General features: G+C 59.0%; 62 protein-coding genes, 1 pseudogene and 1 other annotated feature (1 of these 64 running past the window's edge). Of the genes and pseudogenes, 34 read left to right on the top strand and 29 right to left on the bottom strand.

Annotation, left to right across the window (positions count from 1 at the left end; all coding sequences use genetic code 11):
* Positions 1–152: 152 nt before the first annotated feature.
* Together ACQZ6J_RS24750 and ACQZ6J_RS24745 are read right to left on the bottom strand one after the other, a co-directional pair.
* A complete protein-coding gene (locus ACQZ6J_RS24750) occupies positions 153–647 on the bottom strand; it encodes a hypothetical protein (RefSeq protein WP_449086039.1) in 495 nt (164 codons plus the stop codon).
* A gap of 137 nt (positions 648–784) precedes the next feature.
* On the bottom strand, positions 785–1594 hold the full coding sequence (locus ACQZ6J_RS24745; protein ID WP_449086038.1) for an SDR family NAD(P)-dependent oxidoreductase: 810 nt from the start codon (positions 1592–1594) through the stop codon (positions 785–787).
* 53 nt (positions 1595–1647) lie between these two features.
* On the opposite strand from ACQZ6J_RS24745, the gene ACQZ6J_RS24740 reads away from it, so the two are divergent.
* The 6 genes from ACQZ6J_RS24740 to ACQZ6J_RS24715 all read left to right on the top strand — a co-directional run bounded on the left by ACQZ6J_RS24740 (position 1648) and on the right by ACQZ6J_RS24715 (position 4990).
* On the top strand, positions 1648–2046 hold the full coding sequence (locus ACQZ6J_RS24740) for a LysR family transcriptional regulator (RefSeq protein WP_449086037.1): 399 nt from the start codon (positions 1648–1650) through the stop codon (positions 2044–2046).
* Positions 1982–2620: a LysR substrate-binding domain-containing protein gene (locus ACQZ6J_RS24735; protein ID WP_449086036.1), complete on the top strand. Its 639-nt coding sequence runs from the start codon at positions 1982–1984 to the stop codon at positions 2618–2620. Before ACQZ6J_RS24740 ends, ACQZ6J_RS24735 begins: the two co-directional genes overlap by 65 nt.
* 466 nt (positions 2621–3086) lie before the next feature.
* Entirely contained in the window at positions 3087–3743 is a 657-nt protein-coding gene (locus ACQZ6J_RS24730) for a hypothetical protein (protein WP_449086035.1), read from the top strand.
* Between the two features lie 119 nt (positions 3744–3862).
* A complete protein-coding gene (locus ACQZ6J_RS24725; RefSeq protein WP_449086034.1) occupies positions 3863–4141 on the top strand; it encodes a type II toxin-antitoxin system TacA family antitoxin in 279 nt (92 codons plus the stop codon).
* The gene (locus ACQZ6J_RS24720) at positions 4138–4674 is read left to right on the top strand and encodes a GNAT family N-acetyltransferase (protein ID WP_449086033.1); all 537 of its coding nucleotides are present in this window, start codon (positions 4138–4140) and stop codon (positions 4672–4674) included. Before ACQZ6J_RS24725 ends, ACQZ6J_RS24720 begins: the two co-directional genes overlap by 4 nt.
* 154 nt (positions 4675–4828) lie before the next feature.
* Entirely contained in the window at positions 4829–4990 is a 162-nt protein-coding gene (locus ACQZ6J_RS24715; protein ID WP_449086032.1) for a hypothetical protein, read from the top strand.
* Between the two features lie 307 nt (positions 4991–5297).
* On the opposite strand, the gene ACQZ6J_RS24710 is transcribed toward ACQZ6J_RS24715, so the two are convergent.
* The 9 genes from ACQZ6J_RS24710 to ACQZ6J_RS24670 form a co-directional block, all read right to left on the bottom strand.
* Positions 5298–5816 (bottom strand): DoxX family protein, encoded by a 519-nt coding sequence (locus tag ACQZ6J_RS24710; protein WP_449086031.1) that lies wholly within the window; start codon positions 5814–5816, stop codon positions 5298–5300.
* Positions 5816–6613 carry an HvfC/BufC N-terminal domain-containing protein gene (locus tag ACQZ6J_RS24705; protein ID WP_449086030.1) on the bottom strand — a complete coding sequence of 266 codons (798 nt, stop codon included), beginning with the start codon at positions 6611–6613 and terminating at the stop codon, positions 5816–5818. Before ACQZ6J_RS24705 ends, ACQZ6J_RS24710 begins: the two co-directional genes overlap by 1 nt.
* Positions 6603–7526 carry an MNIO family bufferin maturase gene (gene bufB, locus ACQZ6J_RS24700; protein ID WP_449086029.1) on the bottom strand — a complete coding sequence of 308 codons (924 nt, stop codon included), beginning with the start codon at positions 7524–7526 and terminating at the stop codon, positions 6603–6605. Before bufB ends, ACQZ6J_RS24705 begins: the two co-directional genes overlap by 11 nt.
* A 44-nt stretch (positions 7527–7570) precedes the next feature.
* Entirely contained in the window at positions 7571–7876 is a 306-nt protein-coding gene (locus tag ACQZ6J_RS24695; RefSeq protein ID WP_449086028.1) for a BufA1 family periplasmic bufferin-type metallophore, read from the bottom strand.
* Positions 7877–8405: 529 nt separating this feature from the next.
* Positions 8406–9041: an NrsF family protein gene (locus ACQZ6J_RS24690; RefSeq protein ID WP_449086027.1), complete on the bottom strand. Its 636-nt coding sequence runs from the start codon at positions 9039–9041 to the stop codon at positions 8406–8408.
* A 168-nt stretch (positions 9042–9209) separates the two neighbouring features.
* Positions 9210–9845, bottom strand: coding sequence for an NrsF family protein (locus ACQZ6J_RS24685; RefSeq protein ID WP_449086026.1), 636 nt, complete (start codon positions 9843–9845; stop codon positions 9210–9212).
* Positions 9842–10399, bottom strand: a complete 558-nt coding sequence (locus ACQZ6J_RS24680) for a sigma-70 family RNA polymerase sigma factor (protein ID WP_449086025.1) — start codon at positions 10397–10399, stop codon at positions 9842–9844. The genes ACQZ6J_RS24685 and ACQZ6J_RS24680 overlap by 4 nt, the downstream gene beginning before the upstream one ends.
* A gap of 110 nt (positions 10400–10509) precedes the next feature.
* Complete coding sequence (locus tag ACQZ6J_RS24675; protein WP_449086024.1) at positions 10510–11124, bottom strand: TetR/AcrR family transcriptional regulator; 615 nt, start codon at positions 11122–11124, stop codon at positions 10510–10512.
* Between the two features lie 11 nt (positions 11125–11135).
* Positions 11136–11279, bottom strand: a complete 144-nt coding sequence (locus ACQZ6J_RS24670) for a hypothetical protein (protein WP_449086023.1) — start codon at positions 11277–11279, stop codon at positions 11136–11138.
* Between the two features lie 29 nt (positions 11280–11308).
* Between ACQZ6J_RS24670 and ACQZ6J_RS24665 the strand changes: the two genes are divergently transcribed.
* Positions 11309–11611: a putative quinol monooxygenase gene (locus ACQZ6J_RS24665; RefSeq protein WP_449086022.1), complete on the top strand. Its 303-nt coding sequence runs from the start codon at positions 11309–11311 to the stop codon at positions 11609–11611.
* A gap of 182 nt (positions 11612–11793) precedes the next feature.
* Here the strand turns inward: ACQZ6J_RS24665 and ACQZ6J_RS24660 are convergent, their stop codons facing one another.
* Positions 11794–12498, bottom strand: coding sequence for a glutathione S-transferase family protein (locus ACQZ6J_RS24660; protein WP_449086021.1), 705 nt, complete (start codon positions 12496–12498; stop codon positions 11794–11796).
* A 245-nt stretch (positions 12499–12743) separates the two neighbouring features.
* Between ACQZ6J_RS24660 and ACQZ6J_RS24655 the strand changes: the two genes are divergently transcribed.
* On the top strand, positions 12744–13211 hold the full coding sequence (locus ACQZ6J_RS24655) for a MarR family winged helix-turn-helix transcriptional regulator (protein ID WP_449086020.1): 468 nt from the start codon (positions 12744–12746) through the stop codon (positions 13209–13211).
* A 161-nt stretch (positions 13212–13372) separates the two neighbouring features.
* On the opposite strand, the gene ACQZ6J_RS24650 is transcribed toward ACQZ6J_RS24655, so the two are convergent.
* Positions 13373–13786 (bottom strand): response regulator, encoded by a 414-nt coding sequence (locus ACQZ6J_RS24650; RefSeq protein WP_449086019.1) that lies wholly within the window; start codon positions 13784–13786, stop codon positions 13373–13375.
* Positions 13787–14052: 266 nt separating this feature from the next.
* Here ACQZ6J_RS24650 and ACQZ6J_RS24645 point away from each other — a divergent pair, with 266 nt between their 5' ends.
* From ACQZ6J_RS24645 to ACQZ6J_RS24635, 3 genes are all read left to right on the top strand, one after another.
* The gene (locus ACQZ6J_RS24645) at positions 14053–15405 is read left to right on the top strand and encodes a chloride channel protein (protein WP_449086018.1); all 1353 of its coding nucleotides are present in this window, start codon (positions 14053–14055) and stop codon (positions 15403–15405) included.
* Positions 15406–15551: 146 nt separating this feature from the next.
* Positions 15552–15607 (top strand) — a sequence feature (sul1 is cis-regulatory element that is thought to sense ions involved in sulfur or methionine metabolism; They are found in Alphaproteobacteria).
* 71 nt (positions 15608–15678) lie between these two features.
* Positions 15679–17151: a SulP family inorganic anion transporter gene (locus ACQZ6J_RS24640; RefSeq protein WP_449086017.1), complete on the top strand. Its 1473-nt coding sequence runs from the start codon at positions 15679–15681 to the stop codon at positions 17149–17151.
* Between the two features lie 616 nt (positions 17152–17767).
* Positions 17768–19033, top strand: coding sequence for a Na+/H+ antiporter NhaA (locus tag ACQZ6J_RS24635; protein ID WP_449086016.1), 1266 nt, complete (start codon positions 17768–17770; stop codon positions 19031–19033).
* Between the two features lie 115 nt (positions 19034–19148).
* On the opposite strand, the gene ACQZ6J_RS24630 is transcribed toward ACQZ6J_RS24635, so the two are convergent.
* The gene (locus tag ACQZ6J_RS24630) at positions 19149–20027 is read right to left on the bottom strand and encodes a LysR family transcriptional regulator (protein ID WP_449086015.1); all 879 of its coding nucleotides are present in this window, start codon (positions 20025–20027) and stop codon (positions 19149–19151) included.
* Positions 20028–20134: 107 nt separating this feature from the next.
* Here ACQZ6J_RS24630 and ACQZ6J_RS24625 point away from each other — a divergent pair, with 107 nt between their 5' ends.
* From ACQZ6J_RS24625 to ACQZ6J_RS24610, 4 genes are read left to right on the top strand one after another with little or no spacing between them, the layout of a single operon-like run.
* Positions 20135–20767: a glutathione S-transferase family protein gene (locus tag ACQZ6J_RS24625; protein WP_449086014.1), complete on the top strand. Its 633-nt coding sequence runs from the start codon at positions 20135–20137 to the stop codon at positions 20765–20767.
* A 41-nt stretch (positions 20768–20808) separates the two neighbouring features.
* Positions 20809–21579: an enoyl-CoA hydratase/isomerase family protein gene (locus ACQZ6J_RS24620; protein ID WP_449086013.1), complete on the top strand. Its 771-nt coding sequence runs from the start codon at positions 20809–20811 to the stop codon at positions 21577–21579.
* Between the two features lie 38 nt (positions 21580–21617).
* Positions 21618–22292 (top strand): peroxiredoxin-like family protein, encoded by a 675-nt coding sequence (locus tag ACQZ6J_RS24615; protein WP_449086012.1) that lies wholly within the window; start codon positions 21618–21620, stop codon positions 22290–22292.
* Positions 22293–22343: 51 nt separating this feature from the next.
* Positions 22344–23057 (top strand): SDR family oxidoreductase, encoded by a 714-nt coding sequence (locus tag ACQZ6J_RS24610; protein ID WP_449086011.1) that lies wholly within the window; start codon positions 22344–22346, stop codon positions 23055–23057.
* Between the two features lie 285 nt (positions 23058–23342).
* On the opposite strand, the gene ACQZ6J_RS24605 is transcribed toward ACQZ6J_RS24610, so the two are convergent.
* Both ACQZ6J_RS24605 and ACQZ6J_RS24600 read right to left on the bottom strand, forming a co-directional pair.
* A complete protein-coding gene (locus tag ACQZ6J_RS24605; RefSeq protein ID WP_449086010.1) occupies positions 23343–23942 on the bottom strand; it encodes an NADPH-dependent F420 reductase in 600 nt (199 codons plus the stop codon).
* 73 nt (positions 23943–24015) lie between these two features.
* Complete coding sequence (locus ACQZ6J_RS24600) at positions 24016–24750, bottom strand: SDR family NAD(P)-dependent oxidoreductase (RefSeq protein WP_449086009.1); 735 nt, start codon at positions 24748–24750, stop codon at positions 24016–24018.
* A gap of 88 nt (positions 24751–24838) precedes the next feature.
* Between ACQZ6J_RS24600 and ACQZ6J_RS24595 the strand changes: the two genes are divergently transcribed.
* A complete protein-coding gene (locus ACQZ6J_RS24595) occupies positions 24839–25264 on the top strand; it encodes a winged helix-turn-helix transcriptional regulator (protein ID WP_449086008.1) in 426 nt (141 codons plus the stop codon).
* Between the two features lie 18 nt (positions 25265–25282).
* Here the strand turns inward: ACQZ6J_RS24595 and ACQZ6J_RS24590 are convergent, their stop codons facing one another.
* The 3 genes from ACQZ6J_RS24590 to ACQZ6J_RS24580 are packed head-to-tail and all read right to left on the bottom strand — an operon-like array spanning position 25283 to position 27597.
* A complete protein-coding gene (locus ACQZ6J_RS24590; RefSeq protein ID WP_449086141.1) occupies positions 25283–25909 on the bottom strand; it encodes an NADPH-dependent F420 reductase in 627 nt (208 codons plus the stop codon).
* A 60-nt stretch (positions 25910–25969) separates the two neighbouring features.
* Positions 25970–26911: an SDR family oxidoreductase gene (locus ACQZ6J_RS24585; protein ID WP_449086007.1), complete on the bottom strand. Its 942-nt coding sequence runs from the start codon at positions 26909–26911 to the stop codon at positions 25970–25972.
* A gap of 50 nt (positions 26912–26961) precedes the next feature.
* Positions 26962–27597, bottom strand: coding sequence for an NADPH-dependent F420 reductase (locus tag ACQZ6J_RS24580; RefSeq protein WP_449086006.1), 636 nt, complete (start codon positions 27595–27597; stop codon positions 26962–26964).
* A gap of 141 nt (positions 27598–27738) precedes the next feature.
* Between ACQZ6J_RS24580 and ACQZ6J_RS24575 the strand changes: the two genes are divergently transcribed.
* Positions 27739–28317, top strand: coding sequence for a TetR/AcrR family transcriptional regulator (locus ACQZ6J_RS24575; protein ID WP_449086005.1), 579 nt, complete (start codon positions 27739–27741; stop codon positions 28315–28317).
* Positions 28318–28459: 142 nt separating this feature from the next.
* On the opposite strand, the gene ACQZ6J_RS24570 is transcribed toward ACQZ6J_RS24575, so the two are convergent.
* Positions 28460–29353, bottom strand: a complete 894-nt coding sequence (locus ACQZ6J_RS24570; protein ID WP_449086004.1) for a LysR substrate-binding domain-containing protein — start codon at positions 29351–29353, stop codon at positions 28460–28462.
* Positions 29354–29483: 130 nt separating this feature from the next.
* Here ACQZ6J_RS24570 and ACQZ6J_RS24565 point away from each other — a divergent pair, with 130 nt between their 5' ends.
* The 6 genes and pseudogenes from ACQZ6J_RS24565 to ACQZ6J_RS24540 form a co-directional block, all read left to right on the top strand.
* Positions 29484–30464 (top strand): aldo/keto reductase, encoded by a 981-nt coding sequence (locus tag ACQZ6J_RS24565; protein WP_449086003.1) that lies wholly within the window; start codon positions 29484–29486, stop codon positions 30462–30464.
* A gap of 13 nt (positions 30465–30477) precedes the next feature.
* Complete coding sequence (locus ACQZ6J_RS24560; protein WP_449086002.1) at positions 30478–30663, top strand: hypothetical protein; 186 nt, start codon at positions 30478–30480, stop codon at positions 30661–30663.
* A gap of 18 nt (positions 30664–30681) precedes the next feature.
* Positions 30682–31269, top strand: a complete 588-nt coding sequence (locus ACQZ6J_RS24555; RefSeq protein WP_449086001.1) for a flavodoxin — start codon at positions 30682–30684, stop codon at positions 31267–31269.
* 10 nt (positions 31270–31279) lie between these two features.
* Positions 31280–32269, top strand: coding sequence for an aldo/keto reductase (locus ACQZ6J_RS24550; protein WP_449086000.1), 990 nt, complete (start codon positions 31280–31282; stop codon positions 32267–32269).
* Positions 32270–32912: 643 nt separating this feature from the next.
* Positions 32913–33650 carry a DUF6088 family protein gene (locus ACQZ6J_RS24545; RefSeq protein ID WP_449085999.1) on the top strand — a complete coding sequence of 246 codons (738 nt, stop codon included), beginning with the start codon at positions 32913–32915 and terminating at the stop codon, positions 33648–33650.
* Positions 33631–34359: pseudogene (locus ACQZ6J_RS24540) on the top strand (nucleotidyl transferase AbiEii/AbiGii toxin family protein); the annotation flags it as partial. The gene ACQZ6J_RS24545 and the pseudogene ACQZ6J_RS24540, both read left to right, overlap by 20 nt.
* Before the next feature lie 588 nt (positions 34360–34947).
* Here the strand turns inward: ACQZ6J_RS24540 and ACQZ6J_RS24535 are convergent.
* The gene (locus ACQZ6J_RS24535) at positions 34948–35094 is read right to left on the bottom strand and encodes a DUF1127 domain-containing protein (protein ID WP_449085998.1); all 147 of its coding nucleotides are present in this window, start codon (positions 35092–35094) and stop codon (positions 34948–34950) included.
* Positions 35095–35263: 169 nt separating this feature from the next.
* Positions 35264–36238, bottom strand: coding sequence for a 3'-5' exonuclease (locus ACQZ6J_RS24530; protein WP_449085997.1), 975 nt, complete (start codon positions 36236–36238; stop codon positions 35264–35266).
* A 133-nt stretch (positions 36239–36371) separates the two neighbouring features.
* Between ACQZ6J_RS24530 and ACQZ6J_RS24525 the strand changes: the two genes are divergently transcribed.
* The 7 genes from ACQZ6J_RS24525 to ACQZ6J_RS24495 all read left to right on the top strand — a co-directional run bounded on the left by ACQZ6J_RS24525 (position 36372) and on the right by ACQZ6J_RS24495 (position 41455).
* Complete coding sequence (locus ACQZ6J_RS24525; RefSeq protein ID WP_449085996.1) at positions 36372–36848, top strand: hypothetical protein; 477 nt, start codon at positions 36372–36374, stop codon at positions 36846–36848.
* A gap of 3 nt (positions 36849–36851) precedes the next feature.
* Positions 36852–37310 (top strand): gamma-glutamylcyclotransferase family protein, encoded by a 459-nt coding sequence (locus ACQZ6J_RS24520; RefSeq protein WP_449085995.1) that lies wholly within the window; start codon positions 36852–36854, stop codon positions 37308–37310.
* Between the two features lie 217 nt (positions 37311–37527).
* Entirely contained in the window at positions 37528–38283 is a 756-nt protein-coding gene (locus ACQZ6J_RS24515; RefSeq protein ID WP_449085994.1) for a hypothetical protein, read from the top strand.
* 91 nt (positions 38284–38374) lie between these two features.
* Positions 38375–39004, top strand: coding sequence for a hypothetical protein (locus ACQZ6J_RS24510; protein ID WP_449085993.1), 630 nt, complete (start codon positions 38375–38377; stop codon positions 39002–39004).
* Positions 39005–39221: 217 nt separating this feature from the next.
* Complete coding sequence (locus tag ACQZ6J_RS24505) at positions 39222–39635, top strand: hypothetical protein (protein WP_449085992.1); 414 nt, start codon at positions 39222–39224, stop codon at positions 39633–39635.
* On the top strand, positions 39632–41053 hold the full coding sequence (locus tag ACQZ6J_RS24500; RefSeq protein ID WP_449085991.1) for an ImmA/IrrE family metallo-endopeptidase: 1422 nt from the start codon (positions 39632–39634) through the stop codon (positions 41051–41053). The genes ACQZ6J_RS24505 and ACQZ6J_RS24500 overlap by 4 nt, the downstream gene beginning before the upstream one ends.
* 96 nt (positions 41054–41149) lie before the next feature.
* Positions 41150–41455 carry a hypothetical protein gene (locus ACQZ6J_RS24495; protein WP_449085990.1) on the top strand — a complete coding sequence of 102 codons (306 nt, stop codon included), beginning with the start codon at positions 41150–41152 and terminating at the stop codon, positions 41453–41455.
* 132 nt (positions 41456–41587) lie between these two features.
* Here the strand turns inward: ACQZ6J_RS24495 and ACQZ6J_RS24490 are convergent, their stop codons facing one another.
* Positions 41588–41728 carry a hypothetical protein gene (locus ACQZ6J_RS24490; protein WP_449085989.1) on the bottom strand — a complete coding sequence of 47 codons (141 nt, stop codon included), beginning with the start codon at positions 41726–41728 and terminating at the stop codon, positions 41588–41590.
* Between the two features lie 44 nt (positions 41729–41772).
* On the opposite strand from ACQZ6J_RS24490, the gene ACQZ6J_RS24485 reads away from it, so the two are divergent.
* Entirely contained in the window at positions 41773–45564 is a 3792-nt protein-coding gene (locus ACQZ6J_RS24485) for an SIR2 family protein (RefSeq protein ID WP_449085988.1), read from the top strand.
* Between the two features lie 107 nt (positions 45565–45671).
* Here ACQZ6J_RS24485 and ACQZ6J_RS24480 read toward each other — a convergent pair whose 3' ends face one another.
* The 6 genes from ACQZ6J_RS24480 to ACQZ6J_RS24455 form a co-directional block, all read right to left on the bottom strand.
* Positions 45672–46205, bottom strand: a complete 534-nt coding sequence (locus tag ACQZ6J_RS24480) for an NUDIX hydrolase (protein WP_449085987.1) — start codon at positions 46203–46205, stop codon at positions 45672–45674.
* 319 nt (positions 46206–46524) lie between these two features.
* A complete protein-coding gene (locus ACQZ6J_RS24475) occupies positions 46525–47103 on the bottom strand; it encodes a hypothetical protein (protein ID WP_449085986.1) in 579 nt (192 codons plus the stop codon).
* Between the two features lie 68 nt (positions 47104–47171).
* Positions 47172–48134: a RimK-like protein gene (locus tag ACQZ6J_RS24470; protein ID WP_449085985.1), complete on the bottom strand. Its 963-nt coding sequence runs from the start codon at positions 48132–48134 to the stop codon at positions 47172–47174.
* The gene (locus ACQZ6J_RS24465; RefSeq protein ID WP_449085984.1) at positions 48131–48319 is read right to left on the bottom strand and encodes a hypothetical protein; all 189 of its coding nucleotides are present in this window, start codon (positions 48317–48319) and stop codon (positions 48131–48133) included. Before ACQZ6J_RS24465 ends, ACQZ6J_RS24470 begins: the two co-directional genes overlap by 4 nt.
* Positions 48320–48579: 260 nt before the next feature.
* Entirely contained in the window at positions 48580–49356 is a 777-nt protein-coding gene (locus ACQZ6J_RS24460; protein WP_449085983.1) for a hypothetical protein, read from the bottom strand.
* A gap of 181 nt (positions 49357–49537) precedes the next feature.
* Entirely contained in the window at positions 49538–50617 is a 1080-nt protein-coding gene (locus ACQZ6J_RS24455; RefSeq protein WP_449085982.1) for an AlbA family DNA-binding domain-containing protein, read from the bottom strand.
* A gap of 137 nt (positions 50618–50754) precedes the next feature.
* On the opposite strand from ACQZ6J_RS24455, the gene ACQZ6J_RS24450 reads away from it, so the two are divergent.
* The 3 genes from ACQZ6J_RS24450 to ACQZ6J_RS24440 all read left to right on the top strand — a co-directional run.
* Positions 50755–51561 carry a hypothetical protein gene (locus tag ACQZ6J_RS24450; protein WP_449085981.1) on the top strand — a complete coding sequence of 269 codons (807 nt, stop codon included), beginning with the start codon at positions 50755–50757 and terminating at the stop codon, positions 51559–51561.
* Positions 51558–53222 (top strand): hypothetical protein, encoded by a 1665-nt coding sequence (locus tag ACQZ6J_RS24445; protein ID WP_449085980.1) that lies wholly within the window; start codon positions 51558–51560, stop codon positions 53220–53222. The genes ACQZ6J_RS24450 and ACQZ6J_RS24445 overlap by 4 nt, the downstream gene beginning before the upstream one ends.
* Positions 53223–53344: 122 nt before the next feature.
* Positions 53345–53353 carry the start of a hypothetical protein gene (locus tag ACQZ6J_RS24440; protein ID WP_449085979.1) on the top strand. It continues 1206 nt past the right edge of the window, so only the first 9 of its 1215 coding nucleotides appear in the window; the start codon lies at positions 53345–53347; the stop codon falls past the right edge of the window.

The raw sequence follows: 53353 nt of genomic DNA, 5'->3' as shown, positions 1-53353 counted from the left end.
ATGATCTCCGGACGGCCGGCTTTCCTGATCAGCGGCTCCGAAACAGGAGGATCGACGACGACTGCGAACTCCACCGCATCCCTAGGTGCAGGCAGCGCCAGCTTGCCCTGCCGCGCCAGAGTTCGCCAGGTGGACAGGCGGTTGGCCCGTAGTCATTCTGCGAGGGACATCAGCTGTTTATGATAGGACGTCGAGCGCTGCTCAAGGGCAGTGTCGATTATCAGCGCACAGGCGGAAGCCAGCATAAAGCCGGCGGCGAAAGTTCGCCACGTGGCGCCGCTGAGAAGCCACAACCCTATTGAACTGCCGATCAGGATTGCAATCCAGATCACCTTGTTTCGGTCAAGCGACTTGCTCAGAGCAGCGGCACGGGATTTCTCGGTGGTTATGAAAGCTGAGGGATCGGCTCGGAAGTCCCGCTGGAATTGAGCGATCTGCGCGGCACGGCTTGGAATCATGCTCCCACCGTATGCGCAAAGCGATAGGGCGATGAGAACAGCCGGGACCAAGAAGCCGCGTGTCAAATCGCTGTAAAACCAAAGCGTTGCCACAGTCGATACAATAAATATGGCACCCAGCCCTACCATAACCTTGCCCTGCAAAATCTCTGCATTGGCCCAAGCAACCGCCATATCCAGATTTGTCATTGAGTACCTCCAATTTCACATCAAACGCAAAGCCGCTGGTTGTACGCAATCGCGCAGACAGGCGACGCAAGATACAAACCATCTAATAGAGCCATATGCTTCGGATGACCCCCGAAGCATATGGCGAAAGGATCAGTCTAGAGCCCGCCCTTCGTCTCCCACCGTTCCCAAGTCTGAAGTCTCGCGGCATATACGTCCTGGACCATCGGTAGCAGCGGGCCGAGGATCACATGCAGAGGAGGCTGGTCGGCATCAATGACGCGGAGGACCGTGTCGACCGTCGTGTTCGGGTCGCCGAACGCGTCTGGTGACAGCATCTTCGAGAGATCGTCGCGTACCTGATCATAAGCTGCGATAGGTACCGCGTTCTTGATGGAACTCTCTGTCATGAAATCGGTGGCGAATGGCCCCGGTTCAATCAATGTAACCTTGATGCCTGCGGTGGCCACTTCCTGAGCCAAGGTTTGCAGCATACCTTCGACAGCAAATTTGGTGGCCTGGTAGATGCCCCCGAGAGGGAATGTGACAAGACCGCCTACGCTTGATACCGCCAGGATATGCCCGCTCCCCTGAGCCCGCATGATGGGAAGGGCTGCTTGCACGACCGACAAAGTGCCGATCACGTTGGTTTCGAAGATGGCTCGCGTTTCTTGAACGCTGGTTTCCTCGATTGCGCCCACCAGGCCATAACCCGCGTTGCTCAACACAACGTCCAGGCGCCCGAAATAATCGTGGGCTGACTTCACAGCAGCGCTCACAGCATCACGATCCGTGACATCCAGTGAAATCGGCAGAAAGTCAGCACCGTATTTCTGCTTGAGTTCCGCCAGGGTCTCGACGTTGCGAGCGGTCGCTGCAACCTTATCGCCGCGAGACAGCGCCGCTTCCGCCCAAATCCTGCCAAAGCCTCGTGAAGCGCCGGTAATGAACCAAGTTCTATTTGTCATAGGTCACCCTTTCATAGTGGTCAGTGATCTTTGTCCTGACACTCGTTGTTGACATGCACAAAGATCTAAACGAGAACCGATGCTGCGATAAGCCGTCCAATGCCGGACGGCATGATGATGAAAACTGTACAATGGAAGAGCTTGGATTTCGGACGCTGATGGTTACCAGCGCGGTCGCGGCCCATCGCAGCTTTCGGGGGGCAGCAACCGAGCTCAATATGTCTCCGTCTTCCGTCAGCCATATAGTAGCGAACCTCGAACGCCGGGTCGGCATTCGGCTGTTTCTAAGAAATACGCGCAGTGTCTCGCTGACGGAGGCAGGTGAAGCGTTCCTTGCCAGGATCAGGCCCGCACTGGCTGAGATCAATGGGGCATTAGACGGGATTCATGAGCTGCGAGACCGTCCTGCCGGGCTCGTGCGCGTCAATGTATCGAGTTGGGGGGGCGGGTAGGCTCTTGCCGATCATTGTCGATTTCATGCACGCCTATCCGGAAGTCAGGGTGGACCTAACCTGCGAGGGAAGGATCGTCGATATCATTGCAGAAGGGTTCGACGCGGGACTGCGGATGGAATCGATCGTCCCTCAGGACATGGTTGCTATCCCCCTCGGTATTCTGGAAACGCTCATCCTTGTGGCGGCCCCCTCGTATCTTGACGCACGAGGAACCCCGAAGACGCCTGGCGATCTTTTGGCACATGAGTGCATCAGGGCTCGACTGCCGAGCGGCGTGATCATGGACTGGGAGATGGGCCATCGCGGGGAATATGCCGAACCAAAGGTGACCGGAAGGCTCATCGTTGGGTCTACGGAATTGGCGGCACGCGCGGCGGCGAGCGGCCTCGGGATCTCCTATGTCGACGCTCGCGAGGCGGCGCCCTTTCTAGAAAATGGTCAGCTTCGCCAGATCATGGAAGACTGGACGCCTGCCCTCGGAAGTGAGACCCTCTACTATCCCTCCAGCCGGCTTCCCTCAGCTGCATTCAAGGCGTTCATTTCGTTCGTTCGCGCTTACCGGGCAAAATGACAAGACTTAGGAGACCAATCAGCCTGTTCAACTTTGGAAATGTGATCAAGACCGGCCTCTTCCTTGTGAAGAGTACAAGCTTCCGACCGAAGATGGGCGATCGTGGCGCGGCTGCTCCCTGTGAGAAGCGAGCGCGCCGGCGCGCTCCCGATCTCTCGTCCGGGCCTGACCGGGCGAGCTGCGCAATGTGATCGTCACCGGAGGGCCGAAACCCGATCTTCGGGGTTCGGTGGAGCCGTGCCTGGTCGGAGCAAAGCGGCGACAGGGTGCGGTGGAATAGAGCACGCTCCCATCGGGATGCGCTCAATTTCTATATTGCGTGGACGCTATCGGCGGTTTCATATGGCGTCTCGCCCCGCGCCGCGGATTTCGTCCATCAATGTTGATGGAAACATTGGTCCGGACATTTCTTGTAACCGGAATGATTTGCGATAGATTTCCCGCACAAGTATGGAGGCAACGACAGATGCCCGTGATGATTTCCGTCCCTGAACCGAAACCGTCTCAAATGCGATTTGCGGAACTGCTGCTGCTTCCTTTCCGAACAGCACTGGTCATCGCGCCGTTGTGGCTCGTCTACTGGATGTATGCCCGGTTTTCCCTGAGCGACGTTTCCATTCTCTATGATGCCGCGATCTGGTTCAGTGTCGCGCTTGCGGTTCTCAGTATCGCCAAGACCGCCCTGTCGATGCGGGTTGCGCCGACCAGCCTCCTGCTGCGCGACGCAGGGCGCACGGTGAGGTTCTTTGCGATCCTGCGCAGGCCGGAGTTCTGGACCAATCTCGTCGAAGCTATCCGCGTTACTCGGGCAGCTGACGCTCCCGGCGCCCTGTCCCGATCCGAGCTGCGCGTTCTTCGGCGGATCGAACTGTTCCTGCTCACGCCGCTTCGAGTGGCCGGCCTGCTGATCGTCTATCCGGTCGTTCGGGATGTTCTGCCGGTGATCACGCCTATCGGGTTCTCCTGGCTTGGCACCATAAACGGCTGGATGTGGTTCGGCGTCATGCTCAGCTACCTGTTCTACGTGTCCGGACGCGCGGTCGCAGCGATTGTATCGATGGACGACGGTCCTTTCGACGACGCGCGACGGCTGCGTGACTGGGTCAGACGGCTGCGGCGCTGAGAGCGCTGATCGGACGGCACACGTTCAACACCATTCGTTATCGATAGGTGCTTTCATTGAACATACATTGAAATCGGGCAGCGAAAGACCTATAGTCTGCGCATGAAGAGGATATGACCATGCCCAGAGCCGCCGCAGAGAATACGAGCCGATTCCCCATGCAGATACCGCCGGCCGAAAAGGCCAGGCTGATGCGTGCGGCAGCACTTGAGCGGACCAGCCTCAAGGATTTCGTGCTGCGCAATGCGCTGCTGGCGGCCGAGGCCGTGATCGAAAAAGCCGAGCGGGTCACTCTCGATGAGGAACAGACACGCTTCATGCTGGATCTGCTGGAGAACCCGCCGAAGCCGAACGCAAGGCTGCAGGCGGCGGCCCGTTCGCTCGCGACCCGCAAATGACGCTTCCGGACTGGCACGAGGAGCCGATTTCCAGGAAGCATAATCGTAAAGGCTTCGACTGCGGTCAGACGGATCTCAATGACTTCCTGATGAAATACGCCCGTCAGGCGCATGAGAGCGGTGCATCCAAGACGTTCGTGGCGGTCGACGACGCCGACAGCACGACGATATTCGGCTTTTATACGCTCAGCCCCGCGCAGGTCGATTTCGATCTTGCGCCAGAAGTCGCGCGGCCAGCCGGTGGTGGACGACATCCGATCGGCGGATTCCGGCTTGGCCGGCTGGCAGTGAGTACGTCGCAGCAAGGTCGGGGCCTCGGCGGCGAATTGCTGATCGCGGCCGCGCGGCGCTGCATTCAGGCATCGGCACAGGTTGGAGGATCCCTGCTGCTGATCGACGCCAAGGATGAACGGGCGGCCGAATGGTACAAATCCTATGGCGCTCTCGAAATTCCAAAGGCGCCGCTCGCGCTGGTCCTACCTTACTCCGTGATTATCAATGTCATGGAGCAGGTGGGCAAGCCGATCCTCTAATCGCGAGAAACCGCAGCTTTGCCCTTTCAATCGTCACTCCCCAGCGACCCTCGCCGACAATGCATACGCGTCCTTATCGCCGATGATCGTGTCGTTGTTCGCGAGGGGCTGTCGTACCCCCGTCCTCGTTGTCGAAGATGAGACATTCGTCCGCATGGCCATGGGCAGCGAACTGGAGGACGCGGGCTTCGAAGTGTTCGAAGCGGCGAACGCAATGGAAGCGATCGGGTTGCTGATTGCCAACAAACGGATTGGGGTGATGTTCACGGATGCCTGGTGGCATCGACGAACTCAAGCTCGCCGCAGCTGTGCGTGACAGGTGGCCGCCTATCAAGATTATCGTGACGTCCGGTCATTGCAAAATCGACGTCGACGCCCTGCCCGTTGAAGCACGCTTCATTGCAGAGCTCTATGATGCATAGCATTGTCATCCGGTCCATTCTGGAAATGGCGTCAACTTGATGCGCAATGGTCTTCAGGCCGGCAGATTTCGTTGATCAGTCACCTCGCCTTGACCAAACATCGACGCATCAGCGAAGTTGTGGAGTAGGAGGGCGCCTAGCGATACGGCCGGCGCAGCCGGGCGCCGGTACCTTGATAACGGGCGCACCGCCGGGGCGACATCAAGCAGCGCGACCGCCGAGCCAACGCGCCAGCCAATGATCGATGGAGAGCTTACCCGACCCCCATGCCATAAGCGACAGCGCCATCGCAGCCCAGGTGATATGGATCGGCCATCCGTCGGGCACGGTCAATTCGACGATTAAAGTCATGAACAGCAAGCCGGTCGCGGCAAACCGGGTGGCGAGGCCTAGAACGAGTAGAATCGGAAAGGTGATCTCGGCCGAACCGGAGAGAAAGGCCATGGTCACCGGCGCCGGATAGGGGTAGGGACCGCCCGGCAGGTGCAACATGAACTCGTCGGTGAACAGGGTGATCGCCGTATCGTTCAGTTGCAGGAAGCCGTCCCATTTCAGGATGCCGGATCTCCAGAAGGGTACGGCCAGGGCGACACGCATGACGGCTTGGACGAATGTCGGCTGTGCGATGGCCCGAACGAGCTTCTGCGCCATCTCCACGAGTGTCACGATCGGCTGCAGTCTGTCTTTGATCGAAGGCTGCTGTGTGGTGGTCGATATCATCATGCGTCTCCAGGAGTGATGGCCGAAAACACGCCGGCTTCGATCATGCCAGCGACACTGGCTGCGATGTCGAAGGATGGGCAGGTGTCGACGGCCTTGGCTGCGGCGACGCCCAACGGCTCGCCGGAAATCAGGGAAATCAGGAATTCTGCGCCGCCCGGAGGAAAGTGGCGCACAACCACCTCCATATCGGGCCGCGTAATCAGTGCATCCTCCGGGTCGATCACCTCGATCGGACCAACAGGACCGTCACCGCGGTTGGCGGCAAAGATCGTCAAGGCCGGATAGTCTGAACGAACGATCCTTGATGCCGGATGCGCCGTGAACACCAGTTCGGCGAGACGCTCGGGCGGCACGGATACAAGAGCGTCGGCGGTAAGCGGTTCGACATCCGCCGCATGGTAAGCGTCCAGCCAGGCACGCTCGATCCTCGCGACGTCGGCGAGCCAAGGTACAGACTGGGCATATTCGTATTGTTCGATGAAAGCCGGAAAATCCCGGCCATATTCGAACAGAAGCGGCGAGGTCGGCGGAGTGGCACGCAAGTGAAAGCGCGCCATGGCTCGGAAGAACTCCGAACCGGTGAGGCGTTGCACGGCCGGATAAATTCCGGCGAGCGCGTCGATCAGGCTGACGGTGACGTTGTTGCGATAGACGTTGTAGCGTTTGATCGCCCCCTTGCCGTTCGGGCCGATGACGCCCGCGGGCGTCTCAGCGTCCGGATTGGTCAGGGCCGGCGCAAAATCCGCCGCATAAGCGAGAGGTCTTGTACGCTCGGATGTGGGATCAAGCTGCATGGCTGTGATCCGGTAACGCGATGGAAGCATAGTGATCCAGGATCGCCTGGGCGGCGCTCGCCTCGGCACGCAATATCGGCCAATCGGGTATGCTGCTGTCCCATTCGATAAGAGTAGGGATAGGACCACGGCGACTGATGACGATCTGGTAGAGCTTCCAAACGGCGTCGGCGACAGGCCCGTCATGGCTGTCGATCAGCAGCAGGTCGCCCTCATCGTCAGCCTGCTCGGCGTGGCCGGCAAGATGAATCTCGCCGACGGCGGCAAGCGGGAAATCGGAAAGATAGTCCAGCGCCGAAAAGCCGTGATTGGTCGCGGAGACGAAGACATTGTTGACGTCGAGCAGAAGACCGCATCCGGTGCGCCGGGCGATCGAGCGGATGAAGTCGGTCTCGCTCATCGTCGATTGACGGAACGTCACATAGGTCGAGGGATTTTCCAGAAGGATCGGGCGTCCGATGGTCTCCTGCACTTCCTCGATGTGCTCGCAAACCCGCGCCAAGCTCTCCTGCGTATATGGCAGGGGAAGGAGGTCGTTGAGAAAGGTCGTCTGATGTGTCGACCAGGCGAGATGCTCCGACACGAGAGCCGGTTCGTAACGCTCGACGAGGGAACGAAAGCGCTCAAGATGCGCCTTGTCGAGGGGCTGAGGGCCTCCGATCGACATGCAGACGCCATGGAGCGACACCGGATTATCGCGGCGTATCCGTTCGAGCATCCGATGCGGCGGGCCGCCGGCGCCCATATAGTTTTCCGCATGGACTTCGAAGAAACCGCGCTGCGGGCCTTCGACCGTAATGGCCGGCAGATGTTCATGCTTGAAGCTTGTTCCCGCAAGCCCCGCAATCGAATGGACCGGAAAGCGGAGAGTGTTTACCGCAGACGCGGTCGTTGGAATCAGATCTGTGGTCATGGCGTCTCTCCGCCTCCCGATTGTCGTTGCTGTCGCGCGTGGAGTTAGATTGCCTTCAGCGAGCCATGATGGCCGTTCGGTAGAACAATGGAGGTGCAGGTCCCGCCCTGCACGAACTTCCAGGAATTGCCCTGGAAATCGACCGTCGAGGTGCCCTGGCAGGTCGTGCCCGGGCCAGCGGCGCAATCATTCTGGCCCTTCAGTGCGACGCCGAAGCACTTTTCCTTGTGAGCGGCAACGGCAGCATCGCCTTCGGCCTTCGTCAGCGGGGCAGCGCTGACCATCGAAGCAAGGGCGGTGGTGACGGCGCCGGCAAGGACGACGGAGTTGATGGTGGATCTGATAGACATTGCGTTCTCCATATTCGGATGACGCTCTTGTTGAGCGCATACCGGGTTCGCAATCTCATCGGCGTTCGTTACCGCCAGCGCGATCACTAGTTTGTGATAGGCTCGGCAATGCCATCGGAGATTCAGAACTGTTGAACAAGTGTGCTGAGGTTCATGCTCGCGATCGCTGCCAGATCCGATTATCGCCGGGGGTGTCGCCGCGCAGCAAGATAAGTTGGCCGCGTTGGATCCGTGCAATGCTGCTACGGCTGGCCGTGCTGGTCTTCGGCCGCACCGACCCCGATGGAAAGACCTGCGCATCTTGTCCTGATCGACCGGTCGGATAGCCGGATTATCGAGATCCGAGATTTCCTGTTCGCTCCCTATGTACTCGAAGCCATGGATTGGGTGCGGTCAGGCTTAAAGGCCATGGTCAAGTTCTCGCCCAACCCATCAGGTCACAAGCGTTTCGTCAGCAAGAACGGGCTTCGATCAGTCCGTATCGCAGCTGCAGGTCGTGAAGCAGACCGGCACTTTCAGAAGAGCGGTCTCACCAACGCAGGAAGCGCTTGCCCGCGAAATACCCAGCCGTCGCGACGATGCCGGCGGCGATGGGATACCATGTCGCCACAAACAGCGGGCTATCGTCGAAACAGTTGGACGCGTAAAGCGTGGCCGCTATGCCGGCAGACGCCAGTGCGGCAATCGCACCGGTGACGCCGGGGTTTTCGGGAGCACCGTTTCTTATGGCAAGGAACAGGAAAAACGCCGGGAAGAGCGACAGGGCGGGAATGATCGTCAAACAATGCAGTGCGTTGTGTCCGATCAACTTTCCGAGCCATTGATCTGGCGGCGTAACGGCCATTTCCACGGCCGCGGCCGCCGCAAGAAGGATCGGCGCGATCAGCAGAAGCCGGCGCCGGATCACCAACTTGCTTCCCGGACGGATCGTGGCTGCCACAAGCGATGTCGCCGTCGCGAACAAAGCCAGCGTCACCAGGAATTTGAAATCGAATCGAATTGTTTCTGCCGCCTGAGCGATGTCATGACGGAAACCGAGCATCGAGAAGAAGATCAGCGCAGCGACCAAAGCTCCGGCTATAATCGCGACCGACAGCGCCATCGAAAGGTTGACGGGTCGCCGATTGTCTTGCGCCAGCAGCGTAATCAAATCGTCTGTCTTCAAGCTGCCAGTCCCTTACTACAAAACGCCCGGATTAGTGCGATAGCGTGCCACAACAAGATATGGCGCGCCACGGGAGAGCAATCAATCGGTTGGACTTTCGAAAATTGCTCAAGAAATATTCCCAAGAATATCGCGCAAAGGCGGTCTTTGCCATCCGCAAGCGTGCCCTCACCATCGCAGGACCTTGCGGCCGACCAGCGCACCGACCGCCGCGACGGCAGCGATGGCGATCGGATACCAGAGCATGACGAAGAGCGGACTGTCGTCGTCGCAGTTTGCTGCATAGAACGTTGCGGCAATGCCAGCAGCAACCAACCCGGCAACTGCTCCCGCGAGAGCCGGACGCTGGGGTGCACCCTGGCGCATTGCATAGAGAAAGCACGCCAAGGGAGCAGCCGACAACGCCGGGATAATGGTCAGACAGAGCCTTGCATTATGTCCGATCATGCGCGCTTCCCATGTTGAACTGGGCATCGCTGTCAGCTCAAAAACAACGGCACCTGCGATCAGTGCAACCGGCAGGAAAAGCCCAAAGGCTGACGCCCGTACCGATCCTCCGGGTTTGCCAATACGGAAGAGGACTGCCCCGGCGCTTGCAGCGAGCGCGATGGTGATGACGAATTTGAACAGAAAGCGCCCGCTTTCCACGGCGGTGTCGATATCACTGCGAAACCCGATAAAGCCGAAGAACGCAATGCCTGCGATTGATGTGGCAGCGATGGCCGCATGAACGAGCGCCTGATCCAGGCTCACTCGAACCGGAGCATCCTGGGCAAGGAGCGAGATGAGATCATTGGTTTTCATGGCGCGCGCTCCGTATAAATCGCAGCCAGCGCCTTTAGCGCTCGATGCAGAGACACCCTGACTGCAACTTCCGTCATCTTCAGGCGGTCGGCGGTTTCGCGCACGCTCGTCCCCTCGATCGAAATCGACTGAACGATCGTCCGTTGCGGGTCCTTGAGCTTTGCAAGAAGCTGCTCCACGTCCATCCGATCGGAGGCACTCAGACGCTCGTCACTCTCCAACGTCGCCTCGACATCCTCCAACGGGATATCAATCCGGCGTCCCCGTCGACGCAGGCTGTCGATCAGCTTGTTTCGCACGAGCGCCGACATCCATGGACCCAGCGGCCGGGCGGGATCCCATGTTCCCCGCTTCAGATGGATAGCCAGCAGCACTTCCTGCACCACGTCCTCGGCCTCGCTCGATGGCGCGCCGAATTGGTCACAACGTCTCTGGGCCATGACCCGCAGGTGCGGGGTGATCGCAGTGAGCAGCTTGTGGTAGGTTCGACTGTCGCCCGCGATCGCGGACCGCATCCAGGAAGCCCATTCCTCTTCACGCGCCGGGTTTTTCATCCGATATCTCCCCCTTCGGATGGCTGACGCCGATTGTTACACAGAAAGATCGCTTTTTTGCCATTACGAGTGGTGGCGAGCCACCGCGCCTGGAGCTGCAAACAGATCGCTTAAACAAATGCACGGTCCCGCTGCTGTGTTGTTTCCGGCTCCAAAAGCGACAGGACAGGCTTTATCAGCCCCTCGAGAAGATCCCTTTCAGGCCTTGTCCGCGCCAGCACTCGAATCCCAAGCAGTGTACTCAAAAACGTGCGCGCCATATCTTCGGCGGGCTGGCGGACGCTGATCGTTCCGTCATTCTGGCCGGCTTGAATACAGCGGCGGAAGAACCCCTCCACCTGCAGAAGTACCTCGCCCACAACGCGTTGGAACTCGGGATCATGAGGAGCGACCTCAAGCGCTGAGTTGACCAGCATGCAGCCCTTACGCTTGGTGTCGCTCAGCGATCGCTCGATGATCTCGTCGAAGAACGCGCCGATCGCCTCGCGCGGCGGCTTCTTCTCAAATCGCCCAACCCGATCTCCGAAGCTGAGCTCAATGTAAAAGTCCAGTGCCCGGCGATACACAGCCTTCTTGTCGCCGAAGGCATTGTAGATGCTCGCCGTCATGAGGCCCATTGCCTGGGCAAGGTCACGGATTGATGTGGCCTCATAGCCGTGCTCCCAGAAATGCTCGACGGCACGCAGAAGCACCTGTTGTTCGTCGAATTCTCTTGGCCGGGGCATTGCTGTGTCTCTCAAAGATTTGATCGCGACAGCACATCGCCGCCAATTTGACGAGTGCATTTTAAAACAAATGATTTAAAACTCAACCGGCCACCGCTTGAGTTGTACGGAACGCCAGACATTTTGATCGGCTCGAAGAAGCCGTCAGCAGCCATTCCGCGCTCTAACATCGAGGAAAAGAGATATGACCAAGGTCGCAATCTACGTTCAGCTGAAAGCCAAGGCAGGTAAAGAAGAGGAAGTCGCCGCGTTCCTCAAGGGCGCACAAGGCCTGCTGCAGCAGGAACCTCTGACTGTCGCCTGGTTCGCGATCCGCTTCGACCAATCGACATTCGGCATATTCGATGCATTCGAAGGGGAAGACGGCCGACAAGCCCATCTCAACGGTTCGATTGCCGCCGCCCTTATGGCAAAATACGACGAACTGTTCGACGGGCCGCTGGAAATCAAACAGCCCGAGGTCCTGGCTGACCGTATTTTGGGCTGAGGCTCTGTTGCGGAGCGGACGGGGATTGCACCGCCCGCTCCCCGTACTGCTTTGGACCGGCGATCGGCCGGTTGATACTGACGAATGCGCCGCCGCTCGGCTTGTTCCAGGCCCGGACTTCCGGCGGCGCGTACATTGCGGGATGCCGGTGATCGTCGTCTCTCGGAAATTGTCAGGCAGTCTCAAGCGACCGGCGGATAGTTTGATGGAAAGAGCGCGCGCTTGGTCTCTTCGTCATTTATGCGCTTGAACGCATGATCTTTGCCGACGTCACGCGCCCGCGCAACAGCAGGTCGGGCATCGATGGTTTCGAACAGCCGCTTGAGATTGGGATAGGAACCAAACGGATCGTCAGCGCCCTTGAGGACACGCGACGCCCGATCCAACCAGCCCCAGGCTGACATGTCGGCGATCGTATAAGTGTTTCCAACGATGAAGGTACGCCCTTCGAGATGATCGTTCAAAACCTGGTAGTGACGTTCTGCCTCGCGCCGATAGCGGTTGACGGCATAGTCGGACCCCTCCGGCGCCGCATGCTGGAAATGCACAGCCTGGCCCGAGAAAGGGCCAAGGCCAGAGGCTAAAAACAAGAGCCATGACAGCAGCTCCGGCCGATCTTCGGCCGAACCTAGAAACTTGCCGGTCTTTTCGGCCAAGTAGATGAGGATCGCCGTCGAATCGAAGACACGTATCTCTTTTCCGTCGGGGCCATCGGTGTCGATGATCGCTGGAACCTTGCCGTTGGGATTGATCGCCCGGAATGCCGCCGCATGCTGCTCTCCCTTGCTGGTATCGACAGGTACGGTCTCGTAAAGGAGCTCTGCCTCTTCAAGAAAAAGCGCCACCTTGGCCGGGTTCGGCGTTGGGTGAAAGTAAAAGCGGATCATCGGAGGTCTCCATTAAGGTGAACATTGGCGTCTTGCCGTGTCCCGGTCGGATTCAACGCCTGCGGAGCGCGTGTCAGGTCAGTGAGGTGGATCATCCCAGACGCCGAGGACGATATCTATCCAGGAAATGTTTTAGTTCGATGTTCTAAAACGCAAGGCGCCAATCGGTCCAGAACACGCCAGTCCCTCCCATTGTCGATCTCTTCCGGATATATCGGGACATTGATGCAACAGGAATACAAGGGATGACCAGGAGACCCGTAAGAACGGATAAGAGACGTGAAGCCGCAACCGGGCTGCCCCTGGATCCCGGCATCTATGAAGGTCTGGCCGGCGTAAGGCTCGCCATGCGCCGTTTCCTTTCCTTCAGCGAGGTAGCACTGTCGGAAGCAGGGATCACCTCGCAACAATATCAGGCGCTGCTGGTCGTCAAGGCGGCCTCCGGAGGCCGCGTCATGGTGCGTGAACTTGCGGACCTCATGCTCCTTCAGCACAATGGCGCGGTTCAACTGGTCGACAGGCTGGCGGCTGCGGGACTGGCGCAGCGGATCCCATCCGCCGAGGACAAACGCAGCGTCCTCGTTGGCTTGACCCAGGACGGCGAGCAACTCATCGAGGATCTGGCCAGGATCCATCTGGAGGGAATGCTTGCGAATGAACCGTTGCTCGTCGAATCGCTCACCAGGCTGCGTCATTTGGCAAAATTCGACTGATCCATCCCATGCACTCCCTCACCTGGTGGTTTGGGCGCTTCGGCAAGAACACGGCAGACCTCCTCGGTCATCAGTCTTGCCGCATCCAGGACCGCCGGCGACAAGCGCTCGCCCCGGCGCACCGAACGCCCGACTTCGATCAGCCCCCTAAGCTCGGCGTCCTATATTTTGCCCTGCTGAGGAAACAAATGCAGCCCAGCGGGCGGAATGCCGGGCTTTGGGCCTTTCAAGCTATGCAGATAGTCGATCACGGTCTGGATGATCACCGGAGTCACCGGCTTCGAAATGACTCCGACGACCTTCGACAAGCCCTGCTCCACGGCCTCGGGATTCCCTGTCACCATCACGACAGAAATGCCGAACCCATCCGCGAGGTACTCGGCTATGCGCGGCCCCGTCGCGCCGTCGACAAGGTTCACGTCGACCAATGCGATATCTGAAAAGGGCGCCAGGCGTTGCGCACTCGCAAAATCGTTGGCGACACCGGACGTGACATATCCCAGCCGGTGAATCGTATCCTCAAGGTCATGGGCAATCAGGGGATTGTCCTCGACGATCAAAACGCGTTCGGTCATACCCTACCCCGCCTTTTTGCAGGTCCCAATAAATTCCATCTGCCCCGGTGAAGCCGAAATGGATTCCCAATCTACGTCTCTCTGCAACCCATATTGGCTTTGTTCACCGCAGGTTCAGAATGAAACCGGAAACACAAGATATGTCATAACATGATATAATTGAAATCAGGAATGGGATATTTTCCGTTGTTCAGGTTCAGGGAAACGTCGAGAGCGCAGACACGCGAGTGGTCGCGACAAATCCAAGCAGTCGCGGTAGGAATTTGATGCCCAAGATTTATCGCAAGTCCAAGCTTGTTCGCCGTTCCCGAGTTTTATGGGGCTCCTTCTCGCTTTGGCGACCACGATTGGTGTTCTGGTGCGGGGCACTGGCGATCGGCGTGATCAGTGTCGGCTTCGCCAAGCTCGCCGATCTGGCGCAAAAAGAGTTCATGGGCGTGACGAGTTCCGGCGAATGGGGATTTCTGCTGCCGCTCGTTCTTACCCCGCTCGGCTTCACGCTCTCCGCCTACCTCGCCATCACGCTCTTTCCGAATTCCCAGGGCAGCGGCATTCCGCAGGCGATCGCCGCCCGGCACCTGAGGGAGGACGAGGACCGCACGCGGCTGCTCTCGCTGAAGATCGCCCTCGGAAAGATCGTGCTGACGGTACTCGGGCTCTTCTGCGGTGCCTCGATCGGCCGCGAGGGACCGACGGTCCAGGTCGGCGCTTCGATCATGCTCGCCGTTGCCCGCTTCAGTGGTATGGCGCAGGCGCGCGGACTGATCCTCGCCGGATCGGCAGCCGGCATCGCGGCGGCCTTCAATACCCCTCTTGCCGGCATCGTCTTTGCCATCGAGGAGATGAGCCGGACATACGAATCGCGCGCGAACGGGCTGGTGCTGACGGCCGTTATCCTTTCCGGCCTTGCAGCACTGGGACTTTCGGGCAGCTACAACTATTTCGGTTCGGCTTCGGCGAACCCGACATTGCTTGCCGATTGGGCGCTGGTGCCAATCTGCGGCATTGGCGGCGGTATGCTGGGCGCCGCCTTCAGCGGCTTCGCGCTGCATTTCGGCCAACGCATCCGCCGCTGGGCACAACCGCAGCCTTTGGTGCGGATGCTGATGCTGGCCGGTCTTTGCGGTTTCGTCATCTCGCTGATCGGCGTTGCATCCCATGGAGCAATCTTTGGCACCGGTTACGAACAGGCGAAGGGTGCCGTCGAAGGCCAGCCGTTGCCTCTCCTCTTCTTCGCCGAAAAACTCGTCGCAACTTTCCTGTCGATGCTCTCAGGCATTCCCGGCGGTATCTTCGCACCGTCGCTTGCCGTCGGCGCCGGCTTCGGTAGCACTGTTGGTTCGCTTCTCGGTACCAGCATAGCGCTTGCGGCCATCCTCGGGATGGCCGGCTATTTCTCCGGTGTCGTCCAGGCGCCGATGACCGCCTTCGTCATCATCCTCGAAATGACCGGCGACCATCAGGCTGTCATCCCGATCATGGCAGTATCGATGATCGGCTATGTCACCTCGCGGATCCTGTCGCGCGAACCGCTCTATCACGGACTTTCACGCGTCTTCATCGCTGCGGCGATCCGCACGCGGCGGGCGATGGAAAAGGAAAGCACCAAAGCGGCTTGACTCAAAGGACATCGATCTTTCCTGATGCCTGTGGATCGGCCCCGATGCGGATCGGCACAATAACGAAACAACCGAAAGAAGCCGCCTCAAAAATACGGGCCCAATATTGCACCGCATCAATAACCGCGGTTATAAAGCCGAACCCGACAGGACCCGGTGAAACTCCGGGTGGCTATTCCGGCCGCCGATCCGCCGGACCACGCAAACATACCCTGCATGCCAACAAGCAGCCCTTCTCCTCAGGGTTCGACATGCTTTGCGAGAATTCATCCGATGTCTTCATCTTCAACCTCCATCCGCCAGGAGTGGTTCGCCAACCCGACACGCGAAATGCTCGCCGGAGCAGTCGCGACCTTTGCTCTCATTCCTGAGGTTATCGCGTTTTCATTCGCAGCCGGCGTCGACCCACAGGTCGGGCTGTTTGCGTCTTTCGTGATCGGCATCGTCATTGCCTTTACCGGTGGCCGTCCCGCCATGATCTCGGCTGCCGCCGGATCCGTCGCGCTGGTCGCGGCACCTTTGGTTCACAGCCACGGCCTGCCCTATCTGCTTGCCGCCGGCCTTCTGGCGGGCATCATACAGATTGCCTTCGGCCTGTTGCGTCTCGGCGTGCTGATGCGTTTCGTGTCGAAATCGGTCCGCACCGGCTTCGTCAATGCGCTGGCGATCCTCATCTTCGGGGCGCAGATGCCGCATATCATCGGCGGTGGCCTCGTCGGCTACGCCGTGCTGGCCGCCGGATTGGTGCTGATCTATCTGGTGCCTCGCTTCACGACCGCGATTCCGTCGCCTCTGATCTGCATTCTCGTTCTCACCATTGCGTCGGTAACACTGAAGCTTCCTGTCGAGACCGTCGCCGATCTCGGTCGGCTTCCGGATTCACTTCCGATCTTTGCCTGGCCTGCTGTTCCGCTAACCGTGGAGACATTGCGCATCATCGCTGCACCGGCCCTGGCAATCGCCATGGTCGGTCTGCTTGAATCCATGATGACGGCGAGCGTCGTTGACGACCTGACCGACACCCCAAGCTCCAAGAACCGGGAATGCACCGGACTTGGCCTCGCCAATGCCGCATCGAGCCTGTTCGGCGGCATCGCCGGATGCGGCATGATTGGCCAGACCATCAGCAACGTGAAATACGGCGGTCGCGGCCGCCTCTCGACGTTGTTTGCAGGCGCCTTGCTGCTGGTCCTGATGGTTCTTCTCAAACCCTGGGTCTCCCAGGTTCCGGTTGCAGCGCTGGTGGCGATCATGATCATGGTTTCGATCGATACGTTCGATTGGTCGTCGGTGCGCAAGCTGGTCGTCCATCCGAAGATATCGAGTGCCGTCATGCTCGCAACCGTCATTGTCACCGTCGCGACTTCCAATCTCGCACTCGGCGTCACTGTCGGCGTGCTGCTCAGCGGCGTCTTCTTCACGTTCAAGGTTGCCCGTCTTCTTCGTGTCGAGATCGAGCCGGACATTGCGGCGGAACGATTGGTCTATCGGGTGTCGGGACAGGTGTTTTTCGCGTCGGCGGATATATTCATCGAGGCCTTCGACATTCGAAAAGCGGCGGGCATGAACGTCGTTATCGACGTCTCCCGCGCGCACTTTTGGGATATCACCGCGGTCGCGGCTCTCGAGAAGGTTATCCAGCGCTTCAAGGCGCATGGGGCGATGGTCGATGTCGTCGGAGCGAACGAAGCCAGTTCGACATTGATCGATCGCCTTGATGCCTCACTAGCGAGCAGCGGTGTGTAAGGGATCGTTGCTCAAGACTCCCCTCGGCATAATTACTGCTCGTCGCTGGCGCTACCGACGTCACGAAGTGGTTTCACATCATCTTGCTGATCAGGCTCGATCCCTGAACGATCCAGTTCGGTGCCCGCCCAGATCGAGAGCCTCTCTTTTTTTGTGCCGCGGCGGCTGGATTTGATTTCGACGACGAAGGATTTCTTCTGAGTGAGCGTAGCTGTTTCCCCAATGAAAATTGATATGTCTGGAGATGATCGGGTAAAGGTCAGCGGCGATGCCGGATCCCGTAATTATACTCGGCTGAAACTCTCGGCCCATAGTTGCGCATCAGCACAACTGTGATCATGGCCAACGCGATCGTCACGCAGAGGATCATCATGATCCAGCGAATCCCCCGGACGAAAAGTACGCTTTGCGGCTTCATGCCAACTATATGGCCCGCCCGTTAACGTCTCGTCAACCACAGCTGCGTCCCATGCTATGTGAGGATTCGTGTCAGCTTCTCAATGAAGGGTTAGTCGGATCTGCGTCGCTTTGTTCGCTCTGGAAGTCGATCCTGGCCGAACTGGCAGATCGACCTGCGCCGCCGAATTGCGAAACGCCGAGGAATAGAGGAACAAGAATGTATCTGTATCGAACCTGGAAACTGCTCGAAGAATATTCGCTTCTCCTCATTTTGGGTTCGGTTATTGCATTGGTCTGGGCAAACACATCGCCCGAAACCTACCACGGCCTCATCGAGTTTGCGCTGCGAAGCGATGGTCTTGTCGGCGAACTGCATGTTGCAGCCGATGGGTACGCACGACGAACGCTGACCGTCCACTATCTGATCAACGACGTGCTGATGGCGCTCTTTTTCGCCATCGCCGGCAAAGAGGTGTGGGAAGCGGTCGCCCTGCGGAACGGCGCCCTTCGCGGCAAGAAGGCGCTGACACCGCTGATCGCCACCGCCGGCGGCATGTTGGGTCCGGTCACGGTTTATCTGCTGGGTGCTATGCTTCTTGGGGATTTTGCCACTCTGGCAAACGGCTGGGCCGTGCCGACAGCAACCGACATTGCCTTCTCCTATCTTGTGGGGCGTCTGGTCTTCGGCGCTTCGCATCCCGCGGTCACGTTTCTGCTGCTGCTGGCCATCGCCGATGACGCCGCGGGGCTCCTCATCCTTGCCGTTTTCTATCCTCAGGGCGATTTGTCACCGCAGTGGCTGCTGCTTTCATTGGCAGCCGCCCTTGGCGTCTATTTCCTTGCCAACCGCCTGCCACGTATTCTTGACGGCACGCGTGCCGACCGACCCGTTTCGACCATGGTGCGGACGAAGCTCTCGTTCTGGCCCTATTTGATCGCGGCCGGCTTCAGCTGGTATGGCTTCCAGGAAGCAGGCATTCACCCGGCTCTTGGGCTTCTGCCGATCATACCGGCCATTCCGCATTCCGATATCGAGTTCGGCCTGTTTGCCGAGCGCGAGGGACATCAGACCGACCTGCTCAATCGCATCGAGCATGCGCTGAAGGCGCCGGTGGAATTGATCCTGTTCCTGTTCGGCTTTGCCAATGCCGGCGTCGAATTGTCCGCTGTTGGAGAGGTTACATGGCTGGTCCTTGGCGGTTTGGTGGTCGGCAAGCCTCTGGGCATCACATTGTTTGGCTGGCTGGCGGCGCGACCGCTCGGCTTCGGCCTGCCGGCGGGCATGCGCATGAGTGATCTCTGCGTCCTCGGCTGCGTTGCGGCAATCGGCTTTACCGTCTCGCTCTTTGTTGCAAGCGTTGCTTTTGCACCCGGCCCGCTGCAGGACGCCGCCAAGATGGGAGCCCTCTTGTCGTTTGCCGCGGCAATACTTGCGATTATCGCCGGGAAGATTGCACGGGTCCAACGGCAAGATGCGTCCTGAAACGGAGCCGGACTGGCTGACCATCCGTTCCGTCAGTCGCGTTGAGCCGCCCCGGTAACGGCTACGCACGACCGCGAACCGCAAGCGGCGCATTCGCAGTATTCACTATCCTGATTCACATGCTGAGCAGCACTTCGACGAAGTCTGCGAACGCTCTCGCCTTGGCGCTCGCCAGCCTGCCGGTCGGGAATACCGCCCACAGGTCGAGCGGCGGAAGCTCCCAGTCGTCCAGAAGGCGGACGACGGCGCCGGTTTCCAGCTCGGGGGCGAACATCCAGTCAGAGGCAACGGCAAGCCCCATGTCGGCAAGGACTGCGGCCCGGATTCCCTCCGCGGCGCTGAAGCGGACCTTGCCCGACACGACCACCGAGGCTTCTGTCCCCTGCTTGCGGAAGGTCCAGCTATTTCCGAGCTGGCTGTAGACGACAGCCGGGTGGGTGGCGAGATCTGCCGGAACGAGCGGAATGCCGTGCTGCCGGAGATAGCTCGGCGTCGCGATGACCGAACGACGACCGGACGCGATGCGCCGGGCGACGGCCGAGGAATCGGCAAGCTCACCCATTCGCAGTGCGACGTCGATACCCTCTGTGACGAGGTCGATGATGCGGTCGTCGAGGATGACATCCACCTCCAGTTCCGGATGGGCGGCCATAAACGCGGCAAGCTTGGGGACGATCATCAGCCTGGCGAAGGTCGTCGCGGCACAGATCCGCAAGCGGCCGGACAGTCCCGCCCCCGCTCCCCGCGCTTCCAGTTCCGCCTCATCCGCCTCCTGGATCGCCGTCCTGGCGCGCTCGAAAAAGCGCATCCCGGCATCGGTCGGCGTCAAGCCGTGCGTCGACCGGACAAGCAGGCGGACCTGCAGCCTGTCCTCCAGTTGCGCAATCGTCTTCGAGACCGCCGGCTGTCCGACACCGAGCTGGCGGGCCGCGCCCGAGAAGGAGCCGGTTTCCACAACCCGCACGAAGGCGGTCATCGCCTGCAGCCTGTCCATCGCCTATTCTCCTTGGGAATAAGCATTATCGCCTCAAGCCGCCTGCCGCAACGTCTTCGGAATGATCATAACTGCTCCAGCGACAAAGACCGTCGATGGAGATGACAATGATTGAAGTTTATGCCTTCGCCACGCCAAACAGCGTGAAGGTGCCGATCGCCCTTGAAGAGATGGGGCTTGCCTACGAACTGAAGCCCGTCAACGTCCGCAAGGGCGAGCAGAAAGATGCGGCGTTCCTCGCCCTCAATCCGAACGGCAAGGTGCCGGTGCTGGTGGACGACATTGATGGCCACAGGCTGGTCGTGACGGAAAGTGCAGCCGTTCTCGTCTATCTCGCCGAGAAGACGGACAAGCTCCTGCCGCAAGGCGCCGCTGCTCGCGCCCGCGTCTTCGAACAGCTCTTCTTCCACGCCTCGGGCTTGAGCCCCGCCTTCGGCAATGCCGGTTTCTTCAAGCGCTCGTCGCCCGAACCGCAGCCGGTCGCAGAGGCACGCTTCTCCGGAGAGGCTGAGCGGATCCTCGGCCTGCTCGATGCGAAACTCGCCAGCCAGGCCTTCGTCGCGGGCGACAGCTTCACGATCGCCGACATCGCCCATTTCGGCTGGCTGTGGAGACGCCAGTTCCCCGGCGTGACGCTCGACGGTTGGCCCAACCTCTCCCGCTGGTACGAGGAGATCGCATCCCGCCCGGCCGTCCAGCGCGCGATTGCCCGCGTCGAGGCCCTTGTGCCCGCCGCCTGACCTTCTCTCCGCCTTCCAATTCAAGCAACAGGAGAACCACCATGTCCCGCTTCGACACCTACAGGAATTCGTTTGCGAACGCCCACCTCACCCGCTCCGGGAGCGGCGTCCTTGAAGTCGCACTGCACACAAACGGCGGCAAGCTCGTCTTCAATGGCCATACCCACGAGCAGTTCGTCGACCTCTTCCACGCGATCGGTTCCGACCCGGACAACCGCGTCGTCATCCTGACCGGTTCCGGCGACGCCTTCATGGATTCCATCAGCCCCGAAGGTTTCGATTTCTTCTCGCCGCGCGGCTACGACAAGATTTTTCGGGAGGGTAAGAAGGTCCTGATGAACATCCTCGACATCGAGGTGCCGCTGATCGCCGCGCTGAATGGCCCGGTCCTCCTGCATTCGGAATATGCGCTGCTGGCCGATATCGTTCTTGCGACGCCGGAAACGGTCTTCCAGGACAAGCCGCATTTCGACTTCGGCATCGTGCCCGGCGACGGCGTCAACCTGCTCTGGCCGGAGGTGATCGGCAGCGTGCGCGGCCGCTACTTCATCCTGACCCGCCAGGTGCTCGACGCGGCGACCGCCAGGGAATGGGGCGCGGTGAACGAAGTCGTGCCGGCGGAAAGCCTGCTATCGCGCGCCCATGAGATCGCCGAGGGACTGGCCGCCCTACCGCCTCTCACCAGCCGCTACACCCGCATCGCGCTCACCCAGAAACTGCGTCGCATCGTCGACGAAGGCGCCGGCTATGGCCTCGCGCTCGAAGGCATCAGCGCCGCCGAGGTCGCCCGCTCGATGGCCGCCAACGGCTGATCGCACGGATTTTCTACGTTAAATCAAGGAGAAACAATATGACTCTGCAATCCAAACTCGATGTCTTCAAGGCCGATTTCGAAGCCGGCAAGCCGCCCTACAACGTCCCCTATTCGGTGATCGAGACGATGCACCGCGCCACCGCCGAACTGATCGCCTCCGGAGCCGCCCAGCGTGCCCTGAAGGCCGGGGACAGCCTGCCGGTCTTCACGCTCTTCGATCCTGATGGTAACATAGTATCGTCCGCCGACCTGCTCGCCCGCGGGCCGCTGGTCATCAGCTTCTACCGCGGCGTCTGGTGCCCCTATTGCAACATGGAGCTTCAAGCCCTGCAGGAAGCGCTTCCGCAGTTCGAGGAACTTGGCGCCAAGCTCGTGGCGATCTCGCCGCAGAATTCGGTCAACAGCCGTAAATCGCTGCGCCAGAACAATCTCACCTTCCCGATTCTGTCGGACCCGCACAATGACATCGCAGCAGCTTTCGGCTTGCGCTTCGAGATGCCGAACTATCTCGTCGAACTCTACAAATCGCTAAAGAATGATCTACCGTCCTTCAATGGCGATGCGAGCTGGACCCTGCCGATGCCGGCCCGCTACGTGGTCGGCCAGGATGGTGTCATCCTCTATGCCGAGGTGAACCCGGATTATACGCGCCGCCCTGAGCCGGAGGACATGCTGCCGGCGCTACGCAGTGCCACCTCGCAGGCCGCCTGATCACCCATTCGAACCGGCCCCGTTCCATCGGACGGGGCCATGGAGTTTTGCATGCAACGCACCTTTCTCATCACCGGCGCCAGCAAGGGTATCGGACTGGCACTCGCCCATCGATTGACCAATGACGGACATCGCGTCGTCGGCGTCGCACGGAACAAAGCCGATGGCTTTCCCGGCTCGCTCCACGCGCTTGACCTCGGCAATCCCAGGGCGGGCGACAGCCTCTCCCGGATCGTTCGGGACAATACGGTCGACGGTATCATCAACAATGTCGGGCTGGTCCGAGCCGCGCCGCTCGGCGCGATCGACGTCACCACATTGGAAGACGTCATGCGGGTCAATCTTCATCCGGCGCTCGTCGCGACGCAGGCGGCCCTGCCCGGCATGAAGGCTCGCAACTGGGGGCGGGTCGTCAATGTTTCCAGCCTGACCGTTCTCGGCAGCGTCGAACGCACGGCCTATGCCGCAGCCAAGGCCGCCCTTGTCAGCTTCACACGAAGCTGGGCGCTGGAACTGGCCGCAACCGGCATCACCGTGAATGCAGTCTCTCCCGGCCCGACCGAAACGGAACTGTTCCGCGAGAACAACCCGATCGGCAGTCAGGGCGAAGCGCGCTATCTCTCGGGCGTGCCGATGCGCCGTTTCGGGAAACCCGAAGAGATCGCTGCCGCCATCGCTTTCCTGCTTTCGGATGAGGCCGCCTTCATTACCGGACAGACGCTTCATGTCGATGGCGGCGCATCCATTGGCAAAGCGGCGTTTTGAGCACTGAACTGCAGGGCCGTCATCAACGCAAGTCTGTTCGCGCAGCCGTGTGGCTCACACAGACTGATCTCGGCATCCGATTTGCGACCCGATATGACGGGCTCCGCGATTTCGCGGCGCTGCTTCTCACCAGCTTGCGCCGGCAACCGTCGATCCGTGTCCCTCGGCATGCGCCTGGGCGAGCCCGGCACTGGCTGCTGCCAGCGTCGCCCGCGCTTCAATCAGACTGTGGCTGCCCCCTGTCCACAAGGCAGGATCGCATCGAAATCTGCGATCACGATTTCATCAGTCGAACTTGACCAGGTCCTTGAAGATCAGTTGGCCCCAGCTATTTCCGCGCGCCTGGACTAGCAGTCCGCCCTCCGACAGCCCGCCAAGCTTGATCGGCGCGAAGCCGAGATTTTCCGCAAGCGCACCAACCTCCACTGCGGCAGCATCATCGTCGCTCGCCAGAAACACGACTCTCCTGCCACCATGCACGGCCGGGTTCTGGGCAAGGGTGGCAGCGATCAAATGGTTGAAGCCCTTGACCAGTCTTGCGCCGGTGAATGCCTGCGCGATGAACCTGGAAGAAGGCTGGCCCCCCAGTTCCTCAGGCGGCACACCGTAGGCATTGGTCACATCGACGATGATCTTCCCCTGCCAGATGGGGAGCGCCTTCGCGACCTCCGGGTGCACCTCGAAACGGACAGCCAAAAAGATGACCTCCGCCTTGACGGCGTCCGCCAGCGTCTTGGGAATGACCGTGGGGCCGATCGCGGCCGCATCGGCTGCAAAGCTTTCCGGGTCGCGCCTGGTCGCAACCGATACTTCGATGCCGTTACGGGCGAACGCCTTGGCCAGAGCCTGGCCGATATTGCCGAAGCCGATGATTGCGTAGCTCATGTGTTTTCCTTCGGTTTATCCTTGCCCCACGGCGCTCCGAACAATCGAATGAAGCGCCGCAAGGGCCATGGCATCAGAGTTGCGCAAGACCGCCGTCAACGGCGACTTCGCTGGCGGTCATGAAGCTGCTATCCGGCGAGGCGAGAAAGGCAGCCACCGCCCCAATCTCCGCCGGATCGGCCATGCGCTGGAGCGGAGTCATCGCGCCGTAGGCCTTCTGGCCCTCCTCGCCCAGAGCCTCCTTCGCGAGTTCGGTTGCCGTGGCTCCTGGCGACAGCACGTTCACCCGGATGCCGGTGCCCTTCAAATCCTCCGCCCATGTCCGCGCGAGGTTGCGCACGGCCGCCTTGCTCGCGCTGTAGGCGCTGAATGCCGGCGCGCCCGTGGTGCCGGCGCTCGATCCGGTCAGGATGATCGAACCGCCCGGACCCATCAGCGGCAGCGCCTTCTGGACCGTGAAAATCGTGCCTTTCACGTTGGTGTCGAAGGTTTCGTCGATGTGCGCGGCGGTGATCTTGCCGAGCGGAAGCGGGCTTCCCGCCCCGGCATTGGCGAGGACGATGTCGAGGGTTCCGCGTTCGGCCTTCACCGCCGCGTAGAGGCGGTCGAGGTCGCCCTCATCGGAGACCGAACCCTTCACCGCGCGGGCATTGGGGCCGAGGTCCGCCACGGCGGCATCAAGCGCTTCCTGTCGCCGACCGAAGATGAAGACGAAGGCTCCCTCCTTGATGAAACGCTTCGCCGCGGCGCGGCCGATGCCGGTCGCGCCGCCGGTGATCACTGCGGTTTTTCCATTCAGTCTGGTCATGTTGTGCATCCTCTGTTGGGGTTGCACTGACCTAAGAGGGTGATTACTTAGTCACAAGTATGCACCATCTGGTAAGTATGGAAGAAAAATGTCAAGCCATTCCAATGATTGCGAAATTTCTCCCAACTGCGGCATAGGTTACTCCCATGGACTTGCCGTTACGCTCCGCATCATCGCGGGCAAGTGGAAGCCGCTGATCCTGTATTTCCTGCTCGACGGCCCGAAGCGGTACGGCGAGCTGAAGCGCGCGATCGAGGGCGTCAGCGACAAGGTGCTGATCCAGCAATTGAAGGAATTGGAGGTCGATCGCGTGCTGGTGCGGACCGATTACAAGGAGGTGCCGCCGCGTGTGGACTACGCATTGACACCACTTGGCCGCAGTCTGGCCGTCGCGATCGTCCCGCTCTGCACCTGGGGGACCCAGAACATGGCGGAAATGAAAAGCATCTTTGCCGAGCGGGACGCTTTGCCCCAAGTGCCTGCTGGTGACCGCAGGGTCGCCGTGCGCGGATAGGGTCAGAAGACGCCACATTCAGCCGATATCGACTTTCAGGGCGAAGTCCCAGGTGCCGGCGCCGTTTTTGGCCAGGCCGATCATCATCAAGCCAACCGCCTCAAGCGTTTGGGCCATGTGCAGGCCACCGACGTCGAACGGACGAAGCCCCAGGCTCTCGAGGAAGGCCGAGACGCGCTTCTTCGCCTCCGCGTCGTCTGCAGCGATGAACGCGTCGAGGCGTCCACCCTTGGCAAGCACGTGGCCGAAGATGGTGTTGAAGGCCTTCACGACATGCGCGTTAGCGGGGAGGCCCTTCGCTATCTCCTGCGCGCCGGAACTGCCGTGGGGCGTGACGAGGCCCGAGAGGTCGGGCGCCACCGGATTGGTGATATCGATGATCACCTTGCCGTCGAGCGCTTTGCCGAAGTCGGCCACCACCGCCGCCGCATTGGTGTACGGCACGGCGAGGATGACGATGTCGCCCGCCGGCATGGCGCCGTAGGTTCCTGCGGTTGTTCCGGCTGCGAGCTGGTCGGCCAGCGCCCGCGCCTTGGCGGGGTCGCGGTTGACCACCTCGACAGTGTGGCCAGCCTTGGCGACCCGGCCGGCGATCGCCTTGGCCATGGTTCCTGCGCCGATGATGCTGATGGTGCTCATGTTCAGTCTCCTGGTGAGGTTTGAATATTGCTCGTTGTCTTTAAAGGGGGCATCCCCGGGCTAAGCTCAGCGGGCAGGAAAGTAGTGACCGTTGTCCAAATCGGCGAAGAGGCGGGGCTGAGTGGGATCCCAGCCGAGGGCCTGGCGGGTGATGGCGCTGGACGCCGGGGTGTCCAGCGTAACCAGATTTGCCAGGAACCCGAAATAACCCGGCAACATGAGCGCGTCTGCAGGAATGGGTACGGCCGGCAGGTTTAGGCGGCTGCCAAGGGCCTCAGCGAGCTCGCGAAACCGAAAACCTTCATCCGCGACCGCGTGCCAGTTTCTGCCGGCGGGGCCCTTCTCTAGCGCCAGGCGGAACACTGAGGCGAGATCGAGGGCGTGCACCGCGGTCCACCGGTTCTCGCCGTCTCCGGGATAACCGACGACGCCCTTCTCCTTGGCGAGCCCAATCAGCAGCGGCAGGAAGCCGGCATTATCGGTCGCGCTATGCATGATTTCAGGAATCCGGACGATCGAAGACCGAACGCCCTGCTCGGCGAGACCGATGACCGTGGTCTCCACAATATTGCGAACCCGTAGGGTGCCTTTGTACGGATCGCCCCCGGGAAGGGACGGATCCTCCTCCGTGGCCGGCCGGCCCAGACCTTCCCATCCGGGGCCGCCAATGCTCGCCGACACGACCAGCGGCTTTCCGGTCCCCGCCAGCGCCTCGCCGTACGCCAGCATGATCTCGCGCTCCGCGGCAGCTACGGCGTTGATCCCGCCCGCAGGAAGCAGGTCCTGCCTGTGCGCGAGATGGATTACGCCGTCGGAGTCTGCAGCTGCGGCCTTGAGCCCGTCAAGATCTTCGAGACTACCGCGACGCACCTTGGCGCCGAGCCTGGAAACCGCCTCCTCGGCTTTGTCCGACCGGGCAAGGGCAGTGACTTCATGGCCGCCGGCGATGAGCTCGGAGATGATGTACGGACCGGAATGGCCGGTCCCGCCAGTGACGAAGACGTGCATGTGACTTTTCCTTCTTGGTGATGTGATGGGAGATGGCTGGATCGGTAGACTCAGCCGAGAATGTCGACGCCGATGGCGAAGTTTGGGTGCTTGACGGAATGGGTGAGGAGGCCCAGCACCAGCATGCAGGCGTGCTCAAGCGTCCGAGCCATGGTCAGCGGCCCGGTATCCATCGGGCGCAATCCGAGGCTCTCGATGAACGCCGAGACCCGTGCCTTCGCCCGCGCGTCGTCGCCGGCGAGGAATATGTCCAATCGGCGGCCCTCGACTGGGCCGGCCGCCAGGACGTCGGAGTTTTGGGTGTTGAACGCCTTGACGATATCCGCATTGGCAGGGGCAACCCTCGCGATCTCCTGCGCGCCGGAACTGTCCTCAGGAGTCAGGAAGCCGGTGAAGTCGGATTTGATGGGGTTGGTGATGTCGACAAGAATCTTGCCTGCCAGCTTTTCGCCATATTGCTTCACGACGTCGAGCACGGCCGTGTAGGGAACCGCCAGGATGACAAGGTCCCCGACCGGAGCGGCGGCGAACGGTCCTGTCGTCGCACCAGACCCGATCTGCCCGGCCAGCGCTTGCCCCTTCGCAGGGTCGCGGGCCATCACCTCGATGGTATGTCCGGCCCTGGCGGCGAGGCCTCCGATGGCTGCGGCCATACCGCCTGTTCCGATAATGCTGATGGTGCTCATCTCTACATTCCTTGAAGTCGGGTGATTGGCGACTCTATTGCTATTTTCCCGAATGCCGCCTATCTATTGGATCAGTGATCCATATTAACTGGATCGGTGAAACACATATATGGGTCACTGATCCGTTTATCAAGGCAGGTCATGCGAGCCGACGCGAAAAAAAATTACAGCCATATCCTCACGGTCGCGCGTGAGGCCGTGACCGAACAGGGAGCCGATGTGTCGATGCGGGATATCGCCCGTCGTGCCGACGTTGGGCTGGCCACGCTGCTTCGTCACTTCCCGACGCGGGAAGCTCTGTATGAAGCGCTGCTGTGTGATAACCTGGATGCGCTGACGCATAAGGCTGAAGAGCTCGAACGGTCGAATTCGCCTGACGAAGCAATCGTGTCCTGGATTCGCGATTGGGTGGCGTTCGCGCAAAGTTACGACGGCGTCGTCAATCTTATGGCCTCAGCCCATAACAATCCGCAGTCCGCTCTTTATGCGTCATGCGCAGCGATACACGCGGCGAGTGCACGACTTCTGCGCCGTGCTCAGGCCGAAGGTATAGCGCGCGCAGACATGAACGGGGATGACCTGTTCGCCCTGATGACGGCTCTCGGCTGGGCGGTCGACCAACCCTCCTTCGCGCCGCGGGCCGATCATCTCGTTCACCTGATTACGAGCGCCATCCTGACAAATCGGCCTGGCAACGATATCAAGAAGGCAACGTCTTGAATCAGACCGGCATCGGATGATCGATGGTCGCCCTTGTGCGACACAGTTTGGTACCAAACCGTCTGTCAACGGGCGACTTGCTTTTCACCCGCAACACGGCGGCCGAGATTGCTCGCAAGCGCTATGACAAGGACCTGGCCAACTACCCCCGATAGCGCAAGACATCCACCAATAGAGCAAATGCCGGAGAGGGATGCCGCCGGCTGGTGTAGTAAAGATGATAACCCGGGAAGGGCTCGCACCAGTCCTCCAGGACACGGATCAGTCGACCATCGGCGAGAAAGGGAAGAACCTGGTCTTCGGGAATATAGGCAAGGCCAAGGCCGCCGAGCGCCGCATCCAGGCGCATCGTCATATTGTTGAAGACCAGCTGGCCATCCACACGAACCTTGAGCTCCCGACCGGCCTTCTCGAATTCCCAGGGAAAGAGCCCTCCGTATGTGGGAAGCCGGAAATTGATGCAGTTGTGATGCGTCAGATCCTGCGGTGTTTGCGGAATCGGGTACCGCGCGAAATAGGCCGGCGAACCGACGACCGCTACCCGCATTTCCGGGCCGATCCGGACGGCGACCATATCCCGGGCAACCTGCTCGCCAAGCCGCACGCCGGCGTCGTAACCCTCCGCGACGATGTCGGTCAGACCGTAGTCGACGATGATTTCCACATGCACGTCGGGATATTCCGGCAGAAGCCTGCGCAACGCCGGCCGCAGGATCGTGACTGCGGGATGCTCGCCGGCCGTGATACGGAGTGTTCCGGCCGGTTTCTCTCGCATCGCGCTGAGGTCGGCAATTTCCTGCTCCATCTCCTCGAAACGCGGCGCCAGGGTGCGCAACAGCCTTTCGCCCGCTTCCGTCGGCATCACGCTGCGCGTGTTGCGGGTCAGCAACGGAAGCCCGAGATGGGCCTCTAATAGCTTGATCGTCTGGCTCAACGCCGATTGGGATACGCCCAGTTTCGCGGCTGCCTTGGTGAAGCTGAGCTCCTTGGCGACGACCACAAACGCAGCCAGATTGTTGAAGTTCTCGTTCGGCATTCATTAGACCAGCTTATAGGGCATTCCCGATTATAGCGTCTAATCACGAGATCAAGCCAGCGCTATGTTGTTGGCAGGCACGCTCGGGCCTTTCGGCCTCGTCGATTGTAATCACTCAAAGGATCATCACATGGAAAAGCGCACACTCGGGCAGGGCCTGGAAGTTTCAGCGATCGGCTATGGTTGCATGGGCCTGAGCTTCGGCTACGGGACGACCACCGAACGCGGCGATGCAATAGCTCTGCTGCGGGCGGCTCATGAACGGGGAGTCACCTTCTTCGATACCGCTGAAGCCTATGGCCCCGGCGTCAACGAGGACGTCGTCGGCGAGGCGTTGCAGCCGGTTCGCAACCGGGTCGTGATCGCCACCAAGTTCGGCTTCAAGGATGGCGTTCCGGCGAACGGCCTCGACAGCCGACCGGAAAGGATCCGCCAGGTTGCCGAGGAGTCGCTGAAGCGGCTGCGCACCGACGTTATCGATCTTTTCTATCAGCATCGCGTCGACCCGACAGTGCCGATGGAAGACGTCGCAGGGACGGTCCGGGATCTCATCGCCGAGGGCAAGGTGCGGCACTTCGGACTGTCCGAAGCTGGTGCGGATTCCATCCGCCGCGCCCATGCGGTCCAGCCGGTCGCGGCACTGCAGAGTGAATACTCGATGTGGTGGCGTGATCCGGAACAGGAAATCCTGCCGCTTTTGGAAGAGTTGGGAATCGGCTTTGTGCCGTTTGCGCCGCTCGGCAAGGGCTTCCTTACCGGCAAGATGGACGCGTCGACGACCTTCGGCGAGAAGGACTTCCGCGCCACTGTGCCGAGGTTCGCACCCGAAGCCCTCAAGGCCAACCAGGCCTTTGTCGACCTGGTCAAGGCTATCGCGGCAGACAAGCAGGTGACACCGGCCCAAGTCGCCCTGGCATGGCTTCTGGCACAAAAGCCATGGATCGTCCCGATTCCGGGCACCACCAAGCTGCATCGACTTGAGGAGAATCTCGGCGGCGCCGATGTGCAGCTCACGACCAATGATCTGTCCCGCATCCGCGATGGCCTCTCGGTCCTCACGGCGCACGGCGATCGCTACGCCGCGTCGCATCAGCGTTTCGTCAATCGCTAAGGAGGAACCCGCCATGGCAAAGACATCAGACGACGGAAAGATGAGCACTGGCCGCCGGGCCTTTCCAGGAACCGCCGGCGGTATCGCTGTCACCCCACTGGTCGCAGGTCCGGTTTCACCGGGCTCCGCAAGCCAGGCAGCAGCCGCCTTCGATGCCGCCGAAGCTTCCCGAGCAGATGTTGATCTCTTCGGGCGTTAAGGCGCCGGCTCGAATCTGATGGGCAAGAATATGTCCCGGCGCACTCTTTTGGCCGCACCTGCCATGTTGTCCCTGCTCAACATCGCGGCAGCGCGGGCGCAGTCGACCGGTGTCCTGCAGGCAGGCGGATCAACGACGCTGGTCGCCTATTTCACCCGTTCGGGCAACACTCGCGTTATCGCCGGGACGGTCCAGCGGGCGCTGCACGCAGACCTTTTCGAAATCCGGCCGGCCCAACCCTATCCGGAAGACTATGAAGAAACCGTCGAACAGGCCCGACAGGAACGCGATCGGGGTTATGAGCCGCCGCTGGCGGCAACTGTCCCCGTATTCGCCCGCTATGAGACGGTTTTTCTGGGCTTCCCGATCTGGGGCGAAACTGCCCCACCGATCATCCGCTCGTTTTTAAGAGCGCATGATCTGGAGGGAAAGACCTTGAGACCGTTCATCACTCACGGCGGCTACGGCCTCGGTAGCAGTCTCGCTGTGCTTACCGACCATGCCCCGGGCGCGCAGATTGAGACCCCCTTCTCAATGGAAGCGGACCAGGAACGCCGGACGCTCAATGAAACACGAGGTTGGCTGAGCCAGCTTTCATCCAAATAGGAGAACGACCATGAAAACACGCAGGCTGGGTGCCCTTGAGGTATCCGAAATCGGCTTCGGGACAATGAGCTTTGCCTCGACCTACGGCGCGTCCCCGGACGAGCAGGAGGCGATACGCGTGATACGCGGCGCGCACGAGCACGGCGTGACCTTTTTCGACACGGCAGAGGCCTACGGCCCGTTTACCAATGAGGTCCTGGTCGGCAAGGCTCTTGGTCCCGTCCGCGACCAGGTCGTGATCGCCACCAAGTTCGGCTTCAACATTGATCCCGTGACTGGCGAACGCAGCGCCGGCCTCAATAGTCTCCCCGACCACATCAAGCAGGCCACCGACGGCATGCTCAAACGCCTCGACATCGAGACGATCGATCTGCTGTACCAGCACCGCGTCGACCCGTCCGTGCCGATCGAGGACGTCGCCGGCGCCGTCAAGGATCTCATCGACGCCGGTAAGGTGCGCTATTTCGGGCTGTCCGAAGCGGCGGTCGGGACGATCCGGAAGGCGCATGCGGTCCTGCCGGTGACGGCTGTCCAAAGCGAATACTCGCTGTGGACCCGCGAACCGGAACCGGAGATCCTGCCGCTGTGCGAGGAGCTGGGCATCGGATTCGTGCCGTGGAGCCCGCTGGGAGCCGGTTTCCTGACCGGCAAGATCGACACGTCGACGACGCTGGAGAGCGGTGACTTCCGCAACAACTCGCCGCGTTTCACCAAAGAGGCTGTCGAGGCCAACCAGGCCCTTGTCGATCTGCTCAAGGAAGTCGCTGCGGATAAGGGCGCCACGCCAGCCCAGGTGGCCATCGCCTGGCTTTTGGCGCAGAAGCCGTGGATTGTGCCCATCCCCGGCACGCGCCGGTTGGAGCGGGTTGAGGAAAACCTCGGAGCCGCAAATATCAAGCTGTCGCCTGACGATCTCGCCGCGATCGAAGAACGGGCGGCTGCGATCGAGGTCAAGGGGGAGCGCCTGCCGGCGGCAGTCCTGCAGTATTCCTACAAATAGGGATATCGGGGTGGCGTAGGGAACTCGGTAAGTGTTCCCTGCCGCTCCTCGCGTCAAGGCTCCACCTCTTCCGGGCGTGCCAAAGGTATGGCCTTTGGTCTTGAAAAGAATCGAACGACTACCGGTCGCACTGGCATGGAAGCAGTCCTCATCTGTACAAAGCCCACCTGACCATTGAAAAACCGGCATACCCGGGCTTTGGCTGAAGAGGCCGGCTCTAACGTACGGGCTGGCCCTGGTTAGAACAAAGAAAACTCCCCTCCACGGAAAATTCGTTGCCTGGGATGACGACAATCTCATTGTTACCAGCCTGAATTGGGCTTCTGCCTCCGCTGATCCTGATTTTCCCTGGCGCGACATCGGCGTTCACATCTGCGCTCCCGGCATAGCCTCGAGCGCAATCGCAAAGCTCCGAGGAATTTATCCGGAGATGGTGTGGTCACAAAAAATGAAGGGCCGGCGATAGCGCTGGCTGACTAATTCTTACGGCACTCACAAATTTTCGTTCAACGCGGCCGCCGAGTAAAGCCGGCCAGCGATACTGACCAGAGTTTAGATATAAATTCTGGTCAGCATGGGCATCTCCTCATTTGATTACTGACCAAACTTTCTATATATTTTTTGGTCAGAAAGCGAAACCAACATGCCCGATCCAACGTCAGATACCCTCAATCGAATCCACGCCCGGATCGCAAAAACTGCGCCGTCCGGGGTCTGGTCGCGCGCGGATTTCCTGGACATCAGCACGCCGAACGCGGTCGAGAAAGCACTTCAGCGGCTCGCGCAGCGCGGCGACATTCGGCGTCCCTACCGTGGTCTCTATGACAAGCCGGGAACAAGCACGCTGACCGGCAAGATGGTGTTTCCACCGCGCTCCTCCTTCATCGACGCAATCGCGCGGCGCGACAAATTGCGCGTGCTGGTCGATGGGATGACTGCCGCCAATGACCTTGGCTTAACGACGGCCGTTCCCGCGCGGTCGACGATCTATGCGGATACCTATCCACGAACGATCGAGATCGAGGCCAATGCCGGCGACCCGAACGCTGCGAAGCCCGTGATCTACACGCTCGACTTCAAGCGCATCGCCGCCAAGACGGCGTACTGGGCCGGCCGGCCGGCCATGCGGGTTGTGCAGGCCCTCAACTGGTTTCGCGACGACCGATCAAGTCTTGAAACCGCAGTCAGCGGCATCGTCCGCCATCTGTCACAGAGTTCACATCGACAGGCGATCCTTCACGACCTGCAGGAAAACATCCACGCTCTTCCAGCTTGGATGTATCCAGTTGTAAACACCATTATCGCGGAGCTGCCGTCTGCAGATGAAAATGGAAAAGAGGGGCAGGAATTGGACGCTCAGCATGTATCCAACGTTTCTTGAGATCCTTCGCTCCAGCGCCGATGAGCAAAGAGCGCTCTTTTCCGCTGCGGCCGCCGAACTGGAGACGCGCGCCGAAAATATCGAAAAAGACCTCTATGTCTGCTGGGTGCTCGACTTCCTTTTCAATCGGCGCCCGGCCGACGCGGCGCGTCTCTATTTTAAGGGAGGCACCAGCCTAAGCAAGGCATATGGGCTGATCCGACGTTTTTCCGAGGACATAGATATCGGCATTTACAAAACCGATCTGCATGTTCCGCTCGAAGCCGAAATTGCCGCGCTTAAATCCGTGACGCAACAGCAGAAGGTCATTGCTGAACAGGTTGATGAGGCCGCGCGGAAGTATATTTCGGGTCCGCTCAGGGAGATGTTCACGAAAGAAATCTAGGAGGTGGAAGCAGCGATCGAGCAGAAGGGACACTTTTCCCTGTCGTTTGGCTACGACGCCTACCGGAAGAAGGAGGCGTTAGACGTTCTCGTCATCAGCTACAAGAGCGTGTTCGACACCAGCGGCGGATATGTAGAGGCAGCTGTGCGGATCGAGGGCGGGGCGCGCCCCGACCCGGTTCCGGCTGAGCCGCGCGAGATCCTCCCATATGTCGCGTCGGAATTCGGAAAAGGGAAGGAGCTCGTCGTTGCGAACGTGACGACGGTGAGGGCCGAACGAACCTTCTGGGAAAAAGTGCTGATTCTGCACGCGATGACGGAGATGCCCTTCGTTGCATTGAACCACTTTACAGTACCAGTCGCCATCGCGGCCTTCTCCAGTTTCATTCTCCGGCAGCCCATGCTGGCGGAACGGTGTCGTAATATAGGAGCCGAGGTAAGAACAGCCACCACAGAGAAGAACCCGCCGCAAGTCTCCATCTCCGGGTGGCAAAAAAGCCCCCGCATAGAAAGCGTGCAGGGATATCCCACAACGGTTCATCGGATATTTCTCTCGAAGCCCCTGCCCACGGTTCACCAAGGTGATCACGTCATCCCGAAAACGAAAAAGCCTGCCGCGGGAGGAGGTGCGGCAGGCTTTCGAAAAGAACCGAACAACAGCTGGGAGGAGGATAAGAGCGCCTGCACATCGAAGGGATGCGGGAGGAGGTGCATCGCTTCGATAGGTTTGAGTATAAACCCGTGTTGCCCATGCGATAGGCATTTCTTTGCAGAGCAGTCATACGCCATGCGAAAAGCGGAAGGCTCATGAGCGAGCGACTGTCACGGCGAAATGGCAGGATTGCAAAACAAAAGCGCCCGCTTGGGAACAAGCAGGCGCCGACTGAGTGATGGAATTGATGCCTTCGCGCCGTTACCGGGCGACCGCTGCGCGGGCAACGCTGCGGATTTCACCGCGATCGATCCCGAGATCGTGCAGTTCACGGGTCGACATGCGGCCCAGCTCAACGACCGTCTGACAGTACTTGCGCCAGTTGTTAAAAGAGCGTGCGACATTCATGATGATCCCCTTTCCTTGGGCATTCGAAGCTGAGCTGCCGTCCATGGCGTCCATTCGCTTCGATGGGAAATATATAATATGAAGCTCTCGACTTTCGCAGCGCCAAGGCATCACCGCACCCATGCGATAGGCGCATAGATCAACAAAGTCGGCCAGTGCAATCTGTCCGTCAGGCTCTGAACCGATCGACGGCTGTCAGGTGCAGAACCGGCGGGTCTGCTTCATCCCACTGGTAGATGTCGGAGCGCAGATAGCGAAGTTCGTCATTGAGATCGTTTTCGTCGACTTCGATCCACCAGGACTTCGGGCGGCCGTCGCTACCGTCCGACCAGCGATAGCCCCTCGCCTTCAGATGCTCCTTCATGTCGAACGGACTGTGCTCCGCAAAGATGCGAACACGCGATTGCTGGCTGGCGCGGTATAGTTCGCTGAATGGGCTCTCTTCGTCTGTCTTCTGCCGGTCGAGGATTTCCAGCAGCGCAAAGCAGTCGTCTACCGCGCGATGGCCCTCGTGGAAATAGCCGGCCTGGCCGACGAGGTAGCCGAGCTTCGTTCCCTCGAAGCCACGAGCGCTCCAGTCGATCTCCGAAACCGAACAGGCCCAGGCCTTGCCGGAAAAGATGGGTGAGAAGCCATCGCAGAATGGCCGGTCGAAGCCGGCATTGTGGGCGATGATCAGATCTGCCGGCTCGATCAGCCCGCGCAGGGACTGGATGTCGATCATCTGTCCCTCGACCATTGCGTCGGTGATCCCCGTCAGCCGGGTGATCTCGGACGGGATCGGCGCGGACGGCTGCTGCAGGCCGCCATAGACGGCAATGACGTCGCCGATCGCTCCATCGTCATTGAAGGTGAAGGAGACAGCGCCGATTTCGATAATCTCGTCGGTGCGATGGTTGAGGCCCGTTGTTTCCGTATCGAGAACGACGCCGACACGGGAAAATTCAGGGCGCCTGACGGCAGCAACAGGCCGAGCGACGAGCTTTCTGAGAATGCGATAGTTCCCGCTTTCTTGAAGCTTTCGCGCCATGTCTTCGTCGGACAGAGCGCTGGGCTGCGGTCGTCGACGCAACGCTACGCGTGGGCCCGCCGTTTCCACCGCAAGAAGCGGCACCTTCGGAAACATGTCGAGTTGGGAGTCCATTTCCTGTTCTCATCGCCTGATCGCACAAAAATAGTGGCGCTCGGCATCTTGTGCAACAAAGGATCCAATTTGCGATATTGGATAACTGTTGACGGTGGGCCTGGCAGCGATGGATGCATACGAGGAGAGGACGATGGACACAGCCGTTCGCGTAAAAGAGATCCTCGCGGCGATTAAGCCGCTCGCAGCCGAATACTACCGGATCAGCGGTAAGCCGCTTGGCGTGACGGGTGAAGTTGCTGAATACGTTGCGGCCGGGCTCCTGGGACTTGAATTGGCCCCTCCCCGAACCGCCGGATATGATGCCCTTCGCCACACTGCCTCCGGCGTGGAGCGGATTCAAATAAAAGGAAGGGCATACGATCCTGCGGTGAAGCGTAACCAGCGAATAGGGACGATCAAACCGGAAGGACCTTGTGACGTCGTCATGCTGGTGTTGCTGCACAACGCAACGCTCGATCCCGTTGAGATCTGGGAAGCCTCGTTCTCGTCGATTCTTGCTCGGCTGGCTGAACCTGGATCGAAAGCCAGGAATGAACGTGGTGCGCTCGCGGTCTCGGATTTCAAGCGGATCGGGACCAAGATCTGGTCTGCTGAGAGAGGAGCGTAAAGGATGTTGTATTTCGCCTATGGGTCCAACATGGACCCGCAGCAGATGAGCGAACGTTGCCCGTCCGCAGAGGTGGTCGGTATCGGTTATTTACCCGACCACTGCCTCTGCTTTCCGAGGCTTTCAAAAAATAGGGGTTGTGGCGTTTCCTCAGTCGAGCCAAGTCCCGGACGTGCAACATGGGGAGTCGTTTACCGGCTGACGAAGGAGGACCTTGCGAGTTTGGATAAGAGTGAGGGATACAAATCTGAACGGCATGAAGATCAGAACAGCTACAATCGAGTGCCGGTCACCATCGTTATAGACGATACACCCACAAAAGCTTGCACCTACGTTGCCGTGGGCCAAGCCAACGCTCCGTTGCCCAGCCTGGAATATTTGAAGCATCTTCGCGAAGGTGCTCGCCACCATCATCTTCCCGCCGATTATTGCAGGTCTCTGGACGAGCTGCCCTACAGCTGATGACGGGAACCACTGGAGAGAATACGAGCTGCCTCCCTCCCGGTCAGAACATCACGTGCCCGATCTCTTCAATTAAAGAGAGCAAACTTTGCAATTTTAGCGTTCATGGTAACGTCAAGAAGAGAAGACAAGGCCTATTGGTTGGCGGCCGGACAGGAATCTGGGCTCAGACGTTACATTTGAGCTGCCAACATCGAATAGAGATAAGTTTTTCGACATGAACATAAGTAATGACGACAAGGAAAAGATCTATAGCCTACTGAAGTTAGTATTTCAGCACTCTTTTTCTGGCAAACTCGTTACACTTGGCTGCGGACTCATTGCGGTGGGAAAATGGGACGTTATTCAAAACGTTGCGACACTGGGTCTGCAAGGTTACTTCAAGATCCCCGTCGCCGATGATAAATTAGTCGGTGTGCCAGAGGCGGTAGGGATTGCGCTAATTGTGATCGGCCTCATATCACGCTTTTTCTGGCTGATAGGAGAAAGATCATCCAAACATCAAGTTCAACGCACCGAAGACAGGTCGGAATTTCTTCAGAAATACCGGACAATGAGCGGCCTTGAACTACAAGTTGGCTTTGAAAGGAATTTTGGGATCCCCGAGGCCGAAACGCCTGCAATCCTTGCTCTCTTGGCTCATCCTACCAACCAGGCCGGAGCCCTTCGATGCTATCGCCAAGGTGCGAGATATCTCGCCTTTGACGGCGTGTGGTTTCGGATCCGTGACCGATGGCTGAAATGGAAAGCTTCGGCCTATTTTCTGTATTTTTGTTTTATCTTTATCTTATCGCTGGGGCTTCTGTTTCTGGGGACGGTTAGTTTGTCTGGACTATTGACCGGGACCTCCACCGAATCTGGAACTATGTTGTTAGCGGAAAGCGCATTGACATTCGTCGCGTCACTCTTCGCATTTCGTGACTGCGTTCGGATCAATGCGGCATTGTCGCTGGTCAGAATGCGGCCGGCATAAAAAACGGCCTGTACGGAGGACCGGATCGGCTTCTCAGTTCGTCGCCGAGTCGTGGCGCCAGTCGCTTTCCAGCAATAGAGGCTTTGGGTGAATGTGGCAGGACAAAGACCAGTTACCGCGAATTTTTCAGGCTAATCTCGCTCGACTCTTCGACCGAGTGATCTTGCCCGGCCTGGATGCCTTACCGACGCATTCTCACACGGAGCATGGCGAGGCGGCGACTTTGAGCGAATTTCTCGATCGCGCTGCGGCTCAGGTCGACAACTATACCGCCAATGAAGCTGCCAAGGCCTATGCCCTCACTCTTAGCGCTGTTTTCGAACGTCAGTTGAGCATTTGGGCGCGCACAGGTTGCTCAACATCGACCGTGGACGCAGCGAAGGTGCCTGGGTTCCAAAGTCTTCTTGCTGCCTGCGCTCGGCAAGCTGCGATCAATGACGCGGATCTGACGGCAGACCTGACCCAGATGTTCCTCGTCGCGAATGTCGTTCGGCACGGCGAAGGTCCATCCTGCGACCGGCTTCGCGATTTTGCCCCTGCGCTATGGGACAATCCAGGTTCTGACTACAAGGACCTTCTAGCCGGCCCTGCACTGGCGAGTGAGCATCTCCGAATCCGCAAGAACGATCTTGTCCGCTACATCCGGGCCACTACTCGGTTTTGGGGCCTAGCCGACCCGTTGCCGATGGCTGTAGCCGAACCGCCTTATTGGCCGGATTGAGGCGGCCTGCAGCCCGCGGGAACTCAATCGATCGCTGGATGCCGGCGAACTCGTCAAAATCTGAAATTGTCGGTTGGGAGGCGGAACGTCACAGGCTTTCAGCCTGCGTCCAATCAGCCCACAAACATTGTTCTTCGTACAAAATCTCAAAAGGCTTGCACCGCAAAAGCCCGTAGAGGTATGAGCAATCAACAGTTTCTTCTACCGGCAGGCCAGCGTGTCTTCACCAAACCGACACTATGACAAGGGCGAACGTCGCAAAAAGCACGTTGGAACCGGACCAAATCCGACAATAGAGCTGGACGACAGCGATCCGAAGAGATGGATTGGTAAATGTCCGTCAACGATTACGGCCGTGCAAAGGCTCGCGTTGCTCTCCGAAGCACTCCCTGGCTCCAACGGCGACCGAGAACTTGAAGCGCCAAAAAGACTGTATGTCGTTCACGAAGGTGCGATATATGAAGCTCAGACAAGCGACCACGGGCAAAGCTATCACGCGTATCCCTACAAAGGAAAGCTATCCGGTGCTATGCTGAAAAGGCTTGAGGAGATGGCCCAACGCAAGAACTGCGAGGCTGGATTCAAATCATGGGTAAAAGCACATATTGAGCGGCATGGTGAACGGAAATGACAGCACAAGATCTTAAGTTCCGCCTCACTTGGTGCCAGGAAAACGGGATTGATCTTCTGACGACTGCGAAAATGGCAGTGTTGATCGATGGCGACGTGATATGGCCCATAAAGGGCGAGAATATTGAGCTGGAGATCCAAGCCGACGATTTGCTTTCCCATCTGACGGAATTCTGGAAGCCTTTGCTTCTGCGTCAGACTTATCCGCTGGGCTTACGCCCGCCGAAACCGTCGCTTCTGCGGGCCGATGCAGAGAGATTTTGGGAAGGCCAGTCTGACACCGTTGCTGAGCGGTATGACGAGTGCATTCTTGCCTTTGAGGAAGCTCACGATCTCTCCCACTGCTTCGCAGGTCAGTTCGGGCTCCCTTCTCTGTGGCTTCTCCGAGAGGGTGACATCGTAATCATCGATACCGGTACATTTGTTTTCCGAGTCGACTTCACAACTGTGCGACGGGCGCTGGATGAGGTTGGAAAAGAAATCACGGCCCGCCTGTCCGGTGCGCGCTCCGGAAAGTGGGATGCTCTCCTGGACGCGTGGAACCGGCGCAACGATGGCGACCCCGCTTCGCTGCTTGCATGGTCGGCCAGCTTGGATCGCGCTTTGGCAAGGGAATTCGTAGACGAAGGTCTCCTGTTCGCCCCGCGAACAGTGGATGACGCATCAAACGACAACGATGAGCTTCGACTGGCAGCAAGAATGGCAAGCGCGCTGCCATCTGAGGACATACGAAACATTCTCCGGCTTGTTCGAGAATTCAGGAAGGGCGCCTCTGAGAAGCTCGATCAATTGTCGAATGCGGTGGCCTCGCACATAGCCCATTCCTTCTCAAATCAGCGACCACATGTGCAGGGCGAGGCAGCTGCTACGTTCGTTAGGGACTGGTTTCATTTGGACGCCAAGAGTGTCGTTGACGTTTTCGAACTCGTGAAACGCCTCGACGTCGATGTCTACGATCGTGCTGTGGATCCTGACGCCCTCTGGGCCTTGGCCGTTTGGGGAAACCGCCATGGTCCGGCGGTTCTGTTGAACGAAAAAGCGCTACGCGGATTCAAGGGCAATTTACCCGGCAATAGGGCCGCCCGAGTGAATCTGGCTCATGAGCTGTGCCACCTTCTTCTTGACCGTGGTCACGCACTCGGCGCCGTTGATGTACTGAATAGCAGAATGCCTGGCGATGTTGAGAGACGCGCCAAGGCATTTGCAGGTGAGTTCTTGTTGCCGTCGCGAAGCGCAGGTGAAACATGGGTCGAGGCACGTCGACCAAGATCCACCGACGAAGTTAAGAAGGTCGTTCAAAGCCTCGCCAAGCAATACAAGGTTACGTTCAGCGTTGCGGCCTGGAAGCTTGAGCATGGCGTTCATGAGCTCGATGAAGACATTAGCGTCTTGTTGAATGCTGTTGCACCAAACCGATGAAAATCAGCAGTTCACGTTTCAAGCTCTGAGGAGGCATTCTCTTAAACCCGTGCCATTTGCTACTGGTTGTAAAGTTGGGTAATCGCGGGAGGCGACATGGAAATTATTGAGGCAATCGTATCGATCAAGGCCGCTATCGATACATCGGTGGCGGCAAAAACAGATAGCGCATGGAAATCTGCTGTCAGTGCAGCGGGCCTTGTTTCGCAAGGCGACAAGGGTGTCACATCGCTTGATGAAAGCTATATTGCAACGTTTGGCCCGCTCCAATTGCGCGTGAACCACACCTGGCGCGACACCTCCAAGAGCTTTCAACTTGGCCCTGATCGAACGAAGGTAACGCTCGATCTGATCCACAATGCCAATGTGCTGGATAGATACACAAACGGCTATGAGGTTTAGAGCCAACGCGCTGATGAACACGGGGGTGTTGTTAGCAGCCCTCATCATTGCCGTATGCAAATCGCTGGTCGCCCAGTACGCCACGGCTCTCCGTCATTAAACAACGTGTTGGGCGGTCAGCCGATTCGATTATTATTGAGCGGCCAAGGCGATTTGCTTTGAACCAGTCGTTGTTTCTCTTGCCAATGCTCGGGAATCGCGCTCCTCTGCATCAAGAGCCTTGGGAGGAATAACCATGCCGGATAATAAGGTGGCCTGGCTGAGCAATTGCATCACCGCCCCTGGGCTGTGGCATAATATCTAGATCTAGGCGATCGATGCGCTTTCTCGCCAACGGCCCCTCGATACCCGACGACCTTCTCGTCGCGCGCGACGCGGGAGATGTGATTTTCTTTTGCGGGGCCGGCGTGTCGCGCCATCGCGCGGGGTTACCCGATTTCATCAAGCTTGGTGGCGATGTGATCAAGCTCTTGGGTGCGGGCGAAAAAAGCCTGGCACGCAAACTCTTCGATCGTATCGGCGAAATGAAGCCTATGGACGGCGTTGGCGGCCTCATCGCCACAGACCGTATCTTTAGCCTGCTCGAACGGGAGTTCGAGAAAAAGGATATTGAGAACGCTGTTGCCCGCGCGATCCACCCGACCGATCCGGTCGATCTGAGCGCCCATCAGACACTCGTCGACTTGTCACGGGGGCGCGATGGCGTCGTGCGGATCGTCACCACTAACTTTGATCTGTTATTTGAAGCCAGTGGCGAGGAGATTGGCGCCTACGGGCCGCCGCCGCCTGATCCGCGCGGCGGGCATTTCGCGGGCATCGTCCATCTCCACGGCCGGGTGAATAATGATTATTCGGGCGCGGGCGACGAAGAGTTCATCATATCGAGCGCGGATTTCGGCAGGGCGTATCTGTCGGACGGCTGGGCTACCCGATTTATGCAGGCCTTGCTTGCGCGCTTCCAGATCGTTTTTGTTGGCTATGCGGCTGATGATCCGCCAGTTCAATACCTGCTGGAAGCGCTCAACCTGAAGGCAGGCAGCCGGAGCAGACTTTTCGCCTTCCAGGCGGGAAATAATGATGACGACGCGGCGCTCTGGGAGCATCGCGGGGTCCGCGCGATCTCGTTCGACAACAGTAAGAGTTACGATCCGCTTTGGGACAGCCTTGCGGCCTGGGCCACGCGGGCGCGCGACGTCGACGCTTGGTATGAGGCCCTGCTTGCTGCCGCCTCGGCTGGGCCGGTGCCACTCGATTCGCATGTGCGGGGCCAGATCGCTCACGTCATCTCGACGCGGGAAGGTGCGCGACGCCTCGGTATTGCCACGACGACGCTCGCGGCTTCCTGGCTGCTCGTATTCGATCCTCACGAACGCTATGCCAGTCCTGGGCCGCTCGATGGCGACGATGAATCGCTCGGCCGTTTCGACCCCTATCAAAGCCTCGCCCTCGACTTCGATACGCCGCCGCAGCCCGCCGATGACGGTGACGACTGGCGAGATCGGAAGATACCTGAGGGCGCGTGGGATGGCTTTGCGCCAACGCGCGCCGATCAGGAGGATCAGCAGTTCGGGTTCGGTGAATTCCGCGGCGGCGGTGCGGGGATGGCGGGCACGCTCAGTGAGCGCATGAGGAATCTGGCCATCTGGTTCACGCGCGTCGCGCATCAGCCCATTGCCTTATGGTGGGCGGCTGGTCGCGGTCCGCTTCATCCCCGGCTTGTCGATTCGATTCAATCATGGTTGCGACAAGAACCCGATCGATGGCCTGCCGACATCCGGGACGGCTGGAGGCGGTTGATCGCAAGCTGGTCTGATCGCCGCGTGCCTCCCGATCACGGCTATTTCGATCTGCGACACCGCGTCGAGAGGGAGGGATGGTCGGAATCATTGGTACGCGCCTATGCCGATCTTTTCCGGCCCCAACTGCGGATCGAGCGCAAGTTTGGCATCGGACACCCGCTGACCTGGACCGATGCCAATCGTCCCACCGCGTTGCTCTCTTATGGCGTCGACTATCCGCACCCCCATGGGGAGCTGACGATCCCCGAGATGCAGCTCGCCTATGCGGTGACCAGGTTCCGCGACAATCTTGCGCTGGCACGGTCGATGGAAGCGGAAATATCCGGCGCCGATCATATCTATATGCAAACGACCCGGGCGGACGATGGTGAGCCGGCGATCGCTTACGACAGCTATGGAATCACCGGCCCCATCGCCCAGTTCCAAGGGCTGATGGCGAGGCTCGCGGCAACGGCCCCCGCTCTGGCGCGCGCCGAGATTGCCGCCTGGCCGGTCGACGATCACTATATTTTCGGGCGGCTGCGGATATGGGCGGCAGGGTCGCAGGCTACGTCCCCAACTGAATCGGCCGATATATTGCTGGGTTTCCCCGATGACGTCTTCTGGGGCTCGACCCATCAACGCGACCTGCTCTATGCCATCCGGGATCGCTGGTCGGAATATGCGGCAGAGGAGCGCGCGCGCATCGAGGCACGACTGCTGACGACCAGCTATCCATGGACTGAAAAGACGCGCGGCGGCAAAACTCGCGCTGAAGCGCACTATCGCCTCGACCGCCTTCAGTGGCTGAACGACCAGGGCGTCACATTCTCCTTCAACTTTGACGCCGAGAAGACGGCGTTGCGTCTCCTCGCCCCGGACTGGACCGAGCAGTCGGCAATGCATGCGGCGGATTCGAACGCACCGGTGGTCCGTAGCGTCGAAGTCGACATCAACCCTGGCACGCTCGATGACGTTCCCGTCAGCGAGATTCTCGATCGCGCCGGGCTGGCAAGCATGCCCGACTTCTTCGATCTGGAGGAACACCGTCCTTTCACCGGCCTGGCGGAAGTGCGGCCCGTCCGCGCGCTGGCCGCACTGAGCGATGCGGCGCGCAAGGGAAACGTCCCGGCCAGCTTCTGGTCGGCGTTTCTCTATGTGGAGCAACGCAAGACGGATCGCCCCAGGCTTGTACGCGCAATAGCGAGGCGGCTGGTTTCGCTCTCCCCGGAAGGCTTGAGCACAATAGCCTATCCGGTAACGGAATGGCTGCGGGTACTCGGGGAGCGCGTCTTCATCGATCTGCCGCCGCTCATCGACTGTCTGTGGGGACCGTTGATGGCGGCGCTGCCGCTCCGCGACGACAATCGACCACGGAAGGTCGATACGAGCTGGGCTAATGATGCGCTCAATGCCCCGGTGGGCAAGCTCGTGGAAGTGCTTCTCGGCGACCCCGCCGTCCGAAACCCCGCGCCGGAACAGGGCTTCCCCGCGGCGTGGACGGACAAGCTTATGCAATTGCTGGGATTGCCCGGAGATATGCGCCGCCACGCGCTGGTGATGCTGGGATATCGCGTTAACTGGCTGTTCGCGATCGACCCTGCCTGGACCGAACAGCATCTGCTGGGCGTGGCCGATGACATGGGGGACGATGGCGACGCCTTGTGGGATGGCATCTTGTGGGCGGCCCGGGCACCGAGCCGAGCACTCTATGAGCGCGTGAAGCCCGCGCTGCTCGCGCGGGCCATGTCGCCAACGCGGCGACGCGCCGAAGCCAATGTGGTAGCCGGCTTCGTGCTGCTGGGCTGGGGCGGGTCCAGCGAAAGCGGGCCGCCCGAACAGCTTGTCACAAACGCGGAGCTGCGGGAGATACTGATCGAGTGCGACGACGATCTTCGGCGCCAGATGCTGTGGCATCTGGAACATTGGTCGGCTGATCTCCAGGGGAATTGGCGCGGGCGGCTGATCCCTTTCCTGACCGAGGTCTGGCCCCATCATCGAGCGCTGCGAACACCGGAGGTTTCGGCGCGACTGGCGGACCTCGCCCTGGCGAGTGGCGACCTGTTCCCGCAGGTCGTTCCCGTTATCGTGCCGCGCCTCGTGCCTGTGCGCCAAGACGTGCTGCGCGGGATCTCGCATCAAAACGGGGAGGCGGATCATCCCGCGCGGCTCTATCCCGCTGCGATGCTCGATCTCTTGTGGGCGATCCTTGGAGAGGATGTCTCACAATGGCCCTATCGGGTGGAGGATGTGCTCGAGATCCTAGCCGAGGCTCCCGCCACACGCGGCGACCCTCGGCTTTCAGAGCTTCGTCGTCGCCGACTTAGCTGATATTTGCCGCCATGACGGATGATTCGGTAGGATTTTGAGCAAAAGGTCGGGTATTGCAACGAAAATGCTACACCAGCCAGCAGTGGTGAGTCCCATCACTACAGACTTCAGACTTGCGAGCGCTTTTTCCGACCACGCGGTTCAAATCTGACGAGGAGCGACTTGAGTTCTATCTCGCGGACGCGTCGGGCCGCCTCATCCGTGCTCACCCATTCGAGTATGCGCTGACCACGTTCCTTGAACTCGTTCCTCAATTCGGTGACTTCAATCTGGAAGACGTCAACGATGCAGGGAGCTACATCGCCATTGTCGAGATCCTTCAAATAAGTGTAGAGCCCGATCGGCTTCTTCCTTGTCGTCCCGCGAGCGCCCGCTTCTTCCCAGGCTTCGATTGCGGCTGCCTCGAACGGCGTCCTCCCTTTCATCGGCCACCCTTTCGGAATCACCCAGCGCCTGCTGTCGCGGGAAGTAATGACGAGGATTTCGATGTCCGGCCCACCATCGCGATAGCGAAAGCACAAAGCGCCGTATTGCTGGAGAAACGCTCCGGTGAATAGCTTTTCGGGAACCGCCGCAAGTTGAGCCAGCAACGGCTGCGGCTTTTTTGACTTGGATTTTCTGTTCAGCTTCTGGGAGTCCATCTCGACCCAATGTGTCGGATCGCGCTCGTTCTTTCAACCACCTGGAGACATTTCTGAGGCCCAACCACCTTCTACAGTATTCCCCATGCGCGGAAACTGCCCCGACCAGCTCTGCCATTCCCGCCACGAGCAGATCTCGCGCGCGATGGCGCTTTTGATGCGGACCATAGAGGAGCACGCGGCCTGGACGACCGAAGTCACGGATCTATTCGACCGCTGATTTCGCTTCGGGGCGTCATGCGCTACACCCCAAAAAGAAATCCAGAGCCGAGGCCAAATTGGCCACTGCAAGATGCGAAAGAGCGACGCCCAGAACCCTTCATGAGGCCTTGGCCTTCATCTCCGGGTGTGTCTCGACAAACTCGAACTTCGGCAAAGGTGGGACTGGTTGGTGGTCTGTTGAAGGACTAATGAAACTGGCGGCCATAGCGATTGCGAAGGTGAGTACTCCGTTGCGGATCAGACCGATTGCCAATGATGCTTCGTTAGCGCGCACCAAATTGACTGTCTCAAACCCGCAAGCGGCGTTCTCCATTGCTCTACGGCCATCCTCTCCACCTTGAGCAATTATTGCGAGATATTTCGATCCATAGCCGTATCGAGGTTTGGGCCTCAGACCCTGGAAGCCGACTAGAGCACCCCAAAGAAAGAATAACATCGAAATAAAGAGCAAGGCTAATATGATGTATTTCGCCATCGATGGCGTCAAACCGTCGACAATAATCTTCGCCACAGCGCCACCGACGGTCAAGGCAATCGACAGCGTCGCGGTCAACTTCGAAAGCTTATCGTCGAGTTCCTTCGCTCTAACCCACTCGCTCTCAATGTATTTTTTGAGGTCGTCTTCACCTAGCTTTCGAATATCAGCAAAGGCCTCGTGCGTTTCCCATACTTCCATCCGCCTCAGAAGCTTCCGGTTGACAGAGTAAATCCGAAAGAAATCTGGCAAAAGCGAATTCAGAAAGGTTAACCGCGACAAGCGAGTGCCTCCGCAATAGCATTTGAAATCCCTCTACCTTCTCGGTCGAGCCATCCCCATTCTCCGGTCGGATTGATTTCAATGAACCAATATTGGTCATCTGAAAGAGCCAGATCGATCGCTGCGTATTCTAAACCGAAGTGCTCCGTTAACTCCAAGCAACGGCGGGCCACGTCTGAGGGAAGAGAGTAATCGCGATACTCCAATGTAGTCTTCGGTCGAAGCCTCCAGTCACCTTCGATTGCTATTCCACCGTCGGTCACAGCAACACACCACAGTCGCTTTCCGACGATCGTGACTCGAAGATCAGTTTTCGGAGAAAGGACGGCTTGAAATGTCGCCGGGGCCGCTCGTAGGCTCTCGTCGGCGCACTCACTCCAGTCAATTATCGTCGTGTACCCAAAGTGCTGTACGTCAGCCTCAAATAAAAGAACGGTATCAACGCTCTTCAGCGCAACCTTGTCCCCAATGACGATCGGAATGTCGGCCAGCGGGTCGTTGGTTATCCTTGTTTCCGGTACCGCGAATCCAAGCGTAGCCGCCTTGCGCAACTGCAGTGGCTTGGTTTCGGCGTTGTAGGTCTCCGTCGGCCGATTGAACCAGACCGCCTGATCGAAAAGCATCACCCCACGCATCAAGGCAGCCCATTGCGAGCGTTGCAATTGCTCTGAGGGCGCCAGCCCTCGGCCTGGCGTGTTTCTGAGAAAGGTAGGCTGCCGCCACCAAATCGAGCGAAGGCCCGAGCCGACACGCCATTCTCTTTGGCCATGGCGACAAATCATACTTGCCGCCAGCGGATCAATCGTAATCCCCCATTCGGAAAGTTGCTCACGGTTAATCCGGAGAAAGCTCACGTTCATATCTGTCAGATGATGACAAATTCGATCGGTGGATAGATCGGCCAAGCTGGAAAGAAGCAGTACCTCCACGCTTTCCACCAGCACATTCATTCGCCTTTTTGATCTTCACCTGTCTCGAGATCATTCTTTTTGGTCGTCATCTCGTTCTCCGGATCAAAGGCGACCAATCCCTCCTGGCTGCGCCAGACGCCGGCCACGATGTCATACTCGGCTTTGGGCGGGAGGCCATTGCCATTTGCCTTGGTCGTCTTCGCTACGCGTTGAAGAATATGCATGCAGACTCCATCAAATTGGTATCGTCGATGCTGACGAAAGTATGCACCAGAAGAAGAAGACGCAATCAGGCGAAATGCTTTCTGGCAGTTATATCTGTGGCTTTCCCGAACAAAGAAGGGTCTCTATTCACGTCGGGTCGGCCGGTAGCATTCAGGGGTAGAATACTGCCGGTCCGACCTGCCCATACGCAGCCGTTGGCGTCACAGAAATCGTATGGCCGGCGGTGGCGTGTGTTCGCTGAGCCATGATGCTATTCAACTTATGCAGGCTGAAAATCAGTGCCCGGTGCGTACATCGAGAGAACGATTGCCCCATTCTCCTCAGTCTGCGAGTTTCGCTCCCAACCTCGTGCCGCATTCACTGTCTGCATGGAGATGTTCAGGTGGGCATTGTACGAATCATACGCAACGCGCTTCACTGAGAAGCCTACAGTATATGCTGCGGCAAGAAGCATTCCATTGGAAACGTAATTCCCTAGGTGGGTAAACAGCCCAAACGCCCGTGACAGGTCTTCGGCGCGATGTTTCAAACCGTAGCTCCCTATCTGGCGATTGAGCGATTTTATCTTCTTCTGCCGCGAGAAGAAGATCAGAGCCAACTCGAACTGGTCTGCAGCCCAATCATCCTCGTAGGCTTCGCGTCTTCTGTCCGCGAAAAGAGCTTCACGCTCCTCCTTCGGCTTACGCAACTCGTCACGACCACCCTGCCAGATCGAGTCGAAACCTCGTAGCGTCAGCTCCGGATGCTCATCAAGCACCTTGCGAAGCATTCCCCGAACAACCGCGCGCGAAAGATATCGAGCACGCTTGTCACCATCGACGACCGCAGATACTTCCAGAGCGGAACAATACGCCTCTTCGTCGATGTCTACCCACAATGCGCCGGTTTTCAGCGAGGTCAGAAAGCTTGCATAGGTGGAGAAACCCAAGCCCTTCGCAACCGCCTCCATACGATGCGTCGGGCGTGTCTCAGGATGCGCCTTTCTCAGGCTTTCCTTAATGGTTGGCAGAGCGGATTCATGGACAAACAAATGCATGGCGAAACCTCATCGCTTCGGCAGCCGGACGCCATTTAATCAGCAGCCGACGGATGGGATTCGGCGTGCAAACTGTAAAGAGAAAGCGGCTTTTAACTTGGCGACAGGTTAGGAGCCACGGTCCTAATAGGGAGAATCGCGCTGTGGCCGCGATTCGTCAATGGGGTGCAGCAATCAATCGTTATCGGCCGTAGACTGAAACACTTCTGACCTTGTCGTTGAACCGTTCGATCAGGCCCTGCTCATCCACGCGCTCGACCCGGATCGGCCTGCCGATACTGGCGGCGTTGGTATTGGGAAATGCCCATTCAAGCTTCGGATTGCGACGCAGATTCCTTACCGTGAGAAGAACCCCGTACGGTCCGCGGATGCCTGAGTCGTCCAAGATCAGTTGGATATCCCGCAGATGCCGGGCGAGTTCCTCCCGAAACTCATGGATCGTCAAACGTCCTTCTCCATCCCTGACGGAGAAGGGATGGGAGACATAGGAATGGACAAGCCAGTCATCGCCGATAAAGAAGCGCGAGACTGAGCGCCCCTCCTGGAATGTTGCGTCCCGAACCTCGACACCATTTTCACAACCCTTGAAAACACCGTGGCTCTCACCGTGGTAGTGACGCATTACTTTCAGAACGCTTCGCCCGGGATCAAAAGGCGACCGCTCACGCTCGTAATACTCTTGCGGTACGACCGCAATATGCAGCGTTGCGCCGTTGTTCTGCATGATGTCACGGGCCTCGACCGCTGCGTTCTCACGCTCCATCAACTGCATCGTATCAGCTTCCAGCTTCTCGATCGGCGTAAACAGCGCGTGGAGCTGGTCGCGCGGGATTGGCGTGTTCTGCGCACCGGTGCGCAAATAGAAGCCGCCGGTAATCCTGTTCTGATAGGGTCGCAACCGATGGTCAGGTAGATCGAGACACAAAATAAAACCTCCGGTGTCAAGATCGAGGAACTCCAAGCGAACACCCAACGGCTTTGGGTCGATGTTGTCCTGTATGATCGATGTAATGCGGCGTTGTAGGATGTCGCGGTCGCCATCCATAGGCTCAAAGCGTTCGAAGGCGCCCTTCTTTTCATGCACACCAACAACAAGATACCCAGGTCCGGCGTTGAGGAAAGCCACCACGTCATCAATGAAGTTCGACTTTCCGCGCTGCTCCTCGAGGTTCAGTCGCGACTTGAATTCATAGTGCTGGCCCTCCACCACGGCACCAGACAAAATGCCCTCGATTGTCGGTGCCAGTGATTTCTTGCTCATCCCGCAATCCTCGCAGCTTTTGCCGATTAAATTCTGTTGGCAACATTTCATTGTCACGGATCGAGTTCAACTCAGGCTTGAGAAATACGCCGTTAGCCAACAATATTTCTCAATATGCCTGACGGACGGAAACAATCTTGAACATCGCCGATATCGACCTCGACATATTCCTCGACGACGTCTCCTCTTTTGATAAGCGACCTCGCGCGCCGTCGACGACCCATGCATGGAATGAAGCACAACTCCGACGTTTCCTCGAAGATCGGTGCGGGCTGAAGCTCGATCCATCGGCCAAGCGACCCAAGGGCCGATTTGTTGTCCATCACGACGAAGCATTCCCCCTCCTAAATGCTCTCTCTCAGAACGGTGCAGTGCCGCTGAGCTTGGCCCATATCGATGCCCATTCTGATCTGGGAACCGGCCTTGGGGACCTATCATGGCAATACATAGGCGGAAGGTTACTTGGTCTACCCTCGAAAGAACGCGCAGGAGCTATCCCGCAGCATGGCATGGAGCGCATTTCGCCGGCGAACTATCTTTCATACGCGTTGGCATGCCGCTGGCTTCGATCACTAGTCTATGTGCATCATGCCAAGAGCGGTGACGACCTCATGCCCTTCTTTTTCCGCGACTTCGATCTTGGATGCGGCATCATGGAGTTGCGATATGTGCCGTCTCTCCATAGCGTCCGATCAAGAGAGGAACTGCGTGCTCTGCCCCATACGCTTGAGCCGACCATCCCGTTTCAGAAAATTGAGATTGAGGACTATTGGGCCGCCGAGCCGTTCGACTATGTGATCCTCTGCCAGTCGCCCGGTTATACGCCGGTTGAGGCCGATGTCTTGCTCCCGATCTTTAAGGACTATGTCGACTTTGACAATGACAGCTCCGAGGGTTTCCTAGGCCTGCACGCGAATCCAGGCAGCAAAGGAAAAACTCCGTGACGCTGGACGGCTTCCTGAGTTTTCTCGCACTATTCATCGCGTTTTACGCAATCGTGTCGCCGGTGACCCGACTACGCGCGCAGTTGCACCTTGCCGTTCAAGTTCCGCTGGCACTTCTTGCAGTCTCGCTTGTTCTCTACTTTGAGTTCTTCTCTCTGTTAGGCCAACCGTGCCGACTGCCAAATTCCGAAGCATGCGCCTGGCTGGTTTTCCCGAGAGATGGCAGCGTTACACCGCCGCAGGCCGCCTTCCTCGTCGTATTCGTCTGGATGATCCTTGCCTGGGGACTCAACCTCCTCCTGAAACCGGGGCCACGCTCCCTGGTGACCATCGGCAAAATCGTGCAGACCCTGCTTTATGAACGTCGCTTTTCAGAGCTGTTGGATTTCATACAGCCACATCTCGGCCTCATAGAAACCGCGGCTGAACGGCGCCTGGGACGGCAAAAGGTCCACGATTGGGTGGCCGATGCAGACTGGCTGCGTCGCCGGAGAATCCGAACGTTCAAGCCGGTTGGATCGGAAAAGGATGAGCCGGAGCAGCCGAGGGCGGGCTATGGCAAGCGGATCTATGAGGGTATCCGGCGGCGAATTCGCTGGATAAAACACATCATCCCGGCTGGCAATAAAGCCCAAGTCGGCGCCGAGAACATCACACGTATGCTGCTGCGCTCGGAGGAGTTCAGAAGATTTCTGGTCACGATGCGACCGGATGCTCTGCCAGACCTCATGGCGATCAAGCTCCGGCTTCGCTTCGACTTCTCAGATAAGGTCCTGCGAGACCTGATAGCTGACACTGGCAGCAAGCTCTACCAGGAGATCGAAAACAACCAGAATCTCGCGGATAAAGGTGGATATGCGATTCCGGAAGAGAATGTCCTATTGCGGTTTCTCTTCGGTGACGCCGAGGTAGCCCACAAACTCGGAGCCTGGAAGCCTGTTGGCGATGCTGTCATAAACATGATCCGCGCCGGGGCAAACAGCGGCTATGCCGCCTATCTCAACGATCGCTCCGACAATTTCGATGACGAGCGATGGCGAGATATGACCTTTGTCGGTATTCGGTACTTCGACATCATGGTCAATGAGGCCATGCGTCAAGGTGTGCCCTATCATATGTGGCTGTTCTATCTGCCGCTTTTCGTGACCGAACTGGAAAAGATATACGATACGTCGGGCCAGAACATCGACTCGATCGCCGAATTCCCCACCCGGAACGCCCGCCTGATATACGAAATCTTCGATGTCTTAGGCAATTGGGTGCGCAATATTACGCATCTCGACAAAGCGTCTCCGCATGCCGCGATTTCGAATGCTGGAGAGTTCTCATCAGGCGTTATCCCGGCGGACGCCGCCATGGCCCTGGGCAATGCCATGGCAACCGTTGCAATTTCCGACCGGATTGGCGATACCTTTGCTGGTTATCTCCATGATTGTGTGTTGTCGGACATCTCTTCTCTCTCACGTGCGGGTTTGGAGGGGCGAATGCGTGCGATGTTGATAAGATCAATAGTAGCAGGCGGCAATCGCCATCCCGACGCCCGGTATGGCGAGCGCCTCAAGACGTTCGTCGCAATGGCTGACCACATCCTACGCAGCTCCGTCAAGGACTATACTGACGCGCTTGAGGCCGCATTCCCGGAACCACGGAGGCGCGGATGAGCGGCCTGGTAGCGACGTCCGCACTTTGGCGCCGGGAGCATATGGTGTCCCTCACCAGCCACGTTCTTCACGGTCATGTCCCAAGCCCTCTAGCTGCAGGTTTCAGTCCTCCGGAACCAGCAATGAGCCTG

Source organism: Rhizobium sp. A37_96 (assembly GCF_053521765.1).
This window is presented reverse-complemented; position numbering and strand designations above follow the sequence as displayed.

Excerpts from the sequence above, each read along its gene's own strand:
- ACQZ6J_RS24585 (WP_449086007.1), bottom strand. The coding sequence starts at position 26,911 with ATGCACGTCTTCGTCACTGGCGGGACCGGCCATTCCGGTCCGTACATC.
- ACQZ6J_RS24545 (WP_449085999.1), top strand. The coding sequence starts at position 32,913 with ATGCCCGATCCAACGTCAGATACCCTCAATCGAATCCACGCCCGGATC.
- ACQZ6J_RS24695 (WP_449086028.1), bottom strand. The coding sequence starts at position 7,876 with ATGTCTATCAGATCCACCATCAACTCCGTCGTCCTTGCCGGCGCCGTC.
- ACQZ6J_RS24605 (WP_449086010.1), bottom strand. The coding sequence starts at position 23,942 with ATGAGCTACGCAATCATCGGCTTCGGCAATATCGGCCAGGCTCTGGCC.
- ACQZ6J_RS24640 (WP_449086017.1), top strand. The coding sequence starts at position 15,679 with ATGTCTTCATCTTCAACCTCCATCCGCCAGGAGTGGTTCGCCAACCCG.
- ACQZ6J_RS24600 (WP_449086009.1), bottom strand. The coding sequence starts at position 24,750 with ATGACCAGACTGAATGGAAAAACCGCAGTGATCACCGGCGGCGCGACC.
- ACQZ6J_RS24655 (WP_449086020.1), top strand. The coding sequence starts at position 12,744 with ATGACCAGGAGACCCGTAAGAACGGATAAGAGACGTGAAGCCGCAACC.
- ACQZ6J_RS24575 (WP_449086005.1), top strand. The coding sequence starts at position 27,739 with ATGCGAGCCGACGCGAAAAAAAATTACAGCCATATCCTCACGGTCGCG.
- ACQZ6J_RS24480 (WP_449085987.1), bottom strand. The coding sequence starts at position 46,205 with ATGGACTCCCAGAAGCTGAACAGAAAATCCAAGTCAAAAAAGCCGCAG.
- ACQZ6J_RS24565 (WP_449086003.1), top strand. The coding sequence starts at position 29,484 with ATGGAAAAGCGCACACTCGGGCAGGGCCTGGAAGTTTCAGCGATCGGC.
- ACQZ6J_RS24705 (WP_449086030.1), bottom strand. The coding sequence starts at position 6,613 with ATGCAGCTTGATCCCACATCCGAGCGTACAAGACCTCTCGCTTATGCG.
- ACQZ6J_RS24475 (WP_449085986.1), bottom strand. The coding sequence starts at position 47,103 with ATGGAAGTATGGGAAACGCACGAGGCCTTTGCTGATATTCGAAAGCTA.
- ACQZ6J_RS24620 (WP_449086013.1), top strand. The coding sequence starts at position 20,809 with ATGTCCCGCTTCGACACCTACAGGAATTCGTTTGCGAACGCCCACCTC.
- ACQZ6J_RS24710 (WP_449086031.1), bottom strand. The coding sequence starts at position 5,816 with ATGATATCGACCACCACACAGCAGCCTTCGATCAAAGACAGACTGCAG.
- ACQZ6J_RS24625 (WP_449086014.1), top strand. The coding sequence starts at position 20,135 with ATGATTGAAGTTTATGCCTTCGCCACGCCAAACAGCGTGAAGGTGCCG.
- ACQZ6J_RS24520 (WP_449085995.1), top strand. The coding sequence starts at position 36,852 with ATGTTGTATTTCGCCTATGGGTCCAACATGGACCCGCAGCAGATGAGC.
- ACQZ6J_RS24740 (WP_449086037.1), top strand. The coding sequence starts at position 1,648 with ATGCACAAAGATCTAAACGAGAACCGATGCTGCGATAAGCCGTCCAAT.
- ACQZ6J_RS24510 (WP_449085993.1), top strand. The coding sequence starts at position 38,375 with ATGTGGCAGGACAAAGACCAGTTACCGCGAATTTTTCAGGCTAATCTC.
- ACQZ6J_RS24675 (WP_449086024.1), bottom strand. The coding sequence starts at position 11,124 with ATGCCCCGGCCAAGAGAATTCGACGAACAACAGGTGCTTCTGCGTGCC.
- ACQZ6J_RS24500 (WP_449085991.1), top strand. The coding sequence starts at position 39,632 with ATGACAGCACAAGATCTTAAGTTCCGCCTCACTTGGTGCCAGGAAAAC.
- ACQZ6J_RS24560 (WP_449086002.1), top strand. The coding sequence starts at position 30,478 with ATGGCAAAGACATCAGACGACGGAAAGATGAGCACTGGCCGCCGGGCC.
- ACQZ6J_RS24645 (WP_449086018.1), top strand. The coding sequence starts at position 14,053 with ATGCCCAAGATTTATCGCAAGTCCAAGCTTGTTCGCCGTTCCCGAGTT.
- bufB (WP_449086029.1), bottom strand. The coding sequence starts at position 7,526 with ATGACCACAGATCTGATTCCAACGACCGCGTCTGCGGTAAACACTCTC.
- ACQZ6J_RS24745 (WP_449086038.1), bottom strand. The coding sequence starts at position 1,594 with ATGACAAATAGAACTTGGTTCATTACCGGCGCTTCACGAGGCTTTGGC.
- ACQZ6J_RS24630 (WP_449086015.1), bottom strand. The coding sequence starts at position 20,027 with ATGGACAGGCTGCAGGCGATGACCGCCTTCGTGCGGGTTGTGGAAACC.
- ACQZ6J_RS24730 (WP_449086035.1), top strand. The coding sequence starts at position 3,087 with ATGCCCGTGATGATTTCCGTCCCTGAACCGAAACCGTCTCAAATGCGA.
- ACQZ6J_RS24470 (WP_449085985.1), bottom strand. The coding sequence starts at position 48,134 with ATGAATGTGCTGGTGGAAAGCGTGGAGGTACTGCTTCTTTCCAGCTTG.
- ACQZ6J_RS24525 (WP_449085996.1), top strand. The coding sequence starts at position 36,372 with ATGGACACAGCCGTTCGCGTAAAAGAGATCCTCGCGGCGATTAAGCCG.
- ACQZ6J_RS24580 (WP_449086006.1), bottom strand. The coding sequence starts at position 27,597 with ATGAGCACCATCAGCATTATCGGAACAGGCGGTATGGCCGCAGCCATC.
- ACQZ6J_RS24455 (WP_449085982.1), bottom strand. The coding sequence starts at position 50,617 with ATGAGCAAGAAATCACTGGCACCGACAATCGAGGGCATTTTGTCTGGT.
- ACQZ6J_RS24535 (WP_449085998.1), bottom strand. The coding sequence starts at position 35,094 with ATGAATGTCGCACGCTCTTTTAACAACTGGCGCAAGTACTGTCAGACG.
- ACQZ6J_RS24595 (WP_449086008.1), top strand. The coding sequence starts at position 24,839 with ATGTCAAGCCATTCCAATGATTGCGAAATTTCTCCCAACTGCGGCATA.
- ACQZ6J_RS24725 (WP_449086034.1), top strand. The coding sequence starts at position 3,863 with ATGCCCAGAGCCGCCGCAGAGAATACGAGCCGATTCCCCATGCAGATA.
- ACQZ6J_RS24635 (WP_449086016.1), top strand. The coding sequence starts at position 17,768 with ATGTATCTGTATCGAACCTGGAAACTGCTCGAAGAATATTCGCTTCTC.
- ACQZ6J_RS24490 (WP_449085989.1), bottom strand. The coding sequence starts at position 41,728 with ATGCAATTGCTCAGCCAGGCCACCTTATTATCCGGCATGGTTATTCCT.
- ACQZ6J_RS24685 (WP_449086026.1), bottom strand. The coding sequence starts at position 9,845 with ATGAAAACCAATGATCTCATCTCGCTCCTTGCCCAGGATGCTCCGGTT.
- ACQZ6J_RS24460 (WP_449085983.1), bottom strand. The coding sequence starts at position 49,356 with ATGCATTTGTTTGTCCATGAATCCGCTCTGCCAACCATTAAGGAAAGC.
- ACQZ6J_RS24650 (WP_449086019.1), bottom strand. The coding sequence starts at position 13,786 with ATGACCGAACGCGTTTTGATCGTCGAGGACAATCCCCTGATTGCCCAT.
- ACQZ6J_RS24750 (WP_449086039.1), bottom strand. The coding sequence starts at position 647 with ATGACAAATCTGGATATGGCGGTTGCTTGGGCCAATGCAGAGATTTTG.
- ACQZ6J_RS24735 (WP_449086036.1), top strand. The coding sequence starts at position 1,982 with ATGAGCTGCGAGACCGTCCTGCCGGGCTCGTGCGCGTCAATGTATCGA.
- ACQZ6J_RS24515 (WP_449085994.1), top strand. The coding sequence starts at position 37,528 with ATGAACATAAGTAATGACGACAAGGAAAAGATCTATAGCCTACTGAAG.
- ACQZ6J_RS24720 (WP_449086033.1), top strand. The coding sequence starts at position 4,138 with ATGACGCTTCCGGACTGGCACGAGGAGCCGATTTCCAGGAAGCATAAT.
- ACQZ6J_RS24670 (WP_449086023.1), bottom strand. The coding sequence starts at position 11,279 with ATGGCTGCTGACGGCTTCTTCGAGCCGATCAAAATGTCTGGCGTTCCG.
- ACQZ6J_RS24665 (WP_449086022.1), top strand. The coding sequence starts at position 11,309 with ATGACCAAGGTCGCAATCTACGTTCAGCTGAAAGCCAAGGCAGGTAAA.
- ACQZ6J_RS24680 (WP_449086025.1), bottom strand. The coding sequence starts at position 10,399 with ATGAAAAACCCGGCGCGTGAAGAGGAATGGGCTTCCTGGATGCGGTCC.
- ACQZ6J_RS24610 (WP_449086011.1), top strand. The coding sequence starts at position 22,344 with ATGCAACGCACCTTTCTCATCACCGGCGCCAGCAAGGGTATCGGACTG.
- ACQZ6J_RS24495 (WP_449085990.1), top strand. The coding sequence starts at position 41,150 with ATGGAAATTATTGAGGCAATCGTATCGATCAAGGCCGCTATCGATACA.
- ACQZ6J_RS24570 (WP_449086004.1), bottom strand. The coding sequence starts at position 29,353 with ATGCCGAACGAGAACTTCAACAATCTGGCTGCGTTTGTGGTCGTCGCC.
- ACQZ6J_RS24530 (WP_449085997.1), bottom strand. The coding sequence starts at position 36,238 with ATGGACTCCCAACTCGACATGTTTCCGAAGGTGCCGCTTCTTGCGGTG.
- ACQZ6J_RS24550 (WP_449086000.1), top strand. The coding sequence starts at position 31,280 with ATGAAAACACGCAGGCTGGGTGCCCTTGAGGTATCCGAAATCGGCTTC.
- ACQZ6J_RS24485 (WP_449085988.1), top strand. The coding sequence starts at position 41,773 with ATGCGCTTTCTCGCCAACGGCCCCTCGATACCCGACGACCTTCTCGTC.
- ACQZ6J_RS24555 (WP_449086001.1), top strand. The coding sequence starts at position 30,682 with ATGGGCAAGAATATGTCCCGGCGCACTCTTTTGGCCGCACCTGCCATG.
- ACQZ6J_RS24660 (WP_449086021.1), bottom strand. The coding sequence starts at position 12,498 with ATGATCCGCTTTTACTTTCACCCAACGCCGAACCCGGCCAAGGTGGCG.
- ACQZ6J_RS24715 (WP_449086032.1), top strand. The coding sequence starts at position 4,829 with ATGGCCATGGGCAGCGAACTGGAGGACGCGGGCTTCGAAGTGTTCGAA.
- ACQZ6J_RS24465 (WP_449085984.1), bottom strand. The coding sequence starts at position 48,319 with ATGCATATTCTTCAACGCGTAGCGAAGACGACCAAGGCAAATGGCAAT.
- ACQZ6J_RS24615 (WP_449086012.1), top strand. The coding sequence starts at position 21,618 with ATGACTCTGCAATCCAAACTCGATGTCTTCAAGGCCGATTTCGAAGCC.